General features: G+C 37.0%; 59 protein-coding genes. 55 read left to right on the forward strand and 4 right to left on the reverse strand.

Annotation, left to right across the window (positions count from 1 at the left end; all coding sequences use genetic code 11):
• The first annotated feature begins 156 nt into the window (after positions 1–156).
• From QVA17_RS04965 to QVA17_RS05185, 45 genes are all read left to right on the forward strand, one after another.
• Positions 157–1980, forward strand: a complete 1824-nt coding sequence (locus QVA17_RS04965) for an ABC-F family ATP-binding cassette domain-containing protein (RefSeq protein WP_287386870.1) — start codon at positions 157–159, stop codon at positions 1978–1980.
• A 190-nt stretch (positions 1981–2170) separates the two neighbouring features.
• A complete protein-coding gene (locus tag QVA17_RS04970; RefSeq protein ID WP_287386872.1) occupies positions 2171–3778 on the forward strand; it encodes a zinc ribbon domain-containing protein in 1608 nt (535 codons plus the stop codon).
• Between the two features lie 519 nt (positions 3779–4297).
• A complete protein-coding gene (gene rpsJ / locus QVA17_RS04975) occupies positions 4298–4612 on the forward strand; it encodes a 30S ribosomal protein S10 (RefSeq protein ID WP_027430852.1) in 315 nt (104 codons plus the stop codon).
• Between the two features lie 221 nt (positions 4613–4833).
• On the forward strand, positions 4834–5469 hold the full coding sequence (gene rplC, locus QVA17_RS04980) for a 50S ribosomal protein L3 (protein ID WP_027430851.1): 636 nt from the start codon (positions 4834–4836) through the stop codon (positions 5467–5469).
• Positions 5470–5496: 27 nt separating this feature from the next.
• On the forward strand, positions 5497–6117 hold the full coding sequence (rplD, locus tag QVA17_RS04985; RefSeq protein ID WP_027437048.1) for a 50S ribosomal protein L4: 621 nt from the start codon (positions 5497–5499) through the stop codon (positions 6115–6117).
• Positions 6117–6419, forward strand: coding sequence for a 50S ribosomal protein L23 (gene rplW, locus QVA17_RS04990; protein WP_027430849.1), 303 nt, complete (start codon positions 6117–6119; stop codon positions 6417–6419). The genes rplD and rplW overlap by 1 nt, the downstream gene beginning before the upstream one ends.
• A gap of 48 nt (positions 6420–6467) precedes the next feature.
• Entirely contained in the window at positions 6468–7310 is an 843-nt protein-coding gene (rplB, locus tag QVA17_RS04995) for a 50S ribosomal protein L2 (protein WP_027430848.1), read from the forward strand.
• A 50-nt stretch (positions 7311–7360) separates the two neighbouring features.
• Positions 7361–7636 (forward strand): 30S ribosomal protein S19, encoded by a 276-nt coding sequence (rpsS, locus tag QVA17_RS05000; RefSeq protein ID WP_027430847.1) that lies wholly within the window; start codon positions 7361–7363, stop codon positions 7634–7636.
• A gap of 118 nt (positions 7637–7754) precedes the next feature.
• Positions 7755–8141 carry a 50S ribosomal protein L22 gene (gene rplV, locus QVA17_RS05005; protein WP_027430846.1) on the forward strand — a complete coding sequence of 129 codons (387 nt, stop codon included), beginning with the start codon at positions 7755–7757 and terminating at the stop codon, positions 8139–8141.
• An 87-nt stretch (positions 8142–8228) separates the two neighbouring features.
• Positions 8229–8903 carry a 30S ribosomal protein S3 gene (rpsC, locus tag QVA17_RS05010; RefSeq protein WP_027430845.1) on the forward strand — a complete coding sequence of 225 codons (675 nt, stop codon included), beginning with the start codon at positions 8229–8231 and terminating at the stop codon, positions 8901–8903.
• Positions 8903–9340 carry a 50S ribosomal protein L16 gene (gene rplP, locus QVA17_RS05015; protein WP_027430844.1) on the forward strand — a complete coding sequence of 146 codons (438 nt, stop codon included), beginning with the start codon at positions 8903–8905 and terminating at the stop codon, positions 9338–9340. Before rpsC ends, rplP begins: the two co-directional genes overlap by 1 nt.
• Positions 9330–9530, forward strand: coding sequence for a 50S ribosomal protein L29 (gene rpmC, locus QVA17_RS05020; RefSeq protein WP_012738580.1), 201 nt, complete (start codon positions 9330–9332; stop codon positions 9528–9530). Before rplP ends, rpmC begins: the two co-directional genes overlap by 11 nt.
• A 45-nt stretch (positions 9531–9575) precedes the next feature.
• Complete coding sequence (gene rpsQ, locus QVA17_RS05025) at positions 9576–9833, forward strand: 30S ribosomal protein S17 (protein ID WP_027430843.1); 258 nt, start codon at positions 9576–9578, stop codon at positions 9831–9833.
• A gap of 71 nt (positions 9834–9904) precedes the next feature.
• Positions 9905–10273, forward strand: a complete 369-nt coding sequence (gene rplN / locus QVA17_RS05030; protein ID WP_027430842.1) for a 50S ribosomal protein L14 — start codon at positions 9905–9907, stop codon at positions 10271–10273.
• Between the two features lie 10 nt (positions 10274–10283).
• The gene (gene rplX, locus QVA17_RS05035) at positions 10284–10595 is read left to right on the forward strand and encodes a 50S ribosomal protein L24 (RefSeq protein ID WP_027430841.1); all 312 of its coding nucleotides are present in this window, start codon (positions 10284–10286) and stop codon (positions 10593–10595) included.
• Positions 10596–10616: 21 nt separating this feature from the next.
• Complete coding sequence (gene rplE / locus QVA17_RS05040; protein WP_027430840.1) at positions 10617–11159, forward strand: 50S ribosomal protein L5; 543 nt, start codon at positions 10617–10619, stop codon at positions 11157–11159.
• Between the two features lie 16 nt (positions 11160–11175).
• Positions 11176–11361, forward strand: coding sequence for a type Z 30S ribosomal protein S14 (locus tag QVA17_RS05045; RefSeq protein WP_027430839.1), 186 nt, complete (start codon positions 11176–11178; stop codon positions 11359–11361).
• 154 nt (positions 11362–11515) lie between these two features.
• Positions 11516–11917 (forward strand): 30S ribosomal protein S8, encoded by a 402-nt coding sequence (gene rpsH / locus QVA17_RS05050; protein WP_027430838.1) that lies wholly within the window; start codon positions 11516–11518, stop codon positions 11915–11917.
• 143 nt (positions 11918–12060) lie between these two features.
• A complete protein-coding gene (gene rplF, locus QVA17_RS05055; RefSeq protein WP_027430837.1) occupies positions 12061–12603 on the forward strand; it encodes a 50S ribosomal protein L6 in 543 nt (180 codons plus the stop codon).
• A gap of 17 nt (positions 12604–12620) precedes the next feature.
• On the forward strand, positions 12621–12989 hold the full coding sequence (gene rplR / locus QVA17_RS05060) for a 50S ribosomal protein L18 (RefSeq protein ID WP_027430836.1): 369 nt from the start codon (positions 12621–12623) through the stop codon (positions 12987–12989).
• Positions 12990–13008: 19 nt separating this feature from the next.
• On the forward strand, positions 13009–13518 hold the full coding sequence (gene rpsE, locus QVA17_RS05065; protein ID WP_027430835.1) for a 30S ribosomal protein S5: 510 nt from the start codon (positions 13009–13011) through the stop codon (positions 13516–13518).
• 41 nt (positions 13519–13559) lie between these two features.
• On the forward strand, positions 13560–13745 hold the full coding sequence (gene rpmD, locus QVA17_RS05070; RefSeq protein ID WP_027430834.1) for a 50S ribosomal protein L30: 186 nt from the start codon (positions 13560–13562) through the stop codon (positions 13743–13745).
• A 27-nt stretch (positions 13746–13772) separates the two neighbouring features.
• A complete protein-coding gene (rplO, locus tag QVA17_RS05075) occupies positions 13773–14213 on the forward strand; it encodes a 50S ribosomal protein L15 (protein ID WP_027430833.1) in 441 nt (146 codons plus the stop codon).
• A gap of 1 nt (position 14214) precedes the next feature.
• Complete coding sequence (secY, locus tag QVA17_RS05080; RefSeq protein WP_027430832.1) at positions 14215–15534, forward strand: preprotein translocase subunit SecY; 1320 nt, start codon at positions 14215–14217, stop codon at positions 15532–15534.
• Positions 15535–15694: 160 nt separating this feature from the next.
• A complete protein-coding gene (locus QVA17_RS05085; protein WP_027430831.1) occupies positions 15695–16336 on the forward strand; it encodes an adenylate kinase in 642 nt (213 codons plus the stop codon).
• Positions 16337–16357: 21 nt separating this feature from the next.
• The gene (gene map / locus QVA17_RS05090) at positions 16358–17113 is read left to right on the forward strand and encodes a type I methionyl aminopeptidase (RefSeq protein WP_027430830.1); all 756 of its coding nucleotides are present in this window, start codon (positions 16358–16360) and stop codon (positions 17111–17113) included.
• A 10-nt stretch (positions 17114–17123) separates the two neighbouring features.
• Entirely contained in the window at positions 17124–17396 is a 273-nt protein-coding gene (locus QVA17_RS05095) for a hypothetical protein (RefSeq protein ID WP_287386886.1), read from the forward strand.
• A gap of 8 nt (positions 17397–17404) precedes the next feature.
• Positions 17405–17623, forward strand: a complete 219-nt coding sequence (infA, locus tag QVA17_RS05100) for a translation initiation factor IF-1 (RefSeq protein WP_027430828.1) — start codon at positions 17405–17407, stop codon at positions 17621–17623.
• Positions 17624–17726: 103 nt separating this feature from the next.
• Positions 17727–17840 carry a 50S ribosomal protein L36 gene (rpmJ, locus tag QVA17_RS05105; RefSeq protein WP_003022746.1) on the forward strand — a complete coding sequence of 38 codons (114 nt, stop codon included), beginning with the start codon at positions 17727–17729 and terminating at the stop codon, positions 17838–17840.
• A 304-nt stretch (positions 17841–18144) separates the two neighbouring features.
• Positions 18145–18519 (forward strand): 30S ribosomal protein S13, encoded by a 375-nt coding sequence (rpsM, locus tag QVA17_RS05110; protein ID WP_027430827.1) that lies wholly within the window; start codon positions 18145–18147, stop codon positions 18517–18519.
• Between the two features lie 46 nt (positions 18520–18565).
• Positions 18566–18961: a 30S ribosomal protein S11 gene (gene rpsK / locus QVA17_RS05115; RefSeq protein ID WP_027430826.1), complete on the forward strand. Its 396-nt coding sequence runs from the start codon at positions 18566–18568 to the stop codon at positions 18959–18961.
• 19 nt (positions 18962–18980) lie between these two features.
• A complete protein-coding gene (rpsD, locus tag QVA17_RS05120; protein WP_027430825.1) occupies positions 18981–19574 on the forward strand; it encodes a 30S ribosomal protein S4 in 594 nt (197 codons plus the stop codon).
• A 217-nt stretch (positions 19575–19791) separates the two neighbouring features.
• A complete protein-coding gene (locus tag QVA17_RS05125; protein WP_027430824.1) occupies positions 19792–20760 on the forward strand; it encodes a DNA-directed RNA polymerase subunit alpha in 969 nt (322 codons plus the stop codon).
• Between the two features lie 172 nt (positions 20761–20932).
• A complete protein-coding gene (locus QVA17_RS05130; protein WP_027430823.1) occupies positions 20933–21469 on the forward strand; it encodes a bL17 family ribosomal protein in 537 nt (178 codons plus the stop codon).
• A 186-nt stretch (positions 21470–21655) separates the two neighbouring features.
• Positions 21656–22534: an energy-coupling factor transporter ATPase gene (locus tag QVA17_RS05135; protein WP_027430822.1), complete on the forward strand. Its 879-nt coding sequence runs from the start codon at positions 21656–21658 to the stop codon at positions 22532–22534.
• Positions 22515–23354: an energy-coupling factor transporter ATPase gene (locus QVA17_RS05140; RefSeq protein WP_027430821.1), complete on the forward strand. Its 840-nt coding sequence runs from the start codon at positions 22515–22517 to the stop codon at positions 23352–23354. Before QVA17_RS05135 ends, QVA17_RS05140 begins: the two co-directional genes overlap by 20 nt.
• Complete coding sequence (locus QVA17_RS05145) at positions 23351–24151, forward strand: energy-coupling factor transporter transmembrane component T family protein (protein ID WP_287386892.1); 801 nt, start codon at positions 23351–23353, stop codon at positions 24149–24151. Before QVA17_RS05140 ends, QVA17_RS05145 begins: the two co-directional genes overlap by 4 nt.
• Positions 24152–24160: 9 nt before the next feature.
• Positions 24161–24919, forward strand: coding sequence for a tRNA pseudouridine(38-40) synthase TruA (gene truA, locus QVA17_RS05150; protein WP_103952367.1), 759 nt, complete (start codon positions 24161–24163; stop codon positions 24917–24919).
• Positions 24920–25122: 203 nt separating this feature from the next.
• On the forward strand, positions 25123–25557 hold the full coding sequence (gene rplM / locus QVA17_RS05155; protein WP_027430818.1) for a 50S ribosomal protein L13: 435 nt from the start codon (positions 25123–25125) through the stop codon (positions 25555–25557).
• Positions 25558–25584: 27 nt separating this feature from the next.
• Positions 25585–25989 carry a 30S ribosomal protein S9 gene (gene rpsI, locus QVA17_RS05160; RefSeq protein WP_027430817.1) on the forward strand — a complete coding sequence of 135 codons (405 nt, stop codon included), beginning with the start codon at positions 25585–25587 and terminating at the stop codon, positions 25987–25989.
• 531 nt (positions 25990–26520) lie between these two features.
• Entirely contained in the window at positions 26521–27450 is a 930-nt protein-coding gene (locus tag QVA17_RS05165; protein ID WP_103952368.1) for an ABC transporter permease, read from the forward strand.
• A 43-nt stretch (positions 27451–27493) separates the two neighbouring features.
• The gene (locus QVA17_RS05170; RefSeq protein WP_287386894.1) at positions 27494–28567 is read left to right on the forward strand and encodes an ABC transporter permease; all 1074 of its coding nucleotides are present in this window, start codon (positions 27494–27496) and stop codon (positions 28565–28567) included.
• Between the two features lie 17 nt (positions 28568–28584).
• On the forward strand, positions 28585–29577 hold the full coding sequence (locus tag QVA17_RS05175; RefSeq protein WP_074521605.1) for an ABC transporter ATP-binding protein: 993 nt from the start codon (positions 28585–28587) through the stop codon (positions 29575–29577).
• On the forward strand, positions 29570–30556 hold the full coding sequence (locus QVA17_RS05180; RefSeq protein WP_287386897.1) for an ABC transporter ATP-binding protein: 987 nt from the start codon (positions 29570–29572) through the stop codon (positions 30554–30556). Before QVA17_RS05175 ends, QVA17_RS05180 begins: the two co-directional genes overlap by 8 nt.
• 366 nt (positions 30557–30922) lie before the next feature.
• Complete coding sequence (locus QVA17_RS05185) at positions 30923–32734, forward strand: peptide ABC transporter substrate-binding protein (protein WP_287386898.1); 1812 nt, start codon at positions 30923–30925, stop codon at positions 32732–32734.
• A 78-nt stretch (positions 32735–32812) separates the two neighbouring features.
• Here the strand turns inward: QVA17_RS05185 and QVA17_RS05190 are convergent, their stop codons facing one another.
• On the reverse strand, positions 32813–34186 hold the full coding sequence (locus QVA17_RS05190) for a dihydroorotase (RefSeq protein WP_287386899.1): 1374 nt from the start codon (positions 34184–34186) through the stop codon (positions 32813–32815).
• Positions 34187–34389: 203 nt separating this feature from the next.
• Between QVA17_RS05190 and QVA17_RS05195 the strand changes: the two genes are divergently transcribed.
• The 4 genes from QVA17_RS05195 (at position 34390) to QVA17_RS05210 (ending at position 41224) form a co-directional block, all read left to right on the forward strand.
• Entirely contained in the window at positions 34390–36900 is a 2511-nt protein-coding gene (locus tag QVA17_RS05195; RefSeq protein ID WP_287386901.1) for a bifunctional diguanylate cyclase/phosphodiesterase, read from the forward strand.
• Between the two features lie 230 nt (positions 36901–37130).
• On the forward strand, positions 37131–38810 hold the full coding sequence (locus QVA17_RS05200) for a hypothetical protein (protein ID WP_287386902.1): 1680 nt from the start codon (positions 37131–37133) through the stop codon (positions 38808–38810).
• A 26-nt stretch (positions 38811–38836) separates the two neighbouring features.
• A complete protein-coding gene (locus QVA17_RS05205; RefSeq protein ID WP_287386903.1) occupies positions 38837–40174 on the forward strand; it encodes a M18 family aminopeptidase in 1338 nt (445 codons plus the stop codon).
• Between the two features lie 36 nt (positions 40175–40210).
• Complete coding sequence (locus QVA17_RS05210; protein WP_287386905.1) at positions 40211–41224, forward strand: tRNA dihydrouridine synthase; 1014 nt, start codon at positions 40211–40213, stop codon at positions 41222–41224.
• 67 nt (positions 41225–41291) lie between these two features.
• Here the strand turns inward: QVA17_RS05210 and QVA17_RS05215 are convergent, their stop codons facing one another.
• Positions 41292–42053, reverse strand: a complete 762-nt coding sequence (locus QVA17_RS05215) for an SDR family NAD(P)-dependent oxidoreductase (RefSeq protein ID WP_287386907.1) — start codon at positions 42051–42053, stop codon at positions 41292–41294.
• 150 nt (positions 42054–42203) lie between these two features.
• On the opposite strand from QVA17_RS05215, the gene QVA17_RS05220 reads away from it, so the two are divergent.
• The 5 genes from QVA17_RS05220 to QVA17_RS05240 all read left to right on the forward strand — a co-directional run bounded on the left by QVA17_RS05220 (position 42204) and on the right by QVA17_RS05240 (position 49302).
• Entirely contained in the window at positions 42204–42860 is a 657-nt protein-coding gene (locus QVA17_RS05220) for a YcxB family protein (protein ID WP_287386909.1), read from the forward strand.
• 246 nt (positions 42861–43106) lie between these two features.
• Complete coding sequence (locus QVA17_RS05225) at positions 43107–44480, forward strand: citrate/2-methylcitrate synthase (protein WP_027432191.1); 1374 nt, start codon at positions 43107–43109, stop codon at positions 44478–44480.
• Positions 44481–44547: 67 nt separating this feature from the next.
• Positions 44548–45843: a 3-phosphoshikimate 1-carboxyvinyltransferase gene (aroA, locus tag QVA17_RS05230; protein WP_287386911.1), complete on the forward strand. Its 1296-nt coding sequence runs from the start codon at positions 44548–44550 to the stop codon at positions 45841–45843.
• A gap of 225 nt (positions 45844–46068) precedes the next feature.
• The gene (locus tag QVA17_RS05235) at positions 46069–48045 is read left to right on the forward strand and encodes an EAL domain-containing protein (RefSeq protein WP_287386912.1); all 1977 of its coding nucleotides are present in this window, start codon (positions 46069–46071) and stop codon (positions 48043–48045) included.
• A gap of 51 nt (positions 48046–48096) precedes the next feature.
• Positions 48097–49302, forward strand: coding sequence for a glycosyltransferase family protein (locus QVA17_RS05240; protein ID WP_287386913.1), 1206 nt, complete (start codon positions 48097–48099; stop codon positions 49300–49302).
• A gap of 72 nt (positions 49303–49374) precedes the next feature.
• On the opposite strand, the gene QVA17_RS05245 is transcribed toward QVA17_RS05240, so the two are convergent.
• A complete protein-coding gene (locus QVA17_RS05245; RefSeq protein ID WP_287386915.1) occupies positions 49375–50868 on the reverse strand; it encodes a serine hydrolase domain-containing protein in 1494 nt (497 codons plus the stop codon).
• Between the two features lie 147 nt (positions 50869–51015).
• On the opposite strand from QVA17_RS05245, the gene QVA17_RS05250 reads away from it, so the two are divergent.
• The gene (locus tag QVA17_RS05250; protein ID WP_287386917.1) at positions 51016–51951 is read left to right on the forward strand and encodes a cation diffusion facilitator family transporter; all 936 of its coding nucleotides are present in this window, start codon (positions 51016–51018) and stop codon (positions 51949–51951) included.
• 17 nt (positions 51952–51968) lie between these two features.
• On the opposite strand, the gene ymfI is transcribed toward QVA17_RS05250, so the two are convergent.
• Positions 51969–52697, reverse strand: coding sequence for an elongation factor P 5-aminopentanone reductase (gene ymfI / locus QVA17_RS05255; protein WP_287386919.1), 729 nt, complete (start codon positions 52695–52697; stop codon positions 51969–51971).
• Positions 52698–53155 lie beyond the last annotated feature (458 nt).

A 53155-nucleotide genomic window follows, 5' to 3' on the forward strand; every position in this document is an offset into this window, starting at 1 on the left:
ACCTGTCAGAAGGGGCTTTAACCCCTTCTGACACTAGTAAGCTTTATACCCCCGCTTAAAGCTTACGCTTTTGAAGCGGGGGATTGCTTACACTGCGTTCAAAAAGAATGTTAATAAATTATATAAGAAGTAATTTCTTTGTGGAAAGGTTTATATATGAATATTTTAAACGTTGAGAATATATCTAAGACTTATGGAGAGAAGGATCTTTTTAAAAATGTATCTCTAGGAATTAACAAGGGCGACAAAATCGGCGTCATTGGCGTTAACGGTACGGGCAAGTCTACATTTTTAAAAATCATCGCAGGCCTTGAGGAGCCAGATGAGGGTAAGGTTATTAAGGGCAATGGTGTAAATGTTACATATCTTGAACAGATGCCAAACTTCCTTGAAAATGAAACAGTTCTTTCTTATTGTATGCGTGGTAAGCACAATGCAACTGAGGCGGAGGCTAAGGAGATTTTAAATAAGCTTGGGGTGCCTGATTTTGACAAGTCTATTAGCTTGCTTTCTGGTGGCCTTAAAAAGAGGGTGGCGCTTTGTAAGGCAATCTTAGAGCCTAGCGAGGTTTTAATTTTAGATGAGCCTACAAACCACCTTGATAATGAGATGGTTATTTGGCTTGAGGACTATATTAAGGCCTTTAAGGGCGAGCTTATTATGGTTACTCACGACAGATATTTCCTTGATAATGTCACTAACAAGATCGTGGAGCTTGATTATGCAAATCTTTACGAGTACGACAGCAACTACTCTGGCTTTCTTGAGCTTAAGACTCAGAGGGAGGAGATGGAGCGCGCCACTGAGAAGAAGCGTCAGAATACTCTTCGCAGGGAGCTAGAATGGATTAAGCGTGGTGCCCTTGCTCGTTCAACTAAGCAGCAGGCAAGAATTGATAGATATGAGGACATGAAGCAGGCTTCTCGTGAGGCGAGAGCGAAGTTTATGAAGTCGGACCTTATTATGAGTTCGGTGGGAACTCGCCTAGGCAATAAGACCATTGAGCTTCACAACGTGGGCAAGGCCTTCGGGGATAAGAAGCTGTTTTCTGACTTTGAATACATTTTCTTAAAAGATGATAGAATCGGTATCATTGGTAGTAACGGCTGCGGCAAATCCACTTTAATGAAGATTATCACAGGGGAGCTAAAGCCTGATAGCGGTAGCGTGGAGATTGGCGAGACGGTGCGCATTGGCTACTTCATGCAGGAGAATGAGCCTCTTGATGAAAATGCTACAGTGCTTGAATTTGTGCGTTCTATCGGCGAGTATGTCACAACCGCTGAGGGTAAGGCCACTGCTTCTCAGATGTGTGAGAAGTTCCTTTTTGGGCCTAAGCAGCAGTGGACTCCTATTCGTAAGCTTTCTGGTGGCGAGAAGAGACGTCTCTATCTTTTGTCGGTGCTTATGAGTGCGCCAAATGTGCTTATTCTTGATGAGCCTACTAATGATTTGGACATTGAGACTCTTGAGATTTTGGAGGAGTATCTTGATGGCTTTGCGGGTATTGTCATTGTGGTTTCTCATGACCGCTACTTCCTTGATAGAGTGGTGGATAGAATTTTTGCTTTTGAAAATGGACACCTAAGCCAGTACGAGGGCGGCTATTCCGATTACAGGGACAAGGCCGTTATGGCTGGCAAGTTGTTAGAGAACGGGGCAAGAGCTGACTCTACTATTAACAATACATTTTCAAATGCCAGAAACCTTGAGGCGGCTAACGAATACAAGGCTAACAAGTCTCACAGTAGGAAGTTTAGCTATGCGGAGAAGAAGGAATTCGAAACTATTGATGATGATATTGCTAAACTGGAAAATAGAATATCAGAGATAGATGAACTTATTGTTAAGTGTGCTACTGACTTTGTAAAGCTTAATGAACTTACTAAGGAAAAAGAGGAAAAGGAAACGTTGCTCTTGGAAAAAATGGACCGTTGGGTTTATTTAAATGAATTAAATGATGAAATAAATGGTAATTAGTCTTGAAATAGACAGCGGTTCATGTTATCATTTCTAAAGATTTTATAAAACTTTATTATGAGGGGCTTATGCATTAAGGGTGCACTTAATGGCTTATTTATGTTTACTTGTGAGGGTTTAGGTGGCATTTGAGCTTTCTTAATGAAGAGGTTTAATGAGATCAAAAAAGTAATAATATGGGAGGATTTATATGTTTTGTCCTAATTGTGGAACTAAGAATGAAGACGATGCAGTATTTTGTGGAAACTGCGGAACAAAATTAAATCTTGATGACTTTAACGAAACATTAAATGCAGCTGCTAATGAAACAGCTGAGGCTGCAGATGTTGCTAATCAGGCAGCAGATACAGTAGATGTGGCAGCTAATCAGGCTACAGATGCTTTTGTAAATCAGGAAGCTCAGCCAGTTCAGGGCTTTGCTAACGGATTTGATCCAAACGCAAACCAGAACTTTAACAATGGATTTGATGCAAATGCAAACCAGAACTTTAACAATGGATTTGATGCAAATGCAAACCAGAACTTTAGCAACGGATTTGATGCAAATGCAAACCAGAATTTTAACAATGGATTTGATCCAAATGCAAACCAGAACTTTAACAACGGTTACAATCCTAACTATGCTAACAATGGTTACAACCAGGCTCCATATCAGCAGCAGCCTGCTAAGCCATTTAAGCTTAACAAGAAGATCGTTGGTATTGCAGTAGCAGTTGTTGCTGTTATTGTAGCTATCGTTGCATTTGTTTCTATTGGTAAGGCTGGTGTTGATTACAAGAAGACAGCTAAGAAGTATGTTACAGCTATTGAACAGTGTGACTGGGATACAGCTTACGATTTAATTAACCTTCCTGATAGCGAGTTCTTAACTAAGGAAGCTTTAATTAATGCACATGCTGATGCAACAGGTGAGAAGGTTACTGGTATTACAGTTACTGACGCTTACAGCACAGCTGGTAGCACAAAGGGTAGCGCAACTGTTAAGGTTACTTATTCAACAGCTACAAGCAATGGTAACCAGAGTACTTACGTTCTTTCACAGACTAACGACAAGTACTTACTCTTCTTTAAGAAGTATAAGGTTTCATCAGAAGGTCTTGTTTACAAAAACACATCAATTCAGGTTCCTAAGGGTTGTACATTATCAATCAATGGCGTTGAGGTTAAGTCTAATTACATCAAGGCTGATAACTCAAGCTACGGTTCTTATTATGATACTTACGTTATTCCATACATTTTCGCAGGTGATAATAAGATTAAGCTTACAAGTGATGTAACTGAGGATTACGAGACATCAATCAATGTTTCTTATGATGAAAGCCTTAAGTCTATTTCTTACTCTGATTTAAGCTTTACAGATGATGCTGAAAAGGCTGCAATGGAAAAGGCTCAGTCAGACATTGCAACTATTGCTAAGGCTGCTTACGAGAAGAAGGGTTATAGCGACATTAAGAGCTTGGTATCTTCTGAGGCTGATGTTGAGGATGAGTATGATGATTTAGTTGATGATTTCCATCAAGCATATAGTTCTTATTCTAGAGATGTTACATCTTATGATCTTTCAGCTGTTAAGGCTACTGTTGGTACAAAGTACTTTACATTAACTGATGAAGGTGCTCCAAAGATGAGAATTTATCTTGGATATACAATTTCAGGTAAGTACAAGTATACAGGTTACGGCAGTGAAGAAGAAAAGTCAGGTTCTTACACATACAATAGCTATTACTACATCGATTATGTATATGAAGATGGCGAATGGTTAATTGATGATGTTTACCTTAACTTCTACTTCTACTAAGATGGAGCGAAGGGGTTTCTTCTTATAAGAAAAGTTACTTATTATAGAAGGAATTCGTAAACTTAGATATAGCGAATACATTTTCATTACAATTATTATGAAAATGTATCTATGAATATAATTATTATTGCCGCGGGGCTTTCGAAAATTAACTTGAAAGTTCCGTGGCTTTATTTTTTTATTGTTCTAAAAAAAATACAAAAGAATTCTTGCAAATAATATACTCCTAGTGTATATTTATACATGCTGTGACATTGATAGCTGTGAAGCGAGAGGTTGCTACATTTGAACAATAGCTTGAATGTAGGTTTTCCGTGGAGCGAATGTCAAGGCTGGAAGCGATTCCGGCGAAGAATCTGGCGACAAGTCACTGTACTATAATTGCTACTAAGACTCAGTTTTAGTAGACCACGATGAATCAAGTTTCTCGTAAGAGATAATATGATACACGTGGGAGTGTGTACAGTCACCGCTTGTCGTACTTACTATTTATAAAGTGCGAAGGAGGCGACTTTTTTTATGGCAAATCAGGTAATCAGAATTACTTTGAAGGCTTATGATCATCAGTTAATCGATCAGTCTGCTAAGAAGATCATTGAAACTGCAAAGAAGACAGGAGCTAATGTTAGTGGTCCAGTACCTCTTCCAACAAAGAAGGAAGTTGTTACAATTCTTAGAGCTGTACATAAGTACAAGGACTCTAGAGAGCAGTTCGAACAGAGAACTCATAAGAGACTTATCGATGTATTACAGCCATCTCAGAAGACAGTAGATGCTTTATCTAAGTTAGAGATGCCAGCTGGTGTATTCATCAACCTTAAGGTAATGAACTAATCATTGCCAAGACATTTTCTTGATTAACAAGAAAACGCAGCAAGAAACATTTAAGTTTCAATAACAATGAGAGCTAATCCTAAGGGTTTAATATAGAAGCAACAAAAGCATTCCTATAACGGTGGTGCAGGTTCCACTTATATTAACTTATCTAGGATGACAGGATGCGCTGAATTTATTTATCATCTTGTCCGCTGTAGATTTAACAGGAGGAAAAGAGTATGAAGAAGGCTATTTTAGCTACTAAGGTCGGAATGACACAGATCTTCAACGAAGATGGTGTTTTAACACCTGTAACTGTATTACAGGCTGGCCCTTGTGTTGTAACACAAGTAAAGACAGTCGAAAACGACGGTTACGAAGCTGTCCAGGTTGGTTTTGCTGATATTAGAGAAAAGCTCGTTAGCAAGCCAGTTAAGGGACATTTTGACAAGGCAGAGGTTCCTTATAAGAGATTCGTTAGAGAGTTCAAGTTTGAAAACTCTTCTGAATACAATGTTAAGGACGAAATTAAGGCAGATATCTTCGCAGCAGGCGATAAGGTAGATGCAACTGCTATTTCTAAGGGTAAAGGTTTCCAGGGCGCTATCAAGAGATTAGGACAGTCTAGAGGTCCTATGGCGCACGGTTCTAAATTCCACAGACATCAGGGTTCTAACGGATCAGCAACAACACCTGGTAGAGTATTCAAGGGAAAAGGAATGCCTGGACATATGGGTTCTAAGAGAATCACAATCCAGAATCTTGAAGTAGTAAGAGTTGATGTTGAGAATAACGTTATCTTAGTTAAGGGTGCAGTACCTGGACCTAAGAAGTCATTAGTAACTTTGAAAGAAACAGTAAAGGTTAGTAAGTAATCTTTACCAAGGAAGGAGGACTAAACAGTGGCAAACGTATCTGTTTACAATATTGAAGGCAAAGAAGTTGGCTCAATCGAATTAAACGATGCAGTATTTGGTGTTGAAGTTAATGAACATCTTGTACATCTTGCAGTTGTAAGCCAGCTTGCAAATAATCGTCAGGGAACACAGTCTGCAAAGACTCGTTCAGAAGTATCTGGCGGCGGAAGAAAACCATGGAGACAGAAGGGAACTGGTCATGCTAGACAGGGTTCTACAAGATCTCCACAGTGGACAGGCGGTGGTGTTGTATTTGCACCAAAGCCAAGAGATTATTCATTCAAGATGAATAAGAAGGAGAAGAGAATCGCTCTTCTTTCAGCTTTATCTTCTAAGGTAGCTGATAGCAAGATTGTTGTTTTAGATGAATTCAATCTTGATGAAGTAAAGACAAAGAAATTCGTAGAGGTATTAAACAACCTTAAGGTTTCTAAGGCTTTAGTAGTTCTTGAAGGAGAGAACAAGAACGTTGTTCTTTCTGGTAGAAACGTTAACGGTGCTAAGGTTTCAAACACTAGCGAAATCAATACTTATGATGTTCTTAAGTATGATACATTAGTTGTTACTAAGGCAGCTGTTGAAAAATTAGAGGAGGTGTATGCATAATGGCAAATATTCAGTATTATGATGTAATCCTCAAGCCTGTAATCACAGAAAAGTCAATGACTGATATGGCTTCTAAGAAGTATACATTCTTAGTTCATACAGACGCTAACAAGACTATGATTAAGGAAGCTGTTGAGAAGATGTTTGAAGGAACAAAGGTTGCTTCAGTTAACACAATGAATAACAACGGTAAGAAGAAGAGAGCTAACAGAAAGGATCAGGGCTACACAGCTAAGACAAAGAAGGCTATCGTGCAGTTAACAGCTGATTCTAAGGAAATCGAAATCTTCGAAGGACTTTAAGATATAGACGTGTAGAAAACAATATTACACAGCCGAAAGGAGAAAAAAATGGGAATTAAAACTTATAACCCATATACACCTTCCAGAAGAAACATGACTGGTTCAGATTTCTCTGAAATTACAAAGTCATCTCCTGAGAAGTCATTACTTGCTAAGAAGAGCAAGACTGCTGGTCGTAACAACCAGGGTAAGATTACTGTACGTCACCACGGTGGTGGAAGCAAGCAGAAGTACAGAGTAATCGATTTTAAGAGAAACAAGGAAGGAGTTCCTGCTAAGGTTATCGGTATCGAATACGATCCTAACAGAACTGCTAACATCGCACTTATCGCTTACGCTGATGGTGAGAAGTCATATATCCTTGCACCTGCTGGTTTAACAGATGGCATGACAGTACAGAACGGTGCTGGTGCTGAAGTTAGAGTTGGTAACTGCTTACCATTCACAGAAATTCCAGTTGGTACACAGGTTCACAATATCGAGTTATATCCAGGTAAGGGTGGACAGCTTGTTCGTTCTGCTGGTAACTCAGCTCAGTTAATGGCTAAGGAAGGTAAGTATGCAACACTTAGATTACCTTCTGGCGAAATGAGAATGGTTCCAATTATCTGCCGCGCAACAATCGGTGTTGTAGGTAATGGTGATCACAACCTTATTAATCTTGGTAAGGCTGGACGTAAGAGACATATGGGTATCCGCCCTACAGTTCGTGGTTCTGTTATGAACCCTAACGACCATCCACACGGTGGTGGTGAAGGTAGAGCACCAGTTGGTCGTCCAAGCCCAATGACACCTTGGGGTAAGCCTGCTATGGGTCTTAAGACTCGTAAGAAGAAGAAGGCTTCTAACAAGCTTATCATTAGAAGAAGAGACGGAAAGGGTATTAAGTAATATTAGTGCCTAGTAACTTTGAGAAACAAGATTATAAGGAGGTTTAACCTATGGCTCGTTCATTAAAGAAAGGACCTTTCGCTGATGCTAGCTTACTTAAGAAGGTTGATGCATTAAATGCTTCAAACGATAAGCAGGTCATCAAGACATGGTCTCGTCGTTCAACAATTTTCCCAAGTTTCGTGGGACATACAATTGCTGTTCATGATGGAAGAAAGCATGTTCCTGTATTCGTTACAGAGGATATGGTTGGTCATAAGCTCGGTGAGTTCGTTGCAACAAGAACTTACAGAGGACATGGTAAGGACGAAAAGAAGTCTAGATAATAGATGAATCTTTGGAAGAACCCGAAAGGGGTCTTCCGCGGGGATTCCCGATTAAAGAAATCGTAATTACTAATATAGATAATGGATACATTTGAAATTTTGAAAGGAGGACTAATCCATGGCAACAGGACATAGATCCCAAATTAAACGTGAAAGAAACGCCGTTAAGGATACAAGACCAAGCGCTAAGTTAAGCTACGCTAGAGTATCTGTTCAGAAGGCTTGTTTCGTATTAGATGCTATTAGAGGCAAGAGCCTTGAAGAAGCACTTGGTATCGTTATGTACAATCCAAGATATGCTTCATCACTTATAGAGAAGTTATTAAAGTCTGCAGCAGCTAATGCTCAGAACAATAATGGTATGGACCCAAGCAAGTTATTCGTTGAAGAATGCTTCGCTAACAAGGGACCTACAATGAAGAGAGTACATCCAAGAGCACAGGGTAGAGCTTACAGAATCGAAAAGAGAATGAGCCACATCACTGTAATTCTTAATGAAAGATAATTAATCGGTACTTGATTTATTGTTTCAAGATTACTTGAAATTAGAATATGAAATCAAACATTTCCTAAAGAATAGAAAGGAGATTTTATGGGACAGAAAGTTAACCCACATGGTTTAAGAGTTGGTGTCATTTCTGACTGGGACTCAAAGTGGTATGCAGAAGATGCATTCGCTGATAACCTTGTTGAAGACTATAACATAAGAAAATTCCTTAAGAAGAAGCTTTATGCTGCAGGAATTTCAAAGATCGAAATTGAGAGAGCTTCAGATAGACTTAAGATTATTATCCACACAGCTAAGCCTGGTGTTGTAATCGGTAAGGGCGGATCTGAAATCGAAGCTTTAAAGAAGCAGGTTGAAAAGATGACATCTGCTAAGAGATTAAGCATCGATATTAAGGAAGTTAAGAGACCAGATCGTGATGCTCAGTTAGTAGCTGAAAACATCGCTCAGCAGTTAGAGAATCGTATCTCTTTCAGAAGAGCTATGAAGTCATGCATGGGCAGAACAATGAAGCAGGGCGCTAAGGGTATCAAGACAAGCTGTTCTGGACGTCTTGGCGGTGCTGATATGGCTCGTACAGAATTTTATAGTGAGGGTACAATTCCTCTTCAGACACTTCGTGCAGATATCAATTATGGTTTTGCAGAAGCTAACACAACATATGGTAAGGTTGGCGTTAAGGTTTGGATTTACGAAGGCGAGGTTCTTCCTACTAAGGCTAACGCTAAGGTTAATGTTAAGGAAGGGAGCGATAAGTAATGTTACTACCTAAGAGAGTTAAACATCGTAGACAGTTCCGTGGTTCTATGGCTGGTAAGGCAACAAGAGGTAACACTCTTGCATACGGCGATTTCGGTATCGTTGCAACAGAACCATGCTGGATCAAGTCTAATCAGATAGAAGCAGCCAGAGTTGCTATGACAAGATATATCAAGCGTGGCGGTAAAGTATTTATTAAGATTTTCCCAGACAAGCCTGTTACAGGTAAGCCTATCGGCGTACGTATGGGTAAAGGTAAAGGTAACTTAGAGTGCTGGGTAGCAGTAGTTAAACCTGGACGTGTTATGTTCGAGATCTCAGGCGTAGCAGAGGAGACAGCTAGAGAAGCTCTTCGTCTTGCTACTCACAAGCTTCCATGCAAGTGTAAGATCGTTTCACGTGCAGACTTAGAAGGCGGTGATAACAGTGAAAATTAATAAGTATGTAGAAGATTTAAAGGCAAAATCAGCTGCAGAGTTAAATGAAGAATTAGTAGCTGCTAAGAAGGAACTTTTCAATTTAAGATTCCAGAACGCAACTAATCAGTTGGATAACACAAGCAGAATTAAAGAGGTTCGTAAGAACATCGCTAGAATCCAGACTGTAATTGCACAGAAGAATGCTTAATTGCTAAGCTGGATGATAAATTAATCCTAAGAAAGGAGTACAACTGTGGAAGAGAGAAATTTAAGAAAAACTCGTACAGGTAAGGTTGTCAGCAACAAGATGGATAAGACTATCGTGGTTGCAGTAGAAGATAACGTTAAACATCCACTTTACAACAAGATTGTAAAGAGAACATATAAGCTTAAGGCTCATGATGAAAACAACGAATGCTTAATCGGTGACGTAGTAAAGGTTATGGAAACAAGACCTTTATCTAAGGATAAGAGATGGAGATTAGTTGAAATTATCAGCAGAGCTAAGTAATTTAGAAATGATTTTAGTAAACACATTCACTAGATGTGAATGAGACATATATTACTGAAAGGGGTAGTACTATGGTACAACAGGAAACCAGACTTAAGGTTGCTGATAACACAGGTGCTAAGGAAATTCTTTGCATCAGAGTTATGGGCGGATCTACAAGAAGATATGCAAATATCGGTGATGTTATCGTCGCTTCTGTTAAAGAAGCAACACCAGGCGGCGTTGTTAAGAAGGGCGATGTTGTTAAGGCCGTTGTAGTACGTTCTGTTAAGGGCGCACGTCGTAAGGACGGTTCATATATTAAATTTGACGAGAATGCTGCTGTTATCATTAAAGATGATAATACTCCAAAGGGAACTCGTATCTTTGGACCAGTAGCTAGAGAGTTAAGAGAGAAGAAGTTCATGAAGATCGTTTCTCTTGCTCCAGAAGTATTATAGGAGGTGCCGAATGTCAGCTGTTAGAATTAAAAAGGGCGATACAGTTGTTGTTATCGCAGGTAAGGACAAGGGCAAAGAAGGCAAGGTATTAACAGTTAATGCTAAGAACCACACAGCAGTTGTTGAAGGTATTAACATGGTTACTAAGCATGCTAAGCCAAGTGCTGCTAATCAGCAGGGTGGAATTCTCCATCAGGAAGCACCAATCGATATATCTAACATTGCTTACTCAGTAAATGGTAAGGCAACAAAGATTGGTTATGAAGTAAAGGATGGCAAGAAAGTACGTGTTGCTAAGGCAACAGGAAAGGCTATCGATTAATCGAGGAAGGAGGCAATAATTTTGAGTAGACTTAGAGAACAGTATGATAATGAAATCGCTAAGAAGATGACTGAGAAATTCGGTTATAAGAACCCAATGATGGTTCCAAAGATCGATAAGATCACTATAAATATGGGCGTTGGTGAAGCTAAGGAAAATTCTAAGGTTCTTGACGCAGCAGTAAAGGATCTCGAGACAATCGCAGGTCAGAAAGCAGTTCTTACAAGAGCTAAGAATTCAATTGCTAACTTCAAGTTAAGAGAAGGTCAGGCAATTGGTTGTAAGGTTACATTACGTGGTGAAAAGATGTACGAATTCCTTGATAGATTAGTAAATCTTGCACTTCCACGTGTACGTGACTTTAGAGGCGTAAGCGCTAACTCATTCGATGGTAGAGGTAACTATGCACTTGGTATTAAAGAGCAGATTATCTTCCCAGAAATCGAATATGATAAGGTAGATAAGGTTAGAGGTATGGATGTTATCATCACTACTACAGCTAACACAGATGAAGAAGCACGTGAATTATTAAGATTATTCAACATGCCATTCAAGAAGAATTAATATAAGGAGGTAAATTATGGCTAAGACTTCTATGAAAGTTAAGCAGCAGAGAAAACCAAAGTTCTCTACTAGAGCATACACACGTTGTACAATTTGTGGTCGTCCACATTCTGTTTTAAGAAAGTACGGAATCTGCAGAATTTGCTTCCGTGAATTAGCATACAAGGGTCAGATCCCTGGTGTTAAAAAGGCTTCTTGGTAAGATTAATATAATTGTTGCAAGTTCTTAGAACTTGCAACGATAAAATCTTGCTTTAAGCAATATATTTTAAGTTGTTATCAACTTAGTGCACATTAAGTGCAAACAATTGACGTAGTCCAGCGAAAGCTGGAAACCAGTGAATTATAAGGAGGAAATATTAATGACAGATCCAATTGCAGATATGCTTACAAGAATTCGTAATGCAAATACAGCAAAGCACGACACAGTTGATATTCCAGCATCTAAGATGAAGCTTTCAATCGCTAAGATTCTTTTAGATGAGGGTTACATTAAGTCTTATGAAGTTGTTGAGAATGGAAACTTCAAGGATATCCGCGTTACTTTAAAGTACGGTAAGGATAAGAATGAAAAGATCATTTCTGGACTTCAGAGAATTTCTAAGCCAGGTCTTAGAGTTTATGCTAACAAGACAGATCTTCCTAAGGTATTAGGTGGTCTTGGTGTTGCAATCATCTCTACAAACAAGGGTGTTGTAACAGATAAGGAAGCTAGAAAGCTCGGCGTTGGTGGAGAAGTTCTTTGCTTCGTTTGGTAATTATATAGACGTTACTAAGGATTATAATTATAATTAAATCGTTAGGATTTAATTTGTTTAATCCTATAACTATTAACCCAACCAAGAAAACATATTCCTATCATTGTAAATGTTTTCTTAATAATTTTTAGGAGGTGCACGGCATGTCACGTATAGGAAGAATGCCTATCGCTATTCCAGCTGGTGTTACAGTTGAGGTAGCAGAAAATAATAAAGTGACTGTAAAGGGTCCTAAGGGAACACTCGAAAGAGTTTTACCTGCAGAAATGGACATTAAGGTTGAAGGTAGTGAAGTTGTTGTTTCAAGACCTAACGACTTAAAGAAGATGAAGTCATTACACGGCTTAACAAGAACTCTTATTAACAACATGGTAATCGGTGTAACAGAAGGCTACGAGAAGAAGCTTGAAGTTAACGGTGTTGGTTATAGAGCACAGAAGCAGGGTAAGAAGTTAATCCTTTCATTAGGTTACTCACATCCTGTAGAGATGGAAGATCCAGAAGGAATTGAAACAACTCTTGATGGACAGAACATCATTTTTGTTAAGGGTATTAATAAAGAAAAAGTTGGCCAGTACGCAGCTGAAATCAGATCTAAGAGAGCTCCAGAACCATATAAGGGTAAGGGTATCAAGTATGCTGATGAAGTAATCAGACGTAAGGTTGGTAAGACTGGTAAGAAATAATTAAAGGAGTGAATATAATGGTTAGTAAGAAGTCAAGAGCATTAGTTCGTGAAGCAAAGCATAAGAGAACACGTAACCGTTTCAGCGGAACAACTGAAAGACCACGTTTAGCTGTTTTCAGAAGTAACAATCATATGTACGCTCAGATTATTGACGACACAGTTGGTAAGACACTTGTTTCTGCATCAACACTTGACGCTGACGTTAAGGCTGAAGTAGAGAAGACTAATAATGTTGAAGCTGCAACAGTAGTAGGTACTGTAGTTGCTAAGAAGGCATTAGAAAAGGGAATTACAACTGTCGTTTATGACAGAGGCGGATTCATATATCAAGGTAAAGTAAAGGCATTAGCAGAGGCAGCAAGAGAAGCTGGCCTCCAGTTCTAAGCGGAAGGGAGAAAACAGTATGAAACGTACAATTATTGATGCTAGTCAGCTAGAATTAGACGATAACGTAGTATCAATCAAGCGCGTAGTTAAGGTTGTAAAAGGTGGACGTAATATGCGTTTTGCAGCTTTAGTAGTTGTTGGTGATCGTAATGGTCACGTTGGCGCTGGTGTTGGTAAGGCAGCTGAAGTTCCTGAAGCTATCCGCAAGGGAAAGGAAGATGCCATCAAGCATTTAGTAGAAATTCCAATGGATGAGAATGGTTCAGTACCACATGATTTCATCGGTAAGTTCGGTGGAGCAACAGTTCTTTTAAAGAGAGCTCCAGAAGGTACTGGTATTATCGCTGGTGGTCCTGCTCGTTCAGTACTTGAATTAGTAGGTATTAGAAACATTCGTACAAAGTCACTTGGTTCTAATAATAAGCAGAACGTAGTATTAGCTACAATCGCTGGTCTTCAGGCTATGAAGACTCCAGAAGAAGTTGCAAGACTTCGTGGTAAGTCAGTTGAAGAAATCTTAGGCTAAGAAATTGTTTAGCACCATAAAAGGTGCAGATGGAGGTTAAAATGGCTGATAAGAAGTTAAGAATAACTTTAGTTAAGTCTCCAATCAGTGCTGTTCCTAAGCATAGAAGAACTGTTGAAGCTATGGGTCTTACAAAGCTTCACAAGACAGTAGAACTTCCAGATAATGCTGCTACAAGAGGACAGATTCAGCAGATTGGTTATATGTTAAAGGTAGAAGAAATTTAATATAAAATAATAGAAGGAGGTGCAAGAATGGATTTATCTAATTTAAGACCTGCAGAAGGTTCAGTTCAGAGTGATAATTTCAGAAGAGGTCGTGGTCACGGTTCAGGTAACGGCAAGACAGCTGGTAAGGGACACAAGGGCCAGAAGGCTCGTTCAGGAGCACCAAGACCTGGTTTTGAAGGTGGCCAGATGCCATTATATAGAAGAATTCCTAAGAGAGGTTTCACTAACAGAAATCGTAAGGAATTCGTAGCTATCAATGTTTCTACATTAGAAAGATTTGATAACGGTTCAGAAGTATCAATCGAAACTTTAATTGAGACAGGTATTGTTAAAGATACTAAGGACGGCGTAAAGATTCTTGCAAACGGTGAGCTTACAAAGAAGCTTACAGTTAAGGCTAACGCATTCAGTGCTGCAGCTAAGGAGAAGATCGAAGCTCTCGGCGGAACTTGCGAGGTGATCTAGTATGTTTAAGACACTTGTAGGCGCTTTTAAAAATAAAGACATAAGAAAAAAGATATTATACACATTAGCAATTTTAGTTGTTGTAAGAATAGGAAGTCTTCTTCCGATTCCTGGTGTAGATACTGATTACTTTAGTAGCTTACTTAGTGGAATTAATACCGGTGATTTGGATTATCTTAGTGCATTTACAGGAGGTTCATTCGAAAGAATGTCCCTCTTTGCACTTAGCATTACACCATATATCACATCTTCGATCATAATGCAGTTACTTACAATTGCAATTCCAAAATTGGAAGAAATGCAAAAAGAGGGCGAGGACGGTAGAAAGAAGATTGCAGCTATAACAAGATACGTAACAATCGGTTTATCACTTATTGAAAGTATCGCAATGGCAGTTGGATTTGGTAGATCAGGTTTAATTGCTGGATATGAAGGATTTAGTACACTTCATTACGTTGTAGCAATCATTGTTGTAGTTATTGCACTTACAGCAGGTTCAGCAGCACTTATGTGGTTAGGTGAGAGAATTACTGAAAACGGTGTAGGAAATGGTATTTCAATCGTATTATTAATTAATATTATCTCAGGAATGCCAAGTGATTTCGCTACATTATTCAGCTCTTACGTAGCAACACAGACACCAGCAAAGGGTGTTTTAGCAGCAGCTGTTATCTTAGCTATTGTTGTAATAATGGTAATTTTAGTAGTTATCCTTCAGGATGGCGAAAGAAGAATTCCTGTTCAATATTCACAGAAGGTTGCAGGAAGAAAGCAGGTTGGCGGACAGTCAACTAATATCCCATTAAAGGTTAATACTGCAGGTGTTATGCCAGTTATTTTCGCATCATCACTTATGCAGTTCCCTGTAATTGTTGCTCAGTTATTTGGTAAGTCATATGAGTGGACAAGATATTTAAGCTCATCTTACTGGTGCAGAGTAAGTTACCCTAAGTATTCAGTTGGATTAATTCTTTATGTAGTATTGCTTATTATATTTGCATACTTCTATACATCAATTACATTCAACCCAATACAGGTAGCGGATAACTTAAAGAAAGCTGGTGGAGTAGTTCCAGGTATCACACCAGGAAAATCTACTAGTGATTATCTTAATAAGATACTTAATTATATCGTATTCGTTGGTGCAGTAGGTTTACTTATTGTAGCTCTTATACCAATCGCTTGTACTGGATTCTTCAATGCAAGTATTTCATTTGGTGGAACATCAGTCATCATTATTGTTGGTGTTGTTCTTGAGACATTAAAGCAGATCGAAGCACAGATGGTTAATCGTTATTACAAAGGATTTTTATCTGAGTAATTGATTAAAAGATATATAATGGGCTTACCTGGGAGAAATCCTAGGTAAGTCTGTATTTGTGTTAAAGAGAAAATGTAGTAAATGACAATTAAAATAGAAATCTAACCGCAATTTATGCGATTTCATATAGAACTAGTTATATTGAATGGAGGATTTATCAATGAAGATTATTATGTTAGGTGCACCAGGTGCAGGAAAAGGAACACAGGCTAAGAGAATTGCAGCAAAGTATTCAATTCCACACATTTCAACAGGAGATATTTTTAGAGCAAATATCAAGAATAACACAGAATTAGGTCAGAAGGCTAAGACATATATGGACAAGGGCGAACTTGTACCAGATGAATTAGTAGTAGATTTAATTATGGATAGATTCAAGCAGCCAGATGCAGCTAATGGATATGTATTAGATGGATTCCCAAGAACAATTCCACAGGCAGAAGCTCTCGATAAGGCATTGGCAGCTAATGGAGAATCAGTAGATTTCGCTATTAACGTTGAAGTACCAGATGAGAACATCATTAAGAGAATGGGCGGAAGAAGAGCATGTGTAGGTTGTGGAGCAACATACCATATCGAATTTAACGCACCAAAGGTTGAAGGCGTATGTGATACATGTGGAGAAAAGTTAATCCTTAGAGATGATGATAAGCCAGAAACAGTAAAGAATAGATTATCTGTATATCATGATCAGACACAGCCACTTATTGAATACTATAATAAGAAGAACGTATTACGTGAAGTAGACGGAACAATGGCTATGGATGATGTATTTAATGCTATCGTAGAGATTCTTGCTTAATCACTACAAGGAGAAATAGATATGTCAGTATCAATTAAAAGCCCTCGAGAAATCGAGTTAATGAGAGAAGCAGGAAAAATACTTGGAAAAGTATATAAAGAAATTGCAAATGAGATAAAGCCGGGAGTTTCAACATATACAATCGACAAGATTGGTGAAGAAATCATAAGAAGCTATGGATGTATTCCAGAAGAAAAAGGCTACGAAGGTTATCCAGCTTCATTTTGTGTTTCTGTAAACGATCAAGTAGTACATGGAATTCCTAGCAAGAATAAAATATTGCGTGATGGAGACATAGTTTCACTAGATACAGTCCTATCATACAAAGGATATATGGCAGATGCAGCAAGAACTTATGGCGTAGGTGAAGTTTCAAAAGAAGCTCAACAATTAATGGATGTTACTAAACAAAGCTTTTTTGAAGGAATAAAATTTGCTAAAGAAGGATGTCGTCTACACGAGATATCTAATGCAATAGCGGATTATAACGAATCTTTTGGTTATGGAGTATTAAGAGATTTATGCGGACATGGTATTGGAACATCAATGCATGAAGATCCACAGATTCCTAACTTTAGACAAGAACATCGTGGTATTCGTTTACATGAAGGTATGACACTTGCAATCGAACCAATGGTAACAGCGGGCGATTGGAGAGTTAACTTCCTAGATGATGGATGGACAGTAGAAACAAGAGACCATTCGTTATCAGCTCACTATGAGAATACCGTTCTCGTAACAAAGGACGGACCGGAAATTTTAACATTAGAAAATTAAGGTGAATATAATGATTAATGAGCTAAAAGGTTTAATGGCAAAGTCACTAGTAGGCCACGATAAAGATAAGATATATATTGTAATCGGTGAAGATTCACAATATGTCTACTTATCAGATGGCTATTTGAAAATGTGTGACAAGCCGAAAAAAAAGAAGAAGAAACATGTGCAGATAATAAAGAATGAAAATTCATTATTATATAGAAAGATTCAAGAAAATCAGAAAATTTCTGATGAAGAAATCAAACTAGAAATAAAGCAGTATATTAGTAAAAGAAATTAGGAGGATTTATGTCAAAGGCTGATGTAATTGAAATCGAAGGAACAGTAGTAGAAAAGTTACCTAATGCATTTTTTAAAGTAGAGTTAGAAAATGGACACCAGATCTTAGCTACAATTAGTGGTAAGCTAAGAATGAACTATATTAGAATTCTTCCAGGTGATAAAGTAACAATTGAAATGTCACCATATGATTTAACAAAGGGAAGAATTATTTGGCGTGATAAATAATCTACTTAATATTTAAGTGGAATATTTTATAATTTGTTGTTGCAATTATATTTTTATTTGTGATATAATTGTTCACGAACTTGTCTGAAAGGAGGCTTTTGCAGTGAAGGTTAGATCATCAGTTAAACCAATTTGTGAAAAATGCAAAGTCATTAAGAGAAAGGGCAGCATCAGAATTATCTGTGAAAACCCTAAGCACAAGCAGAGACAGGGTTAATTTCCTGTTAAGAAGTTTAGCTTCTTAGGTTCTGCATATGGGTAGCAAAGTCATTATTGCTATCAATGTAAATTCATCAAGTATTAAGCAAAGTACTATAAGTACGACTTGATGATTATTAATTTGCGGCTGCAGTAATTATTGAATGAAGATAATTACTATTTGATATAGTTATTATAAGGCAACGCACACATTTCAGGCCATGCATAGATAGGAAACTTATCGAAGCAAGGAGCTGCGTATGTGTATAATAATAAGTTTCGAAATAACACATTAATTAGTTAATTAACGGAGGTTACGTAATATGGCTCGTATTTCAGGTGTGGATTTACCAAGAGAAAAACGAATCGAAATCGGACTTACTTATGTTTATGGTATTGGACGTGTAAGATCAAATAAGATCCTTGCTGAAGCTGGTGTTAATCCTGACACTCGTGTTAAGGACTTAACAGACGAAGAAGTAGCAAAGATTGCTAAGGTTATTGATGCTGATTCAGAGCATTTAGTAGAAGGTGACTTAAGAAGAGAAGTTGCCATGAATATCAAGAGATTAAAGGAAATTGGTTGCTATAGAGGAATCCGTCATAGAAAGGGTCTTCCAGTTAGAGGTCAGAAGACTAAGACTAACGCAAGAACTTGCAAGGGTCCAAAGAAGACAGTAGCAAACAAGAAGAAGTAATTTAAATAAAAATTAAACGTTTTAAACTCAATAGGAGGATATAGTCATGGCTCAGAAAGCTACAAAGAAAGTGACAAAGAAGCGTGTTAAGAAGAATGTCGAAAGAGGACAGGCACATATTCAGTCATCTTTTAATAATACAATTGTTACATTAACAGATGCAGAAGGTAATGTATTATCTTGGGCATCTGCAGGTGGTCTTGGATTCAGAGGATCTAAGAAGTCTACTCCATATGCTGCTCAGATGGCAGCTGAAACAGCTACAAAGGCTGCTTTAATTCACGGATTAAAGTCTGTAGACGTTATGGTAAAGGGACCAGGTTCAGGTAGAGAAGCTGCTATTAGAGCACTTTCAGCTTGCGGTCTAGAAGTTACAAGTATCAAGGATGTTACACCAGTTCCACATAATGGTTGTCGTCCACCAAAGCGTAGAAGAGTTTAATTTAGGGAGGTAGTATACAATGGCAGTTAATAGAACACCAGTGCTTAAGAGATGCAGATCCCTTGATTTGGATCCTGTATATTTAGGAATAGATAAGAAGTCTAGAAGAAAGGCTAAGAATGCTGGAAGAAAGATTAGCGAATATGGTTTACAGCTTCGTGAAAAGCAGAAGGCTAAGTTCATCTACGGCGTATTAGAAAAGCCTTTTAGAAATTATTATAAGAAAGCTGAGAAGCAGAAGGGTATGACAGGTGAAAACCTTATGATCATGCTTGAACTCAGACTTGATAATGTTGTTTATAGATTAGGTCTTGCTAGAACACGTAAGGAAGCTAGACAGATCGTTGATCATAAGCACGTATTAGTTAACGGTAAGTGCGTTAACATTCCTTCATACTTAGTAAAGGCTGGAGACGTAATCGAAATCAGAGAAAAGTCTAAGTCTTCTGCAAGATATAAGGAAGTACTCGAAGCTACAAACGGTAGATTAGTACCAGAGTGGTTAGAGGCAGATCAGGAAGCTCTTAAGGGTCAGGTTAAGTCTCTTCCAACAAGAGAAGTAATCGATGTTCCTGTAAACGAGATGCTTATCGTCGAGTTATATTCTAAGTAAGATGCGTAATTCAAAGCCAGGCAGTTGTATGGAAAGTATATTTAAAACTTTCCATACCTGCTGGCTTTTATGCGACTTTATATGTTATAATAATTCAAGATATAATTTTTTGAATCTTTTAACAAGGTATAATCGCGCTACAAAGCTGTATGCTTAATTGCCTAGCTTTGATAAACGCAATATATACAACTTAAATACCCAATAAGGAGGGGCAATAATGGTTGATGCAGATTTCAATTTCAAAATGCCAAAAATTGAGATGACTGAAGAGTCACAAGATGGAAAGTTTGGAAGATTTGTAGTTGAACCACTTGAAAGAGGTTATGGTTTAACACTTGGTAATTCTTTAAGAAGAATTATGCTTTCATCTTTAGTTGGTACAGCAGTAAGCAGCATTAAGATCGATGGTGTGCTTCATGAGTTTAGTTCAATTCCTGGCGTTAAGGAAGATGTTACTGAGATCGTAATGAATATTAAGCAGTTATCAATTAAGAATAACGGCAACTCGGTTGAACCTAAGGAAGCTCATATTGATTTTAAGGGCGAAGGCGTAGTTAAGGCATCTGATATCCAGGTTGATCCTGATATCGAAATTATTAATCCTGATTTAGTAATTGCACATCTTAATGGAGCTGATGCAAAGCTCTCTATGGAACTTACAATTACTAATGGTCGTGGTTATGTTAGTTCAGAAAAGAACAAGAGAGATGATGCTGCAGCAGGCGTAATCGCTATTGATTCTATTTATACACCAGTTGAGAGAGTTAACATGTCTGTTCAGAACACTCGTGTTGGTCAGGATACAGACTTTGATAAGTTAACACTTGACATTTTCACTAACGGAACTATAGCTCCAGACGAGGCTTTAAGCCTTGCAGCTAAGGTTCTTTCAGAACATCTTAAAGGATTTATTAACCTTTCAGAGAATGCAGTTAAGGCTGAGATCATGGTTGAACCACAGGAAGACGAGTCTTCTAAGGTTCTTTCAATGAGCATCGAAGACCTTGAATTATCAGTTCGTTCTTCTAATTGTCTTAGAAGAGCTGGTATCAATACAGTTGAAGAATTATGTAATAAGACTTCAGATGATATGATGAAGGTTAGAAATCTTGGTAAGAAGTCATTAGACGAAGTATTACTTAAGCTTAAGGAATTAAACTTACATCTTAAGCCAAGTGATGATTAATTTTGATTAGTACATTTATGTATTAATATATCGCCAATTGCAGTAAGACCTAATGCGCGTGCGAGAGGTGGAACAGTGGTTTTCCCACTGCGCAACTAATAATTTGTAGTAGAAACATTGGTGCTATAAGACCTATGCGCGTGTGCTGATGTTACAAATGGAGGATTTTAAAATGGCAAAGTACAGAAAGCTCGGCAGAACATCTAGCCAGAGAAAGGCATTATTAAGAAACCAGGTTACAGCACTTATCGAGAACGGTAAGATCGTAACAACAGAGGCTAGAGCTAAGGAAGTTAGCAAGATTGCTGAACACCTTATCACATTAGCTGTTAAGGAAAAGGATAACTTCGAAACTGTTACAGTTCAGGCTAAGGTAGCTAAGAAGGACGCTAACGGTAAGAGAGTTAAGGAAGTTGTAGACGGTAAGAAGGTTACAGTTTACGAAACAGTTGATAAGGAAATCAAGAAGGATATGCCTTCAAGACTTCATGCTAGAAAGCAGATGGACAAGGTTCTTTACACAGTAACAGAAGTTCCTACAGCTGTAGCTGGTAAGAAGAAGAACACAAAGAAGGTTGATCTTACTAATAAGCTTTTTGATGAAATCGCACCTAAGTATGCTGACCGTAAGGGTGGCTACACAAGAATCGTAAAGATCGGTTTAAGAAAGGGCGATGCAGCTATGGAAGTTATTCTTGAATTAGTTTAATTTAAGAACCATAGTATGATATAGCTAACAAGCGGATATGTTTTACATATCCGCTTTTTTATATTTCTAAAATTTTTATAGCCTTATTGAATAGAAATGATAAATCATATAAAATGTGATAAACTAAAAGAGATTGTAGTTAATGAGGAAATTAGTTACACATTAATTAGAAACGAGGAAAATAATTTGAATATAGTTAAGGCAGAAAACCTAACATTTGAATATATAAGACGTGACGAAGAAGGCAACGTTGAAAGCATTAATAAAGCTATCGATAACGTAAATATAGATATAAAAGAAGGGGATTTTGTTGCGGTTTTAGGACATAATGGTTCCGGCAAGTCTACATTTGCAAAACACCTAAATGCACTAGTAAGTCCAACAGAAGGAAGCGTTTGGGTAGACAGAATGAATACCCTAGAACATGAGAACACCCTAAGAATTCGTCAGACTGCAGGAATGGTATTCCAAAATCCAGATAACCAGATCATCTGCACACTAGTAGATGAAGAAGTAGGCTTTGGCCCAGAGAATATCGGCGTTCCAGAAGATGAAATCTGGGAACGTGTGGAAAAAAGCTTAAAAGCAGTAGGCATGTATGACTTCAGATTAGCTAATCCAACTAAGCTCTCAGGTGGACAAAAGCAGAGAGTTGCAATTGCAGGAATTGTAGCAATGAAGCCAAAGTGTATAGTCCTTGACGAGCCAACAGCTATGCTTGATCCAAACGGACGAAAAGAAGTAATAGAAGTTCTACACGAACTCAATAAAAAGGAAAATGTAACAATAATCCTAATTACACATTACATGGAAGAAGTAATCGACGCCGATGAAGTCTATGTAATGAATGAAGGCAAACTTGTGATGCAAGGAAAACCAAGAGATATATTTTCACAGGTAGAAAAATTAAAAGAACTACGATTAGACGTGCCGCAGGTTACCGAGTTAGCCCACGAATTGCGCAAAGAAGGTCTCGATATCAAAGAAGGCATTCTAACAACTAAAGAGCTAATAACTGAGCTAGAAAGAATTAGAGGACTTAAAAATGTCAATAATAGTAGATAAGATAAATTATATATATGAGGCCGGCACAAGCTTTGAACGACATGCCCTAAAAGACGTAAGCTGCGTAATTGAAAAAGGCGAATTTATTGGCCTAATCGGACACACAGGGTCAGGAAAGTCAACCTTTATACAGCATCTAAACGGACTAAATAAGGCAACATCAGGTCACATTTATTATGATGGGCAAGATATTTATGAAAAAGGCTACAATATGAAAGAGCTAAGAAGCAAGGTAGGACTAGTATTCCAGTACCCAGAGCACCAGCTCTTTGAAAGCACTATCTTTAAAGATGTATGCTTCGGCCCTAAAAATCAAGGCCTATCAAAGCAAGAATGCGAACTAAGAGCCTTTGAAAGCTTGAAGCTAGTAGGACTAGATGAAAAATTTTACTACAATTCACCATTTGATTTATCCGGTGGACAAAAAAGAAGAGTAGCAATCGCAGGCGTCTTAGCCATGAAACCAGAAGTACTAATACTCGATGAACCAACAGCGGGCCTAGATCCAAAAGGCCGCGACGAAATATTTTCAGTATTAGAAAATCTACGAAAGACAGGCATCACAATCATTCTCGTGTCCCACAGCATGGAAGATGTAGCCACACACGTAGACCGAATCATGGTAATGAACGACGGAATACTTAAATATGACGACACACCTAAGAATGTATTTAGACATCATAAAGAATTAGAAGAAATTGGCCTAGCAGCACCAAAAGTAACATATATTATGAACGATTTGAAAAATGCAGGATTTGACGTAGACACAGACGCCATCACTATAGAAGAGGCCAAGAAAAGCATATTGGAGATATTATGATAAGAGACATAACAATAGGACAATACTATCAAACAAATTCGGTGATACATAGCCTAGATCCAAGAGTAAAACTCATGGGGACACTTATTTTTATCATATCCCTGTTCCTCGGCATGAACATTCTCGTGTACATCGTGGCAACCCTAGCCCTAGCAGGCCTAATAATCGCCTCAAAAGTACCCTTTAAGTTCATCGTAAGAGGCCTAAAGGCAATCCTAATTTTGATACTAATAAGCGCGGCATTTAACCTATTTTTAACACCAGGAACCGTAATTTTTAAAGTGTGGAAAATTACCATCACAGACAGAGGCCTAAAAACCGCCATCTTTATGGTAATCAGACTAGTATATTTAATCATGGGCTCATCCCTAATGACCCTAACTACTACACCAAACAACCTAACAGACGGACTAGAAAAAGGATTATCATTTTTAAAATATATCAAAGTCCCAGTACACGAAATCGCCATGATGATGTCCATCGCACTAAGATTCATCCCAATCCTAATCGATGAAACCGACAAAATCATGCGCGCGCAGCAAGCAAGAGGCGCCGACTTTGAAACAGGAAACTTCATAAAGCGAGCAAAAGCCATGGTGCCAATCTTAGTACCACTATTCATCTCCGCCTTTAGACGAGCAGACGACCTAGCAATGGCCATGGAAGCAAGATGCTATCACGGGTCTAATGGCAGAACCAAGATGAAACCATTAAAATATAGCAAAAACGACTATTTAGCCTACCTAATACTCATCCTATACTTAGGAATCTGTATTAGCCTGAATATCATATTTTAAGAGGTAATAATGAAAAGAATAAAGCTTACAGTAAGCTACGACGGAACCAACTACAGCGGCTGGCAGATACAGCCAAACGCTCCAACAATCGAGGCAGAACTAGACAAAGCCATAGCAAGTCTTACTGGTGAAAATGTACACGTAATCGGAGCAAGTAGAACCGATGCGGGAGTGCATGGCAAAGGAAATGTAGCAGTATTTGACACAGGTTCCACAATACCAGCAGACAGATTTAGCTATGCCCTCAATAGATATTTGCCAGAAGATATACAGATACAAAAATCAGAAGAAGTAGATAAAGACTTTCATCCAAGACACTGTGACACAAAAAAGACCTACGAATACAAGATCTCAAATACAGAATTTTATCTACCACAAGAAAGAAGATATAGCTGGCACGTACAGGCAAAGCTAGATTTAGAAAAAATGCAAGAAGCCGCAAACTACCTAATAGGAGAACACGATTTTAAAAGTTTTGCAAGCGTGCATACACAGGCAGAAACAACCATTAGAACCATTTACTCAATAGAACTAATAGCCAAAGATAAAAAAGAAGGCAAAGACTATCAAGGCGAGATAATAATAAGAGTAAAAGGAAATGGTTTTCTATATAATATGGTAAGAATAATAGCAGGAACACTAGTAGGAGTTGGCAAAGGCCGATTTGAGCCACAATATGTCAAAGAAATGCTAGAAGCCCTTGATAGAACCAAAGCAGGGGAAACTGCTCCGCCACAAGGCTTAACCCTAGTAGAAATCCAGTATTAGGGCTTAAAAAAGTGGAACTTAATAATCTAAACTAAAGAGAAAAAATCATTGACACCATAAGCGCGGTGATATATAATTCTTAAATGTGGCGTGTAATACGCTGACATTAATTATGATTATGAATACTTAGCCAATGCCCCGGAGAAGTATTTGATAATAATTATGAAACATTAAAGTGCATTAAAGCAATTTAGGAGGAAACCATGAGTAACAAGACATTTATGGCTAGTGCATCTAATATCGAAAGAAAATGGTATGTTGTAGATGCTGCAGATTATACATTAGGTCGTTTATCATCACAGGTTGCTGCTGTACTTAGAGGTAAGAATAAGCCTGAGTACACACCATTCCTTGACTGTGGTGACAACGTAATCGTTATCAACGCTTCTAAGGTAAAGACAACTGGTAAGAAGTTAGATCAGAAGATTTATTACAATCACTCAGACTACGTAGGTGGTATGAAGGAAACAACACTTAAGGAAATGATGGCTAAGAAGCCTGAAAGAGTTATTGAATTAGCTGTTAAGGGAATGCTTCCAAAGGGACCTTTAGGACGTCAGATGTACACAAAGCTTCACGTATATGCAGGCCCAGAACATGAGCAGGCAGCACAGAAGCCAGAAGTATTAAAGTTTTAATAGGCATAATATAAGGAGGAAATAACAGTGGCAAAGAAAGCTAATGGAAAGTTCTACGGAACAGGTAGAAGAAAAAGCAGTATTGCTAGAGTATATTTAGTACCTGGTACAGGTAATATTACAATAAATAAGAGATCACTTGATGAATATTTTGGTCTTGAGACACTTAAGGTTGTTGTAAAGCAGCCATTAGTTCTCACAGAAACAACAGAGAAGTACGATGTAATCGTTAACGTTCATGGCGGTGGAACAACAGGTCAGGCTGGCGCTATCAGACATGGTATTTCAAGAGCACTTCTTCAGGTAGATTCAGACGAATTCCGTCCATCACTTAAGAAGGCTGGTTTCTTAACAAGAGATCCACGTATGAAGGAAAGAAAGAAGTACGGCTTAAAGGCAGCTCGTCGTGCTCCACAGTTCTCAAAGAGATAATATTATTAGATTTATTACCAATATTATTGATAAGATTAACAGACAATGGCGTCCACACATTAGCTGTGGACGCTGTTTTGCTATAAAGAATAAATTTTAAATAAAATTTTAAAATTAACAACCTTTGATGTAGAGAAGGATGGAAAATGATGATCAAAGTTCTAAAACCTATGGAACAGAGATAAGAATCCTAAACTTTTAAAGGTTAGGGGTTGTATAAAAATGAAAAAAAGGGATTATATGCAAAGATGCAAAGCATCCTTGCATAGTTTTACATCAAAGCACTTTAACCGATTAAAGCGTTAAATGCATGAAACAAAAAACACATTTGACTATTTTTAAACAAAATTACAAAACAACACATTTACTTGCACATTCACAAATTAATATCTATGGCTAAATTAATGAGTAAATAACCAATGTTATTTTGAAATTGATTTTTAAATAGTGAATGGCGTGCTATAGCTTTTGGTCCAACTCGTGGATTTTTAGAATAGCACAATAAAAAAATCGGAAAGGCAGTTGTTAATTATGAATTCAAAGACATTACTGTACATTTTAAAGAGACTGCTATTAGCAGTAGTAACTGTATGGGTAGTAATCACAGTTACATTTTTCGTAATGCATGCTGTACCAGGTGGCCCATTCCAGGGAGAGAAGTCCATGACAGAAGCAGCTCAAGCAGCACTTGAGGCTAAGTATGGATTAGACAAGCCACTTGCAACTCAGTATGTAACTTATCTAAAGGACGTTGTTACAAAGTTCGATTTCGGTCCTTCTTTAAAGCAGAAGGGTAGAGAAGTTGTTGATATCATTGCAGATGGCTTAAAGACATCAGCAAGATTAGGACTTGAAGCAGCATTCATCGCACTTATTATTGGCGTTGTATTAGGATCAGTGGCAGCGCTTAAAAGAAATAGTATATTTGATAGAATCATCATGGTAATTACTACGGCATTTGTATCTATGCCATCATTTATCATGGGTACATTACTCCTAACTATTTTCTCAATTAAGTTAGGATTATTCCCAGCTAATGGTGCAGCAACAAACGGCCTTGTTTTACCAGTCGTGACATTATCACTTTATCCAATGGCTTATATTACAAGACTTACTAGATCATCAATGCTTGACGTATTAGGTCAGGACTATATTAGAACAGCAAGAGCTAAGGGTGTATCAGGCGTTAAGATTATTTTCGGACACGCATTAAAGAATTCCCTTATTCCTGTAATTACTTACTTTGGACCAATGCTTGCAGGTATTGTAACAGGTTCCCTAGTAGTAGAACAGATCTTTGCAGTTCCTGGTATCGGTAGAGCATTCGTAAGCTCAATCACTAACAGAGATTATACAATGATTATGGGTACAACAATTGTACTTGCAACATTAATCGTTATTATGAACTTAGTAAGTGATATCTTATACAAGATCGTAGATCCAAGAATTAACTTAGATTAATTAGTAAGTTATTTTTTATAAAATTGGAATAAGGAGTGAAATTATGTCGAAGAACCCATTTAACAATCAGATTGACATGGAAAACTACATGGCAGACGATTTCGAAACAGCGACAGAAGACGAGAAGTCTTATATCGTTCAGATGAGACCAGCTTCAACATTCTTTAAAGATGGTGTAAAGAGACTCTTAAAGAATAAAGTCGCAACAGTCTGTTTTTTTATAATAGTAATAATAACATTAGCAGCAATTTTCTTACCAATGGTATGGCCATATTCATATGATACAATGCTTGGTAACACACCAGGACAGGCAGTAGATTCATCATATAATAACCTAAAGCCATTTGAATACGGAAAGACAGAATTAGCAAGAATTGACGCAGGCGAAAAGATTTTCCCACACATCTTTGGTACAGATTCTCAGGGTAGAGATTACTTCATCAGAGTTGTATACGGAACAAGAATCTCACTTGCAGTAGGTTTCTTCGCAAGTATTATCGTATTAATCATTGGTTTAACAATTGGCTCAATTTCAGGATATTTTGGTGGAAAGCTAGATATGATTATCATGCGAATAGTTGATATCATCTACTCTCTTCCAGATACACTTATGGTAATTTTATTATCATCAGTATTAAAAGTAACATTATCTACAGCATTAGAAGGAACACCGCTTGAAAAGCTCGGTTCCAACATGATAAGTTTATTTATCGTTTTCGGTTTACTTTATTGGGTATCAATGGCCAGATTAATTAGAGGTCAGATTTTATCTCTTAGAGAGCAAGAATACGTACTAGCATCTAAGGCTGCAGGCGCTAAGGGTAAGTGGGTAATCCTAAAGCATTTATTACCTAACTGCATCAGCTTAGTAATTATCTCAACAGCCCTTCAGATTCCAAGTGCTATCTTTACAGAGAGTTACCTTTCATTCTTAGGACTCGGTGTAAATGCACCTATGCCATCGCTAGGTTCACTTGCATCAGATGCCTTAAATGGTATTTCATCATATGCATATAGAATGGTTATTCCAGCAGTGGTTATTTCCTTAATCGTTCTATCATTAAACCTCTTTGGTGATGGTTTAAGAGATGCATTTGATCCAAAGTTAAATAAGTAAATAGGAGGCGTTTTGAGATGAGTTTATTAGAAGTAAAAGATTTACATACATCATTTTTTACAGACGCCGGTGAAGTTAAGGCAGTAAACGGAGTATCATTTAACCTTGACGAAGGCAAAGTACTTGGTATCGTAGGTGAATCAGGTTCCGGAAAGTCTGTAACAGCATATTCAATTATGCAGATTTTAGCAGGTGCAGGAAAGATTGTATCTGGATCAATAAAGTTTAGAGGACAAGAACTAGTTAATTCTGGTGAGTCTGTAATGAAGACAATTAGAGGTAATAAGATCTCAATCATCTTCCAGGATCCAATGACAAGCTTGAATCCAACATACACAATTGGAAAGCAGCTTATGGAAGCAATCCTTCTTCATACTGACCGTAATAAAGAACAGGCAAGAGAAAGAGCAATCGAAATGCTTACTCTTGTAAATGTAAACGAGCCAGAGAAGAGAATGAAGCAGTATCCACATGAATTCTCAGGTGGTATGAGACAGAGAGTAATGATCGCTATGGCACTTGCTTGCGAACCAGATATTCTTATTGCCGATGAACCAACAACAGCCCTTGATGTTACAATTCAGGCACAGATCCTTGAATTAATGCAGAACATCCAGAAGAAGTTAGGCATGGCAATCATCATGATTACTCACGACTTAGGTGTTGTAGCACAGATGTGTGACGAAGTAATCGTAATGTATGCAGGTTCAATATGTGAACAGGGAACAGCAGATGCAATCTTCTATAACCCATGTCACGAATACACTAAAGGTTTAATTCGTTCAATCCCAACTGATGCAAACTCAGGAGAAAGATTAAAGCCAATTTCAGGAACACCAATCGACCTTCTTAATATGCCAAAGGGATGCGCATTTGCACCTAGATGTGAACAGGCATTAAAGATTTGTCTACGTGAAAAATGTCAGAGAATGCAGATTGATGCTGACCATCAGGCTGCATGCTGGATGAACGTTAAGAAATTAAAGGAAGGCGGTGCTGTTAATGAGTAATGATAATGCAAAGACACTCGTTGAGGTAAAGCACCTTAAAGAGTACTTCAATATAAATGTTGGCGCATTTAAGACAAAGCCTCTAAAGGCTGTAGATGATGTATCATTTACTATTAAAGAAGGTGAAACACTCGGTTTAGTAGGTGAATCAGGATGTGGTAAGACAACAGTCGGACGTACAATCCTAAACCTTTATAAGCCAACATCCGGAGAAATCTGGTTTGACGGAAAAGAAATTAAGACAAAGAAAGATATAAAGGAATTCAGAAAAGATGCCACAATGGTATTCCAGGATCCATATTCTTCTCTTAACCCAAGAATGACAGTATCAGATATCATTGCTGAGCCACTAGACATTCACAAGATGTATAAGACAAAGCAGGAAAGACAAGATAGAATTCTTGAGTTAATGAGCTATGTAGGCTTAAACAGTGAGCACGCATCAAGATATGCCCATGAATTCTCAGGTGGTCAGAGACAGCGTATCGGTATTGCAAGATCCCTAGCTGTAGATCCTAAGTTCATCGTATGTGATGAGCCTGTATCAGCCCTCGATGTATCAATCCAGGCACAGGTAATCAATATGTTTGAAGAATTACAGGATAAGTTAAATCTTACATACCTCTTCATCGCTCACGACCTCTTAGTCGTAAGACATATAAGTGATAGAATTGCCGTAATGTATCTAGGAAAGATGGTAGAATTAGCAGACGCTGATGAAATCTATAAGAGACCATTACACCCATATTCAAAGTCACTCATGAGTGCGGTTCCAATTCCAGATCCAAAGATTGCAAGAGAGAATCAGCGAATCGTATTATCAGGCGACATCCCAAGTCCACTAAATGCACCATCAGGTTGTCCATTTAGAACAAGATGTTCACATGCCACAGCAGCTTGTGCTGAAAGCATGCCAGAGTTTAAGGAAGTATCAAAAGGACATTTCGTAGCTTGTCATAGAGTTGGCGAAATTAACTAATAATAATACATAGTCTTGTTGTGTTAGCGAAAGCTAGCATAACAAGATTATGAAAATGCATAAAACCTATATGCAAAAACTAACAATCAAGACAAAAACCGATATGTCAGATTGTTATGAAAATGTATCACAACCGCAAATTTGACACATTTTCAAAAAGCACACAAAAGATATTAGAATCATAAATATTGAAGATAGAAATATTATTTTTGATATACAATTAAAAAGATGATATAATATCATTAATTTTAAAAAAAGTTTGGGGAAACTTATCAATTAGGTCATACAATTCATAGTTGATTAATCTGCTGTAGACTATGGATTTTTATGATACACACATTTACAACCTTAAGGAGGAAAAGATTTATGAAGAAGAGACTTATGTCACTTATGCTTGTAGTCGGCTTAGTAGCAACAACAGTACTTTCTGGTTGCTCAGGCGCAAGCAAGAGTTCCGTAACAAACAAAGATGAAATCAATGTTTGCCTCGGTTCAGAACCACAGACACTTGATCCAGCACTTAACTCTGCTGTAGATAGTGGTACAGTATTAGCACACCTTTTCTCAGGTCTTGCAAAATGGGAGCAGGACGATTCAGGAAAGGCAGTTCTTGTAGCTGATGCAGCTGAAGAATTAGTAGACGGCGTTGAGAACGCTGATGGTACAGTAACTTACACATACACATTAAAAGATGGCTTAACATGGTCTGATGGTGTTGCTGTAACAGCTAAGGATTTTGAATTTGCTTGGAACAGAGCAGCTTCAGTAGCACTTGCTGCTGATTATGGTTACATGTTCGATGTAATCGACGGTTACGATGAAGTTTGGGCAGACGATGCAACAGGAAGTGAAAAGCTTAATGTTAAGGCTACTGATGATAAGACATTAGTAGTAACACTTTCAAATGCAGTTCCTTACTGGAACGAATTACTTGCTTTCCCTTGCTACTACCCAGTAAGAGAAGATGTTGTAGCTAACGAAAGTTGGGCAACAGATCCTAGCACATATGTAAGTAATGGTGCTTACACATTAACAGGTTGGAACCACAACTCACTCATCACAGTTACAAAGAATGATAACTATATTGATGCAAGCGAAGTTACAATGAAGACAATCAACTTCTATTTATCAGATGATGCTAACAACCAGTTAACAAACTTCCAGAACGGAAGCTGGCAGTTAATCGATGACGTTCCAACAAACGAAATCGAAAACTTAAAGAAAAACTATGCTGATGAATTCGTAGTTGCAGGTCAGCTTGGTACATACTATGTATGCTGGAACATTAACGAAGAGTTACTTCCATCAACAAGCACATTAACAGGAACAGAGAAGACAGAAGCAGAAGCTGAAATCAGAAATGCATTCTCACTCTTACTCGATAGAAACTACATTGTAGAAGGTATCGCTCAGGGCGGCCAGGTTCCTGCTTCATCATTCGTAGCTATGGGTATCACAGAAGCTGATGGTTCTGAATTCTATCAGAACGCAGGTGATTCAGATTCATACGATGGTTACTTTGATACATCATCAGATGCATATGCAGATAACTGCGCAGCAGCTGTTGAAACATTAAAGAAGTACTACACATACGACGAGTCAACAAAGAAGTTCACTGACGTACCAACACTTACATACCTTTACAATACATCAGAAGGTCATAAGGCAATTGGTGAATACGTTCAGAGTACACTCGCTAACTACGGTGTAAACATTCAGCTTGAAAACCAGGAATGGGCAACATTCTTAACAACACGTAAGTCAGGTGATTACTCAATCGCTCGTAACGGTTGGTTAGCTGATTACAACGACCCAATCACATTCCTTGATATGTGGACAACAGCATCAGGTAACAATGATATTCAGTATGGTAAGGGCGACAATGCAGATGTTCATGCATATTCAATAGACCTTACATCATACGGTTATGACTTAAATGTAACAAATGGTACATGGGCAGAAACTTATGACAAGCTCATCTCAATCATCAAGTCTTGTACAGATGATACAGTTCGTTATGAATTAATGCACAAGGCAGAAGATATGTTAATGTCTACAGGATGTATTACACCATTATACTTCTACACAGATCTATACATGGTAAATGACCAGGTAGAAGGCTTCTTCTCAACACCACTTGGCTTCAAGTACTTTATGTACGTAACATACGCAGATTAATTTAATATTTAAGCCAATAAATAAAAAAGGCCTAGCTAGTGTAAACTAGCTAGGTTTTTTCTTATTATGAAAATGTATTTAGCCCCTATAAACAACCTTACCATTACAAATAGTAAAGAATACCTTGCCCGGCAATTCCCAGCCTATAAAAGGCGAATTAGAAGCTTTAGATGCAAATTCCTCCTCCTTAACAGTCCAAAGAGCATCCTCGCCAAAGATAACAATATCAGCAATCGCCCCATCACTAATAGAAGCAGGAGTCATACGATAGAACTTGTAAGGATTTGTACTCATAAGCTCAATAAGCTTCATCATAGAAATCTCACCAGTCTTAACCAAAGACTTCACACCAAGAGAAAGACTAGTCTCAAGACCAGTGATACCACTAGGCGCCTTAGCAAGCTCTCTTGCCTTCTCCTCCTTAGAATGAGGAGCATGATCAGTAACAATCATATCAATAGTGCCATCCTTAAGACCCTCAATAATTCTACGTCTGTCCTCCTCAGTACGAAGTGGAGGATTCATACGAGCATTAGTGCCATATTTAAGCACAGCCTCTTCAGTCAAAGTAAAATGATGAGGAGTAGCCTCTGCGTGAACATCAGCTCCCATTTTCTTAAAAGCACGAACAATATCCACAGAATTACCAGAACTAATATGCTGAATGCAGACACTAGCTCCAGTATCAAGAGCAAGCACGCAGTCACGAGCCACCATAATATCCTCGGCAGTTCTAGAAGCCCCACCGTAGTTAAGCTTTTTTGAAACCTCACCCATATTTACACCAGGATGCTTAATAAAGAAAGGATCTTCCTCGTGAAGAGAAACCGGTAAATCAAGCTCGTAAGCCTTCTTTAAAGCCTCATAAAGCACCTTCTCATCCATAAGTGGAAGACCATCATCAGTAAAACCACAAGCTCCGTTTTTAGCCAGTAAGTCCATATCCACTAGCTCCTTGCCCATCATGCCGCAAGTAACATTAGCAGTTTGTAAAATGTGTATATCAGTATTCTCACCCTTCTTAATACAATAATCAAGAGTTTCTAAATTATCCACACTAGGCTTAGTATTAGCCATAAGGATAACAGTTGTAAAACCGCCCCTTGCAGCTGCCTTAGCCCCAGACTCGATATCCTCCTTATAAGTAAAACCAGGATCTCTAAAATGTACATGAGCATCACAAAGACCCGGAGCCACCACAAGGCCAGTGGCATCGATGACCTCAAGCCCAGCGCTAGCCCCACAGGCCTCGCTATTCTCATAGGCACTTCCGGCTGCACCATCAGCGCTAGCCCCGTCATTTTCACAAGCCCCGTAAACTCCAGCCTTTACATCCTCTTCATTGATTTCCTTAGCCACCTTCACAATTTTCTTGCCCTCAACTAAGACATCCATCACTTCATCAGTATTTGTAACAGGGTCCACGACCCTACCATTTTTAATTAAAATCATAATAACATCCTCCTGTTAAAGAAATAATACCATAAGCCACTGAATAAAGGTATAAAAATAATGATAAATAAAGCTCAAAAAAGCTCAAAAAAGCTCAACTAAACAAGGAAAATCTCCGCCGTTATATATTTGTAAAAAATATAAATCAATGGTATAATATATACACTATGAATCGTGAATATACAAAGTGATAGGGGCAGATTATGAACAGTGAGGATATGAGAACGTTTGTATTGGACAACTTCGATGATGCCTTAAAGCAGGGGAAACTAAAGCTATATTATCAGCCGATAATTAGGGCACTCACAGGAGAAATATGTGCAATGGAAGGTCTAGCTCGTTGGCAAGATGACGAACTAGGACTAATTTCACCCGCCAATTTCATTCCAGTACTAGAAGAGGAAGGACTAATTTATAAGCTAGATAGCTATTTGATTAGGCAAATGTGTATCGAATATGATAAAGCATATAAAAACGGAGAGATATTGTTGCCAGTATCTCTTAATTTCTCGCGCAAAGATTTCGAAATGACAGACATTTTCAAGGTTCTCGAAGAAAATACCAAAGAATTTAAAGTCCCTAGAGACATGATAAATATAGAAATCACAGAATCCACAGCCGGAAGAAGTAAGGAATTTATTCAAAATAAGATAAAGAGACTCAGAAGCGAAGGCTATGAAGTTTGGATGGATGACTTTGGAAGCGAGTACTCATCCCTAAATGTTTTAAAAGACTTCGACTTAGATTTAGTTAAGATTGACCTGCGCTTCCTTGAGCTAAACACAGTAAAGGCAAAGCAAATCGTCCGCTTCATGATAGATATGCTAAAAACCATAGGTGTAAAAACCCTAGCAGAAGGTGTAGAAACTAAGGAACAGTACGATTTCCTAAGAGAAATAGGCTGCGATAAAATTCAAGGCTTCTATATTGGAAAACCAATGCCAGGGGTAGATGTAAAAGACTATTTGCGCCTACGTGGTTTTAAATGTGAAGAGCACATAAATCTAAAGTATTATGATGATATTGCTAGGTTAAACATTTTAAGCCAGACCCCAGCCCATGACTTTATTAATGCTAAGAAGGGAAAAGTAGAAGCCACAGATAACATAGAATCCCTTGCAATTATTGAAGTAGATGACGGAGCCCTAGCTTTTAAATACTACAATAAAAAATATCTTGAAGAGCTACAAAGCGTAGGAATTAGTAGTGTTTACGAGCTTGAAGGCATTTTATCAAACGATAATAACCTACTTAGAAAAAAGATAAAATTCATGCTAAATACAGTTGAGGAAGGCAACGAAGAATGTGTGGTAGACCACATTTTCAGAGATAATTTCTGTATCATTCGAATCTGTAAAATCGCCGAGGAGAATAAAAGACGAAGCTATGCCACTAAATTTATTAACGTCAGCAACAACAAAGACATGCTTCGCCTCTACAATAGAAGTATCGACATTAGCGCCATTTACAATGCCTTTTCAAATGTGGACATTATAGATATTGAAAAAAAGAGAATCAAGAATATTTACACGAATATTCAAAATATTGAGCGAAGTGATGATGCTGATTGCAGCAAGGATATACTTCTCTTTATGAATAAACACGTATATCCTATGGATAGAGAGCAATTTCTTGAATTTTATGATGTAAGCACCATGTATGAAAGACTTATAAAAACCCCAAACAACAAGCTAGAAATATACTATAGAATTAAGGATATTGAAGGAGAGTACAAGTGGTGCAAGGGCGTGCTGATGCTTGCTAGCACCAATAACAAGAAGCGCGTCATTTCCTGCCTTTACATAATCGAGAGAAACGACCTTCTTAATGTGCCTTTGGAGAAAATGCTACACGGCCTTGAAATCAAGAATGAGACCTTTACAGATGCCAACCTATGGCAGAATTTCATTTCAAACACAGATATTGGCATGTTCTGGAAGGACAAGGATAGACGCTTTGTAGGCGTTAACAGAGCCTTTCTTGATTACTATGGCTTTAAGTCTCAAGATAATGTCATAGGAAAAAATGATGAGGACATGGGCTGGCACATTGACCCAGAGAAATTTAAAAACGACGAAGAAGACATTTTAAAGCAAGGCATCCAAACCCATTCAGTTACAGGAACCTGCCTTAATAATGGCTCCATTAGAAATATTAAAGCAAGTAAAATGCCATATTATAAAGATGGTAAAATCGAAGGCTTAATTGGCTATTTCATTGAAGTAGGAGACAGGGCAAAAAGCCTAGGAGACCAGGATTATAGAGACGATATAACCATCGCCTTAAATATGAAGGGCCTCCTTGATAGCGCCCAACAGTTTGTAGATAGCTATATTATGCATCATTACGACTTTAATATTTTCTATATAGATATTGTGGACTTTAGACATTTTATTAATAGTAATGGCCACAAATTATCCATTAGAGTACTTGAAGAAGTAGCGCTAAAGATAAAGGAAAAGATAGGCACCACAGGGGTTTTAGCCCGTATCGGAGGAGATCATTTTATCATTCTAAAAACTGTAGTTAACGAAGAAGAAGACCAAAAATTAATAGAGGAAATCCGAGAAGAAATCTATAATATAAGAAGAATAGATAACGTGCCATCCACAATTTATCTAAATATCGACGTAGATAAATTTTCAAATATGAAGAACCTAGACAACTTCATAGTTAACATTATCAGAAAGTCCGTAAGGGCTGATGAAGGGTAAATTGCTCTAAACTTTTACAAGCTGTTTTTAGCAGTATCAAAACTAGCGTGGAAAAGTTGGACCCTCCTAAGGGCAACTTATCTATAGATTAATGCCGTCATGCAAGTGTATGTGTATGGCGGCATTTTTATTTTTCCTAAACTATTTAATAATTAGTTAAATTTTGATAAAATACATTGGATGTGAATAAATAATGGAGTATAATTCAATTATTTGGAGGGAGTTACAATATGATAAAAAAATTTAAGTCCGCAATGAAAAGAATATTTAAATCAAAAGCCAATTTACTAGCAGTTGGAGTTACAATGCTAGTTTTATTAGTTGCCCTTGGGGCCACTTATGCCGTGCCTTACGCGGTGGAGAAGGCGCTTTATAGAAAAGAGAATCTAGCAACTAATGAAGTTCTAGATAAGACTTATCAGGAAAAAGAAGCAAAGCATCTTGAAGGTCTAGAAAGACTAGATAGAAACACTAGTAGAGGCTCTAATAGAAGAAAGAATATAGATTTAAAGAAGTGTCAAGAAGAAAGACAGAAGGCAAACGCTCAGTCAAGTACAACTAGTGCTAACGCTTTCTTTTGTGACTATGAAACAAGCAATAACGAAATCATTACTAATGTTGATGAAAATGAAGCACTAGCTAACGGCTATCAGCCAATCCGCACAGTTAAAGAGCTAGTAGAAGCAAGCAGTCATACAGATGGCAAGTACATCCTTTTAGCTGACCTTGATATGTCAGAAGTTGATTGGCAGCCTTGGGATTTTGCAGGAACTTTTGAAGGAAATGGACATGTAATCTACAACCTAAAGGTAACTAGCCTATCAAGCACAACAACCCTTACTTACGATGGAAACTATAAGACTTATGATACTTATAGCGCAGGCTTTTTTGGAAAGCTCTCAGGAAGCGTTTCTAATTTAGGACTTATTGGGGCAAATGTAACAATAAAGTCAGAAAATTATGCCATGCTTGGAATTCTTGCTGGTATCACAGAAAATGCCAAAATCGATAACTGCGAAATCTATGGTTATGTAGAACTTGAAACAAGCGCTGTAATGAACGGTGTTGGCGGTTTAGTTGGCTACGGCAATGGTAGTGCTAATAATTGTAGAATAAATGTGACATTAGTTTCAGTTGATACAGACAAGGAAGTTAAGGATGAAAACTTCCTAGGTGGCGTCCTTAGCGCAGGCTACCTTGATATTGATAACTGCACTGTAATAATTGATGGTTATGATTCAGACCATGGCTATGTTCACAGCGGTGGCTTAGTGGGAATGTATATTCTCTATCCACTAAAGACAGTCTATGAAGGCAGCATTACAGGAAATACAATTACAGGAACAATTACATTTTTTGAAGACAATACAGATAGAAGAGCCTACTGTAAAGGCCTTATTGGTGAAGTCATGAACTGGACCTTTGCAGCAGCTACAAACTACTATCAGGACTTTGTAAGAAATGAAATCTTTGAATACGATACTAATCTTTATCCAGAAGGAGACAGAAGCACAGCCGTAAAGACGGAAGAAATCATTGAGCCAAGCCCAATAAGCGTTGGCTATACAAAGGTGACATACACAGCTACAGGTTATAGCTTTAACACAGATTACACTCTTTGCGAGGTAAATGTAGAAGATTGGGAGATTTTAGTTGAGGCAACTAAAGACCATTCCGGCATTAAGAAGGGAATAGATACGGTAAATCAAAGAAACGTGTACATAGATTATGAATACGAAGAAGAAGTAATAGAAGAGGCATCTACAGACGTTAAGGATACTAGTGCAACAGTAGTAGACTCCATAAAGAGCCATAAAGAAATAATTCCAGTTGTGGTTGCAGTAGTTGCAGTAATTCTATTATTAGTATTAAGATTTAGCGTATTTTCAACTAAGAAAACTAACAAATAATAGTCATAGGAATAGAGGTTATTTAAATGGAAGAAAACAATTTTATAGACGTAAGTAAAGATCTATTAAAATTTATTGAGGAGAGCCCATCAGCTTTCCACGTTGTAAATAATTTTGCTAAGATGCTTGAAGACGAAGGCTTTGTGCGCCTTAGCGAGAACACAGAATGGAGCCTAAGCCAGGCAAAAGGCTATTTTGTAACAAGAGGCGACTCAAGTATTATTGCCTTTAGATTTCCAAAGGATGGAGCAGTAGATTTTACTAATTTCCAGATAACTGCTGCCCACTCAGATTCTCCAAGCTTTAAGATTAAAGAGAATCCAGAGATGACTATGGATAGCAAGTATATTGTGGCAAATGTTGAAAAATACGGCGGTATGCTTATGGCCCCTTGGTTTGATAGACCCCTATCTGTGGCAGGCCGTGTAATTGTAAAGGAATCAGATACCTTTGAGTCTCGTTTAGTAAATGTAGACAGAGACCTCTGCCTCATTCCAAACCTTGCAATTCACATGAACCGCGAGGCTAATACAGGACTAAATTACAATGCCCAAAAGGATATGCTTCCACTAATGGGAGATATTGAGTCAAAGGACCTATTTAACACAGTAATTGCAGATTCAGCAGAAGCGGATGTTAACGACATTGTGGCAGCAGATCTATTTTTATATAATAGAATGCCCGGTAGCATCTGGGGCCTTGATAATGAGTTTATCTCAAGCCCTAAGCTAGATGATTTGCAGTGTGCCTACACTTGCATGAATGCCCTTATGAGAGCCGATAATTCCAATGGTGAAAGCGTAAATGTTTGCGCCATTTTTGATAATGAAGAAGTAGGAAGTACAACAAAGCAGGGTGCTGACTCAACTTTCCTAACAGATACACTAGAGCGCATCTCAGACATGTGTGGAAAGCAAAGAGAAGGCTATAAGAGAGCCATTGCCAACTCCTTTATGATAAGCGCAGATAATGCTCATGGCGTTCATCCAAACTATCAGGACAAGGCAGACCCAACTAATAGACCATACCTTAACGGGGGCATTGTTATTAAATATAACGCTAACCAGAAGTACACAACAGATGCCCTATCAGCAGGTATTTTTAAGGAAATATGCAAGAGAGCAGGAGTGCCAACTCAGAGCTTTGTAAATCGTTCTGACATCGCCGGCGGCTCAACTCTTGGAAATATCGCTAATTCCCACCTATCCCTTAACACAGTGGATATTGGATTAGCCCAGTTAGCTATGCACTCACCATATGAGACAGCAGGAATTAAAGACACAAAGTACATGCTTGATGCCATGACTAAGTTCTATGAAACAAGCATCTACACTAATAGAAATGGTAGCATAAGCCTAAGATAAAAAGTTATATAGTTAGATAGAAAGAGTTTTAAAGTTATGAAGATATATTTAGCCCCTCTAGAAGGACTAACAGATTACACCCTTAGAAACCCCTTTGAAGAAGTTTACGGCCAGGGAAAAGTAGATAAGTATTTTACACCCTTTATCTCCCCTAATAGTTCCGAGCGCTTCCTAACCAAGGAGATGAGGGATATAGATAGGCTTAATAATACTAATAAAAATGTAATACCCCAGGTAATGACCAACAGTTCTAAGGACTTTATCTGGACCATTAAAAAACTTTATGAAGAATTCGGATATAAAGAAATAAATCTAAATGCCGGCTGTCCCTCAGGAACAGTAGTATCAAAGGGCAAGGGCTCTGGCTTTTTAGGAGACCTTGATAGAATGGAGAAGTTCTTTTATGAGACTTTTTCTGATCCCTTTATTTTAGATAATGATATTAAGATTTCCGTAAAGACAAGAATCGGTCTTAATGACAGTGAACACTGGCCGGATATCCTTGAGATTTATAATAAATTCAAGTTAGAAGAATTAATTGTACATCCAAGAATTAGGTCCGATTTTTACAAAAATGATGTAAATCTAGAAGCCTTTAATTTAGCACTAAAGGAAAGCACTAATAAGATTGTCTATAACGGTGACATTTTCACAAGAACAGACTTCTTAGAATTTAAGGAAAGGTTCCCAGAGTGTGATGCAATTATGCTTGGTAGAGGTCTAATTGCAGACCCAGCACTAATTGATGTTTTAAAGGCTAAAGATCCCGTCGAGTTTAAGCGTGACCTAGAATACGATAAGGAAAGATTAGCTAAATTCCATCAAAGAGTCTTAGAAGAAAGACTTAAAATCATGTCAGGAGATAAGCATGCCATTCACCGCATGAAGGAAATGTGGTGCTATATGGAATATGTTCTAGATGACAAGAAGGACATAAAGCTAGTTAAGAAATCCCAAAAGATGGAAGAATATAAACTAGCAGTTAAGGTTTTATTAAACAATACCAACATTGAAGAAAAAGAACATATTTCCTTTTGGAAAAAGCATTAATAATATGTATAAATAATAAGCTTAATTTACATTAAGCTAAGAAAAGAGCCCTTAGGGGCTCTTTTTATTATTTACTAAGTTTTTTTGATTGCTGATTTCCACAAATCTTTGCAGATAATAATCTTGGAAGGAATCTATTTCCAAATATGGCAAGCTTCATATAATTTGTTGGAATAATAATTGTCTTACCCTTAAACATCTCCTCCACTGCAACTCTTGCGCAGTACTTAGGGCTAATTCCATTAAGGCTAAACTTAACATTAGCCACCTTATTAAAGTTAGTATCTACAGGTCCTGGGCAAAGGGCTGATACGCATACCCTAGAATGCTGATTCTTAAGCTCTGTAGCAATGGCAGTAGTAAGGCTAGTAACATAAGCCTTAGTTGCATAATAAGTGGCCATATAAGGACCAGCATATAAAAGTCCTGCGCTAGAAGCTACGTTTAAGATGTAACCATAATTCTTTCTCTTCATTTTCTTTAAAACAGCCTTTGTAAGCACATGCACTGCCTTAATATTAAGGTCAATCATGTTTAATTCCTTATCTAGACTTGTCTTTGTAAATTCGCCCATATCGCCGAATCCAGCGTTGTTAACAAAGATATCAATTTTCTTTTTGTTCACGTAACTAACAAGCTTTGACAAATCCTTTTCATCTGATAAATCAAGAGCTAAAGTCTTAGTTTTATTTGGAAGACTTGCGGCAAGTTCATCTAAAGCTTTCTTGTTTCTGGCCACTAATATAAGTCCGTATCCCTTTTTGCTAAGAATCTTAGCAATTTCCATGCCAATACCAGAACTGGCACCTGTAATAAGAGCAACTCCCATAAATACCTCCATAATAATATCCATTTACTACAAAATAATTAAGGATTTATTAGTCCATGAAAATGTGGTAAAATAGATTATATTTATAAAATATAATATGATTATATCAGAAAAAATATGTGCATAAAAGTACATTTTTGGGAGGTTTATATGCTTATAAAGAATACTACAGTGTTTACTAAAGAAACACTTGAGGGTCTTAATAGAGCCAGTAATTTTACTAATGAAAAATACAAGAAATTCAAACTTATATTTAACCTTGCAGGACTTATCTTTCTTATGCTTTTTGTAAGATACATGGTCCTGTTTGTGACTAATGATGATAGTAAGGACATTTTCCTAACAGTCTTTTATGCTGTGGCAGCAGCGGTTTTCCTATTTATTGGCATGTATCTAATGGATAGGGACAACAAGAGACGCTTTAATAACCTCTATAAGAACATGATAGGTGTGGAGTTTAACTATGAAATTGACTCAGATACAATTAAAGTAGAAGATGCCGATGGAGATGTAGATATCTTAAAATGGGAAGACGTTTTAAGGGTAGAAAAAGATGCCAAGTATATTTATATTTTCTTTAATAACGAAGAGTGTCTAAGCCTTCAAAGAACAGGCTTTACTAGCTGCACAGATAAGGACTTATTAGAATTATCTACAGCAATTCTTGCTACAAGACAGAAAGATGCTAGTAAACAAATTAAGAATAATAAGGATGAAATCAAGATAAATGAGGAAAGTATAGATGATAGTTATGTTACTCAATTAGATATTGAAAATGAAGATCATCAAGCAAATTTATCAAAATAAGACCTTAGAAAATTAAGGAAAGACAAAAGATTATAAAGTAAAATAAGAAATAACATAATATTATTAAGAAAAAGTGGGGAATTGCTTGACAATATCCCCACTTTATCACATAATACATAGGACACCGCATGATGTCAGACAACATTTGAGAGTTGTCTAATCACTTTAAAATTATGAGCTATTAGTGAGGAAGTAATAGCTTTTCTTTTTATATTCATGCAAGATATATAACAAGGAGGATCGCCCATGAACAATCAGGAAATGATGGAACTCACAACGGTCGATAATAGTGAGTTTGAGGAGTTAGTAAAGGAAGTTACTGCTTCAGGTTCAATAGACCAGAATTTATACATAGAGTACGATGTTAAGCGTGGCTTACGTGATAGTAACGGTAATGGTGTTCTTACAGGCCTTACAGAGATATCAGATGTACTTGGCAACCAAAGTATTAATGGACGAAAGATCCCTGTTGATGGAGAATTATATTTTCAAGGCTATAATGTAGAAGATTTAATTAAGAACTCTAAGACAGATAGATTCCGTTTCGAAGAGGCAACTTATTTATTATTATTTGGTTCATTACCAAAGGAAGAGAATTTAAAGAGATTTGTCCGTATCCAGACTGATTTGCAGGAACTTTCAGGAGCATTCATTCGTGATGTTATTATGAAGGCAACTTCAGACAACCTAATGAATTCCCTTATGAAGTCCATCTTAAGCTTATATTCTTATGATGAGCACCCAGATGACACTTCAGTACCTAACGTACTTAGACAGAGCTTACAGCTTATTGCTAAGATGCCACTTTTAACAGTTTATGCATATCAGGCTTTTAGACATTTCCGTCTTGATGGAACTCTTATGATTAAGAATCCAAAGAAGGGATATTCTACAGCCGAGAATATTTTATATATGTTAAGAGATGATGGTAACTTCTCTGAGCTTGAGGCTAAGGTACTTGATATCTGTCTTGTACTTCATGCAGAGCATGGTGGTGGTAATAACTCTACATTTACAACTCACGTAGTTACATCATCAGGAACAGATACATACTCAGCAATCGCAGCTTCTATTGCATCCCTTAAGGGACCTAAGCATGGTGGTGCAAACCTAAAGGTTCAGGAGATGTTTACAGACATTAAGGAGCATGTAAGCGATTGGTCAGATACTGAGTCTATTAAGACTTACCTTAATAAGATTCTTGATAAGGAAGCCTTTGATGGAGCAGGTCTTATTTATGGTATGGGTCACGCAGTTTATACAAACTCAGATCCAAGAGAAGTAATCCTAAAGAGCTTTGCTAAGAAGCTTTCTGAAGAGAAGGGTATGACTAAGGAATTTGCCCTTTACGAGACAGTGGAGAAGGAAGCTGGCGAGCTTATTATGGCTAAGAGAAAAATGTTTAAACCAGTCTGTGCTAATGTAGATTTTTATAGTGGTTTGGTTTATACTATGTTAGGTATTCCAGAGGAAATGTTTACACCAATGTTTGCAACTGCAAGAATTTCAGGTTGGTGTGCTCATAGACTAGAGGAGTTAGTTAATGCAGGAAAGATTATTCGTCCAGCCTATAAGTACGTTGGTCATCACAGACCATATACAACAATAGATGAGAGATAACTCTTACTTTTGTAGAATGGACATAAATAATTTAATCTACAAGGATTAAATTTTAGAGGAGTCGAACATGTCAAGATATAAAGTTAAACCAATAACACATCCCTTTAATGCTGTAGTTGAGGTTCCAGGTTCTAAGAGTGTCACTAATAGAGCCCTTTTACTTGCAGCCCTATCTAACGAAGAGTGTACCCTTAATGGTGTATTATTTTCAGATGATTCTAGACATTTTATAACAAGTCTATTATCACTAGGTTTTAAATTACAGGTTAATGAAGTAGATCACTACGTAACAGTATGCGGATGTGATGGAGATATTCCTAAGAAGGAAGCTACAATTGATGTTGGTTCAGCAGGAACAGCAGCTAGATTTTTAACATCAATGCTTGCCTTATCAGACGGAGAATATACAATCAATGCTTCTGAGCAGATGAAGAGAAGACCTATGCTTCCTTTATTTGAAGCACTAGAAAGCTTAGGAGCAAGTTTTACATATCTTGAAGAAAAAGGACATTTACCCGTTAAGGTAGTAGGTGCTAAAGCTAATGGTAAGACACCAGAAAGTGAAGTATCCATTGATATTAGCGAGAGTACTCAGTTTTTAAGTGCCCTCCTTATGACAGCACCAATGCTATCTAATGGCTTAAGAGTCTTAATTACCTCAAAGAAGACTTCAGGTTCTTATATCAATATTACTATGGATATGATGCGCCAGTTTGGTTGCGAAGTATTCCATGATGGCGCAAGTTATGATGTACCAGCAGGTGAGCATTATAGATCAAGAACTTACCAGATTGAGCCAGATGTATCTGCAGCTTGCTATTTTTATGCAGCCGCTGCAATTACAGGAGGCAGAGCTTTAGTTAAGAATGTACATTCTAACGTAATGCAGGGAGACATGAAGTTCCTTGATGTCTTAAAGCAGTTAGGCTGTGCAGTAACTGAGGAGAGAGAAGGAATCTGTGTAACAGGTCCAGTTAATGGAGAGTTTAGCGGAATTGACGTAGATATGAATGATTTCTCAGATCAGTCTATGACCCTTGCGGCTATTGCTCCATTTGCAAAGACAGCCACTTGCATTAGAAACATCGAGCATATAAGACTACAGGAGTCTGATAGAATTGCAAGTATGGTTTCAGAACTTAACAACCTAGGTATAGATGTTAAGGAAGGCAGAGATAGAATTGAAATTATGCCGGGCAAGCCAACACCAGGACTTGTAGATACTCATGATGATCATAGAATGGCTATGTCCTTTGCCCTAATTGGCTTACTAATTGATGGTATCGAGATTGATAATTATGAATGTTGTGGTAAGACCTTTGAGAATTACTTCCATGTATTAGAAGCAGCTTGTAGACAATAGTCTAATTAAGCCATTTTTATAAAAGCTAATAAAGAATTTATTAATAAATATAAACTGCTAAGTTTCCCATAAAAGCTCCATTTTTAGCCGCTTTAATAAAGTAAAACTTAGCAGTTTTTTTATTTTTCGAAAAAATTTATAAATTTATGCTTGAATTAAAATCATACTTTAAGTATAATACATTAATTGTGGGAGAGAAAATTTAATAATTGAGGATATTATATTATGGAAAATGCAATTTTTAGCATAGACCAATATACGAATATCGCTTCTTATGGAGTAGGCGTGGAATACATGTGCTTAAGTATTGCACTTATAATGATATTTTTCATGCTATTTACCAGACCTAAGAATACACATGGATTTCCATTATTATTTTTTGGTTTAGTTACTTCGGTAATTGAGATATTCTTAGTTTTATATCTAGTTAACTTGACGGATTGTGGTTACTTAAAAAGTCTAACCCCTACTATCCAGATTGTAACTTGGTTGGTTGTTTTGGCTTTTGGTTTTATATTGCAGGCTCTTTATGTATATACTGTCTTACTTGGACACAATAGGAGAAGACAGAAGAAATGTATTTTCATGATGACTTTAATTTATCAGATTATATATTTAACTGCTGCGGCGATTTTGTACATAAAAGGCTACTTAGTCGAAATCCAAAACGAAAACCTACAGATTATTGGTTTAATTAAATTTTTAACTCTTTACGGTATAGCAATGTATTTACTTACATTAGTAGCTTCATTCAATAATAGAAAAAATATAGCTCGCTTTGTACTAACTAATATTTATATTTTTTCAAGTATTGATGTAATTTTATTGTTGTATCAATATTTTACTGAAAAAACAATTTTAATTAGTGCATCTTATGTTATTAGTTTTACTATCTTTTATATGCTTCATCATTCTAATCCGGTGGATGAAATAACAGGATGTCAGAATCTATCATCACTAAAAACAAGCTTGAAATTATTATTTGCAACTAAAAATGAATTTGCCTATGCGCATATGTCTTATCCGCAGGTAGCACTTACAATAGATGATAATAAATCAGATACTATAGAATCAGCGATTTCTAGGGCTTGTAATTATATTTTTAAGAATATAAAAAATGTAAGCATGTACCAATACAGTGCAACAGATTTTATAGTTTTGAAAAAATTATCTAAAGACGAGACTGAAAGAAATAGAGAATACGACAGATTTGTAGCTGTATTGTCTAATTTACAGGAAACTACAACTAACACTTATGATGAGATAACCTATGCTAAATATATTTTGTTTAAAAGCGATACTAATATAAAGTCTATTAAAGACGTTAAGGACTTTGTTTCATATATGAATTTAAAATATATTAAAAAAGGTAATAAGAACCAATTTGTGCTAGCAGAACCACAAAACTATAAAGGCTTTTTATTAGAAAGAAAAGTTATAGAAATATTTGAGGATATTAGAGAAAACAAAAAATACAAGGATCCTAGAATTGTTTGTTATGCTCAGCCTATTCTTAATGTAGACGAGAATAAATATAAAACCGCAGAGGCACTTGTAAGACTTCAGATTAATGGAGTTAACGTTCCTCCAATTAAATTTATTCCCATTGCGGAAGAAAGAGGTTATATTCATAGCTTAAGTCTAGCAATGATACATAAGGTAGCAGAGGCAATTAATAATGAATTAAAGGATTCAGAATTTGATGCCATAACAATTAATATTTCTGCGGGAGAATTATCAGATGAGCAATTTGCCGCAGAGGTTTTAGGAATACTAGATTCTTACAATATTTCTTATGATAAGATTAGACTTGAAATCACTGAAAGCGCCATGTTTGAGGATACTGAAATCATGACTAAGAACATAAGAAAGCTTAAAGACTCAGGCATTAGATTCTATCTTGATGATTATGGTACAGGTTATTCTAACTTAGATAGAATGACAGATAGTGAGTTTTCAACTATTAAGTTTGATAAGAGTATTTTTTATAAAGCTTTAGCTAATAAGGAAACAGAAGAGATGCTTGATGCGTTAATTAGCTTAGTTAAGAAGAGAGGCATTAATACCTTAGTTGAGGGAGTTGAGACAATAACACAGGTGGAATTTGCAGTAAATAAGGGCTTTGAAAGTATTCAGGGTTATTATTACTCAAGACCAGTGCCTATTGAGAACTTAGTTGATTATTTTAACAAAAAGCAATAAAATAAATTCAGGATTAGAATCGTGATGATTAGCTTAATTGGGGGATTGGCTATGAAAGTATTAATTTATAAGTGGAAGGTCTTTAATCAGGAAGATATAGCAGAGGCTTTCTTTGACTATGGCTACGAGGTTATAGAATACGAAGAACCATCGGTTTATCTTGATGAAGCCAAAGGCCTTAAATTTCATGATAATAATGAGCTTACTAATATAATTAAAGGAGTTGATATGGTCTTCTCCTTTAATTATTTTGCTCATATATCAGACATTTGCAACAAACTAGGCATAATCTATATAAGCTATACAGTGGATTCTCCGCTAATTTCCCTATATCATAATTCAATTTACAATCCTTGCAATTACATATTTGTCTTTGATAAATTTTTTTATTACCAGTTAAAGGAATTAGAGCTTGAGCATCTTTTCTATCTTCCTTTAGGGGCAAATGCAAAAAGGATTGAAAGTCAGCTAGAAAAGAGTAATATTCCTTCATGCCTTGATATAAAGGATTATAAATACGACCTATCCTTTGTAGGGGGCATGTATCACAGAAATTCCTATGACAATATTAAAGATAAATTAGATGAGGATTTAAAAAATTATTTTAATGAGGTTTTAAAAGAGCAGCTCTTTAGCCCAGGCATGGATATTATAGATAATTCCCTATCTGTTGAGCTCTTAACAAAACTTCTTGAAATCACAGATTTTAAGCAAAGCGAGGGCTCTTTTTCAGATATCCTTACAGTCTTTACTAACACCTTTTTAGGCTTTAAGCTAGCAAACATTGAAAGAGTGGTTATCCTTAATGCCCTAGCAGCAGCCCTAAAAAACTACGGCTACAAGGTGGACCTTTTTACAGACGACACAGATAATAATTTAGAAAATGTAATTCTTCACAACACCGTAGACTACAATATAGAGATGCCAGAAATCTTTAGACAATCTAAGATTAATCTTAATATAAGCCTTAGAAACATAAGAACAGGTATTCCTTTAAGAGTCTGGGATGTGCTAGCTTCTGGTGGCTTTTTACTTACCAATAAACAGATAGAATTAGAGGATTATTTTAAGATAGGGGAGGACCTCGTGGTCTTTGAAAGCATAGATGAGGCAGTAACTAAGAGCCTTTACTATCTTGAGCATGAGAAGGAAAGAAAAGAAATTGCTAGGTCTGGCTTTGAAAGAGTTAAAAAATATCACAGCTATCGCCAAAGAATAGAGGATATCCTAGATTGCATAGCAGGAAATAAAGAGTAGTAAATAATAAAGAATAATCAGAAAGCACAATAAAAAGGACCGGCATTAGCCGGCCCTAAATTACCTTTAATCTTAATCCACTAATTTAGCTGAGAAGACACCATCGTATTCCTCAAAGGTATGTTCTTCAATTTTTCTCATCATAACTGTAATATAAGGATCCTTAAAGTTAAGAGCAAAGTAGATATTACCAAGTACTTCATCAATAACTTGAATCTTTATATCAAGTAGGGATTCAGAACGAACACTAGCACTAGCTGCAACTCTTAAATCATAGTTTGCAAACTGTTGAATAATATTCTTGCCAAATCCAAATCTAAGGCTAAAGTCACCGTAGGCGTTAGTATAATTAAAGCAGCCCTCTGACTTGTCCTCATTTATATCAATTGAAAACTTCTTAATAGTGCATACATTTTCATCTAGTGCCTCATAACTTCTCTTGTTTATCTTATTAAGGAAGTGGGCACACTTACTAGCTTCAATCATAGAAGGCTCCATAATCTCAAGCTTTCTTGAATTAGCATAAGTCTCTAGTTCTTCATCAGAAACACTGTCAAAGACTTTGTTTAGCCCATCCTTATTTGATACATTTTCAAGCGCATCTAATTTATCAACAATTTCCTCCCAGAAACTATCATAGATTAGCTGAACGCCGCCCTTTCGACCTTGGGCATCTGCAGTAGTAATAAGAATAATGTCCTTATCTGGCACATAAACTGCAAGCTGTCCCCCCATGCCATACATAGCAAAGCCGTTATGGCTTGTACGCCAGAATTGATAGCCATAGCCCTGCATCTCTTCTAAAGTATCAGACTTTGCCCAGTTATCAGAATGACAACTAATGGCATCCTCAATATATTCCTTTGGAAGAAGCTGCTTTCCAAACCAGTCACCCTTATGAACTACAAGATAGAAAACTTTTAGTAAATCAAGGCTTGAACAGTTAAGTCCAGAACCGCCCATGCTCATATTAGTTGGGTCTGTTAAGACATAAGCCTCCTTACTAAACTCTAGCTCATTAAGGAATTTATCTCTTAAATAATCAAGGAAATTCTTACCAGAAAGTCTCTCAATTAAGATTCCTAAAGTGTGAGTCGAACTTGTATCATAGGCAAAGTTAGTGCCTGGCACATGAGTTGGCTTTGTTGTAAAAAATGAACCTAGCCAGTCAGAAACACCAGTAGCCTTATAGGTTGTAAATCTATGACAAGACTTCATCTCAAGCATATCCCTAATTGTCATCATCTTAAGGAAAGGGTGCACCTCTCCCTCAGGCAATTTATCTGGGAAAAAATCCACGATGTGATCATCAAGAGATAATTTTCCTTCTTCAATTAAAAGACCAATTCCAAGGGATACAAAAGACTTAGTTACAGAAAACATTCTATGTAGCGAATCCCTAGTATAAGGGGCATAGAAAGATTCATAGATTAATTTGTCATGACGCATTAGCATAATTGAATGCATCGGCAAATGTTTTTCTTCAAGGCGTTTAGAAAAATTCATAATATACTCATTAGGAATTCCAAGCTCTTTTGCCTTAGCTTGTTTAAAAAATTCAGTCATAAGTAAGTAACCTCCATAAAAATCCCGCATTACATAAGACAATTATATGTATTGGCAAGTTACAAATCAAGTTTTCAACTTGAATATTGATGCATTTTATATTATATTAAAAATAGATTGTATACGATTTAATTTCAGAGGTATTTTATGGACACTATTTTGTCAAGATGTATAAAGGATTATGAAAATTTAGACGAGACCACTAAAAGGTCTAGAGTCGGCATATTTACAGGAATTGTAGGTATTGTTGTAAACCTATGCCTTGTGATTTTAAAACTAGTAGCCGGTTTTATTACAGGGGCTGTCTCAATTACAGCAGATGCAGCTAACAACTTTTCCGATGCTGCATCTTCAATTGTCACCCTAATAGGATTTAAAATGGCTGGAAAGCCGGCAGATAAAGAACATCCTTATGGCCACGGCCGTATGGAATATATTGCAGGCCTTGTAATAGCCGAACTTATCCTACTTATGGGAGCGGAATTACTACACACTTCAGTTTTAAAGATAATTCATCCAAACAAGGTTATCTTTAGCATTGTATCCATTGTAATCTTGGTATTTTCCATCCTTGCTAAAGTCTTCCTAGCCCTTATTAATAACAAGCTAGGCCACAAATTTAATTCCACAACTATGCTTGCCACTGCTAGCGACTCAAGAAATGATGTCCTTGCAACATCTGTGGTTTTAATTTCAGTTATTCTAACAAGCTTTTCAAACTTTAACTTTGATGCCTATGCAGGTGCCCTTGTGGCAATTCTTGTACTAATAGCTGGAGTTTGCACTATTAGAGACACGGTTTCACCGCTACTTGGTAAAGCCCCCGATGAAAAAATGGTTTCCGGCATTAAAAGAATAGTTTTATCTAATAATAAGATTTATGGTTTCCATGACCTTATCGTTCACGATTACGGTCCTGGTAGAAAATTTGTATCCCTTCATGCAGAGATCGATAAGGACCTTGACCTAGTCACTGCCCACGACTGCGTGGACGCAATAGAAAAGCAGATATCAGAAGAGTTTAAGTGCTATGTAAGTATTCACGCAGACCCTATAGATATTGGCTATAAGCATAATAATTAGTTTAATCTAAGTAAATCTTAAATCCATCCACCATCAAACTGAATAATCTGACCAGTTAAATAGCTAGGTGACTCAAGTATTTTTCTTACAAGTTCTGCAACTTCGCTAGGATCCCCTAGTCTTCCTTCAGGAATTTCAAGGGCGAGTTCTTCTAGCTCTTCCTTTGATAAATGACCATTCATCTCTGTATCAATGGCGCCACAGGCAATGGCATTAACCTGAATATTGCTTGGGGCAAGTTCCTTAGCTAAGGCCTTAGTAAAGGCATCCACGCCACCCTTAGTGGCACTATAAGCCACCTCACAGCTAGCCCCGTAAAGCCCCCAGACAGAAGAGATGTTAATGATCTTACCCTCATGTCTTTTAATCATGTCATTTACAGCAAAGTGGCAGCAGTTATAAACAGAACCAAGATTAGTATTAAGAATCTCTTGCCACTCCTTATAAGACATATCCTGGAAAAGCCCCACCATAGAAATACCAGCGTTGTTAATTAACATATCCACACTACCAAATTCCTTTAAGGCAAGATCAAACATCTTTTCCACATCTTCGTAATTTCCCATGTCACCTGTAAAACTAATGACTTTATTAGAAATGCACGATAATTCTTTCTTAGTCTCCTCTAAAAGGCTTGAATTGTGAAAACTGCTAATAAGAATATTTGTATCAGGGCCAGCTAGGTTTTTAGCAATAGCTTTTCCAATTCCTCTAGAGGCACCTGTAATAATTATATTTCGACTCATTTTTTAGTCCTTTCTAGTATTTATCCCTATTTAAAGCGGATTTAATATTACATTTTATTTTCTAGATTATATCAAAAACTCCCTATTTATGCCATTAAAAATGTATAGCTATAATGATTGTGGAAAACTTATCCACAAAGCTTATGCTTTCTATTGTTGATAATGTTTATTATTTCTATTAGATTTTTATATCTAAAGTAAAGAAGAACGATTAAATATAACAAAAGTTACTATTGATTTTTATTTTTTTGTGCATCTTTTACAAAAAATATCCTTTCTGTTAAAATTATTTAAAATAGTCTTGACATTATAAATGTGGAAACTTTAGACTTATCCACAGCGCAAAAGCCCTGATTTCAAGGGCTTTTGGAGTTAACCACAAAGTTATCCACTTTATCCACAATTAAAAAGTGGAATATTAAACCTAAATTTATTTCCCTACAAGTAGGAAATGAATT

Source organism: Lachnospira sp. (genome assembly GCF_016290755.1).
Lineage (GTDB): Bacteria > Bacillota > Clostridia > Lachnospirales > Lachnospiraceae > Lachnospira > Lachnospira multipara.

Bases quoted from the DNA above. Each gene is read 5' to 3' on its own strand.
- QVA17_RS04965 (WP_287386870.1), top strand. From the start codon at position 157: ATGAATATTTTAAACGTTGAGAATATATCTAAGACTTATGGAGAGAAG.
- QVA17_RS04970 (WP_287386872.1), top strand. From the start codon at position 2,171: ATGTTTTGTCCTAATTGTGGAACTAAGAATGAAGACGATGCAGTATTT.
- rpsJ (WP_027430852.1), top strand. From the start codon at position 4,298: ATGGCAAATCAGGTAATCAGAATTACTTTGAAGGCTTATGATCATCAG.
- rplC (WP_027430851.1), top strand. From the start codon at position 4,834: ATGAAGAAGGCTATTTTAGCTACTAAGGTCGGAATGACACAGATCTTC.
- rplW (WP_027430849.1), top strand. From the start codon at position 6,117: ATGGCAAATATTCAGTATTATGATGTAATCCTCAAGCCTGTAATCACA.
- rplB (WP_027430848.1), top strand. From the start codon at position 6,468: ATGGGAATTAAAACTTATAACCCATATACACCTTCCAGAAGAAACATG.
- rpsS (WP_027430847.1), top strand. From the start codon at position 7,361: ATGGCTCGTTCATTAAAGAAAGGACCTTTCGCTGATGCTAGCTTACTT.
- rplV (WP_027430846.1), top strand. From the start codon at position 7,755: ATGGCAACAGGACATAGATCCCAAATTAAACGTGAAAGAAACGCCGTT.
- rpsC (WP_027430845.1), top strand. From the start codon at position 8,229: ATGGGACAGAAAGTTAACCCACATGGTTTAAGAGTTGGTGTCATTTCT.
- rplP (WP_027430844.1), top strand. From the start codon at position 8,903: ATGTTACTACCTAAGAGAGTTAAACATCGTAGACAGTTCCGTGGTTCT.
- rplN (WP_027430842.1), top strand. From the start codon at position 9,905: ATGGTACAACAGGAAACCAGACTTAAGGTTGCTGATAACACAGGTGCT.
- rplX (WP_027430841.1), top strand. From the start codon at position 10,284: ATGTCAGCTGTTAGAATTAAAAAGGGCGATACAGTTGTTGTTATCGCA.
- QVA17_RS05045 (WP_027430839.1), top strand. From the start codon at position 11,176: ATGGCTAAGACTTCTATGAAAGTTAAGCAGCAGAGAAAACCAAAGTTC.
- rplF (WP_027430837.1), top strand. From the start codon at position 12,061: ATGTCACGTATAGGAAGAATGCCTATCGCTATTCCAGCTGGTGTTACA.
- rplR (WP_027430836.1), top strand. From the start codon at position 12,621: ATGGTTAGTAAGAAGTCAAGAGCATTAGTTCGTGAAGCAAAGCATAAG.
- rpsE (WP_027430835.1), top strand. From the start codon at position 13,009: ATGAAACGTACAATTATTGATGCTAGTCAGCTAGAATTAGACGATAAC.
- rpmD (WP_027430834.1), top strand. From the start codon at position 13,560: ATGGCTGATAAGAAGTTAAGAATAACTTTAGTTAAGTCTCCAATCAGT.
- rplO (WP_027430833.1), top strand. From the start codon at position 13,773: ATGGATTTATCTAATTTAAGACCTGCAGAAGGTTCAGTTCAGAGTGAT.
- secY (WP_027430832.1), top strand. From the start codon at position 14,215: ATGTTTAAGACACTTGTAGGCGCTTTTAAAAATAAAGACATAAGAAAA.
- QVA17_RS05085 (WP_027430831.1), top strand. From the start codon at position 15,695: ATGAAGATTATTATGTTAGGTGCACCAGGTGCAGGAAAAGGAACACAG.
- map (WP_027430830.1), top strand. From the start codon at position 16,358: ATGTCAGTATCAATTAAAAGCCCTCGAGAAATCGAGTTAATGAGAGAA.
- QVA17_RS05095 (WP_287386886.1), top strand. From the start codon at position 17,124: ATGATTAATGAGCTAAAAGGTTTAATGGCAAAGTCACTAGTAGGCCAC.
- infA (WP_027430828.1), top strand. From the start codon at position 17,405: ATGTCAAAGGCTGATGTAATTGAAATCGAAGGAACAGTAGTAGAAAAG.
- rpsM (WP_027430827.1), top strand. From the start codon at position 18,145: ATGGCTCGTATTTCAGGTGTGGATTTACCAAGAGAAAAACGAATCGAA.
- rpsK (WP_027430826.1), top strand. From the start codon at position 18,566: ATGGCTCAGAAAGCTACAAAGAAAGTGACAAAGAAGCGTGTTAAGAAG.
- rpsD (WP_027430825.1), top strand. From the start codon at position 18,981: ATGGCAGTTAATAGAACACCAGTGCTTAAGAGATGCAGATCCCTTGAT.
- QVA17_RS05125 (WP_027430824.1), top strand. From the start codon at position 19,792: ATGGTTGATGCAGATTTCAATTTCAAAATGCCAAAAATTGAGATGACT.
- QVA17_RS05130 (WP_027430823.1), top strand. From the start codon at position 20,933: ATGGCAAAGTACAGAAAGCTCGGCAGAACATCTAGCCAGAGAAAGGCA.
- QVA17_RS05140 (WP_027430821.1), top strand. From the start codon at position 22,515: ATGTCAATAATAGTAGATAAGATAAATTATATATATGAGGCCGGCACA.
- QVA17_RS05145 (WP_287386892.1), top strand. From the start codon at position 23,351: ATGATAAGAGACATAACAATAGGACAATACTATCAAACAAATTCGGTG.
- truA (WP_103952367.1), top strand. From the start codon at position 24,161: ATGAAAAGAATAAAGCTTACAGTAAGCTACGACGGAACCAACTACAGC.
- rplM (WP_027430818.1), top strand. From the start codon at position 25,123: ATGAGTAACAAGACATTTATGGCTAGTGCATCTAATATCGAAAGAAAA.
- QVA17_RS05165 (WP_103952368.1), top strand. From the start codon at position 26,521: ATGAATTCAAAGACATTACTGTACATTTTAAAGAGACTGCTATTAGCA.
- QVA17_RS05170 (WP_287386894.1), top strand. From the start codon at position 27,494: ATGTCGAAGAACCCATTTAACAATCAGATTGACATGGAAAACTACATG.
- QVA17_RS05175 (WP_074521605.1), top strand. From the start codon at position 28,585: ATGAGTTTATTAGAAGTAAAAGATTTACATACATCATTTTTTACAGAC.
- QVA17_RS05180 (WP_287386897.1), top strand. From the start codon at position 29,570: ATGAGTAATGATAATGCAAAGACACTCGTTGAGGTAAAGCACCTTAAA.
- QVA17_RS05185 (WP_287386898.1), top strand. From the start codon at position 30,923: ATGAAGAAGAGACTTATGTCACTTATGCTTGTAGTCGGCTTAGTAGCA.
- QVA17_RS05190 (WP_287386899.1), bottom strand. From the start codon at position 34,186: ATGATTTTAATTAAAAATGGTAGGGTCGTGGACCCTGTTACAAATACT.
- QVA17_RS05195 (WP_287386901.1), top strand. From the start codon at position 34,390: ATGAACAGTGAGGATATGAGAACGTTTGTATTGGACAACTTCGATGAT.
- QVA17_RS05200 (WP_287386902.1), top strand. From the start codon at position 37,131: ATGATAAAAAAATTTAAGTCCGCAATGAAAAGAATATTTAAATCAAAA.
- QVA17_RS05205 (WP_287386903.1), top strand. From the start codon at position 38,837: ATGGAAGAAAACAATTTTATAGACGTAAGTAAAGATCTATTAAAATTT.
- QVA17_RS05210 (WP_287386905.1), top strand. From the start codon at position 40,211: ATGAAGATATATTTAGCCCCTCTAGAAGGACTAACAGATTACACCCTT.
- QVA17_RS05215 (WP_287386907.1), bottom strand. From the start codon at position 42,053: ATGGGAGTTGCTCTTATTACAGGTGCCAGTTCTGGTATTGGCATGGAA.
- QVA17_RS05220 (WP_287386909.1), top strand. From the start codon at position 42,204: ATGCTTATAAAGAATACTACAGTGTTTACTAAAGAAACACTTGAGGGT.
- QVA17_RS05225 (WP_027432191.1), top strand. From the start codon at position 43,107: ATGAACAATCAGGAAATGATGGAACTCACAACGGTCGATAATAGTGAG.
- aroA (WP_287386911.1), top strand. From the start codon at position 44,548: ATGTCAAGATATAAAGTTAAACCAATAACACATCCCTTTAATGCTGTA.
- QVA17_RS05235 (WP_287386912.1), top strand. From the start codon at position 46,069: ATGGAAAATGCAATTTTTAGCATAGACCAATATACGAATATCGCTTCT.
- QVA17_RS05240 (WP_287386913.1), top strand. From the start codon at position 48,097: ATGAAAGTATTAATTTATAAGTGGAAGGTCTTTAATCAGGAAGATATA.
- QVA17_RS05245 (WP_287386915.1), bottom strand. From the start codon at position 50,868: ATGACTGAATTTTTTAAACAAGCTAAGGCAAAAGAGCTTGGAATTCCT.
- QVA17_RS05250 (WP_287386917.1), top strand. From the start codon at position 51,016: ATGGACACTATTTTGTCAAGATGTATAAAGGATTATGAAAATTTAGAC.
- ymfI (WP_287386919.1), bottom strand. From the start codon at position 52,697: ATGAGTCGAAATATAATTATTACAGGTGCCTCTAGAGGAATTGGAAAA.